This is a genomic window from Bacteroides sp. NSJ-39 (assembly GCF_014287315.1).
In the GTDB taxonomy this organism is placed as follows: domain Bacteria; phylum Bacteroidota; class Bacteroidia; order Bacteroidales; family Bacteroidaceae; genus Bacteroides; species Bacteroides finegoldii.
Genome location: NZ_JACOOB010000009.1, coordinates 57,672 through 115,342, shown reverse-complemented (window position 1 = coordinate 115,342; position 57,671 = coordinate 57,672). Strand labels below are relative to the sequence as shown.

The window sequence follows — 57,671 nt, the reverse complement described above, 5'->3', positions numbered from 1 at the left end:
ATGGTGCATATACCATTACCAAAACATCGACCTCATCTCTAAAACCAGACTCTATAAGAATGGCTGATTCCATGCCGACTAATGGTTTACGACTCAACCGACCGGCCCATTGACGGAAATCATTTTTCACCTGTGGATGAATAATCCCATTCACTTCTTTCGTGCGTTCCGGATACCCAAACATATAGGTAGCCAAAAAAGGACGGTTTAATTCCCCATTCTGAAAAACTTCCTCACCAACCAAAGCGCACAGTTCCCGATGAATTACCTCATCCGTATTCGTAATACGTTTCGCCTCTATATCAGAAATATAAACAGGGATTCCCATTATGCCGAGCAATCTGGAAACCACACTTTTCCCGCTACCGATACCACCGGTTATACCTACTTTAATCGCCATTGGAAGATATTTGTTCTATCAAAAAATCAACTTGTGCCGGAGTAATACGGATTTGATTGATTCCACTTGGAAATGATTTCAACTTAACCGTGTATTTATCCGAACCCAACTTCAGCAACTCTTCATACGAGACATTAATCACGAAGTCACTCGCTTTTATGCTACGAAACCGTTTTAAGCCTACCTGAAAAGTAATCTGAACTTTAGAAGGGAAGGCACGCAGCACTTTATCCGCCGGAAAGTTGATTCCATGCAACGGCACTTCTACGGTTTTCTCCGTATAAATATCGACCGGGAATGTCATTTCAACCGAACTCGGAACAAACTTTACTCCTCTCACCGGAGATAAAGAAACCCGTTGCCGCGTAGTATCCGAAATATTCTCCAGATTTATCTTTTGCGTATAAGCAGTCGTTATCGTATCCAAAATTCCTTCCGGAGCATATATCAATACTGAATCAGGATTACAAATCGTATCCGACACATAATATTGAAGTCCGGCAGTCACTTTTCCTTGAAGACGAACAGGTACTAGTTTGGACTTTCCTTCCGAATAGATATAATCTAATGTATCCGGCTTTATAGAAAGAATTTTGGAAGACACGTTCAACTGGCTTATTATCTTCTTTTCAAAATCCGAGGCGTAAATCTTCACATGATTATCTTTTCCCTTATAATCAGGAAAACTAAGATTCACCGGGAAAAAACTTTTGCCCAACATATAGTTCAGAAGGACAGTCCCTTTATCTTTCACCCTGACGTGAAGTTCGGAAGGAGGTTCAGAGGTCAACACTACATTATTAGGAACGTCTTTGATACGCACCGGGATAGAGAAATCCGCTTCATAATCATTATTCAATGTTTGAAGTAACCAGAATCCGCTGGCTATCAAAAAGAAAAATAAAAAAATTAAGAACTCTCTGCTCTTATCACTGAGCAGAAAATCCTTAATTCTCTTAGATAGTTTTAAATATGTATATCTTATTTCCCTACGATCAAACATAGGCATGTATTTACCAGCTATTTATTTAGATTGATTGCTAGCTGCTGAAGCGTCGGCAAAGATAGAATTCTTATCTATTTTAATCTTTACGTTAGAAGCAATCTCAAGTACAACATAGTCATCATTAATTTCCTTGATTGTTCCGTGTATACCACCGGCAGTAATCACGCTCTGATTTACTTGAAGAGATTTACGGAAATTAGCTATTTCTTTTTGTTTCTTATTTTGAGGACGGATCATAAAGAAATACATGATAACAAACATCGCTATCAGCATGATCCACATCATACTTCCACCTCCGGCAGCCCCAACAGGAGCATCTAATAATAAAGTCAATACGTTCATAAATAATCAGTTTTAGTTTCTATAATGTATACAAAGATATCAGTTTTTGGTCAACTTACCTTCTTTTTTCAATTGATTAACTATTCCATCCAGCGTTCCGTTGATAAAGCTACCGCTTTTAGACGTGCTATACAACTTCGCTATTTCTACATATTCATTTAACGAAACACTGACCGGAATGTTCGGGAAAGTTAAAATTTCCGCTAAGGCAGTTTGCATAATAATGATATCCATAAATGCAATACGGTCCAAATCCCAATTCTTCGTATTCTCGCTAATCAAATGACGATAGTAGTCAGAATTCAAAATAGTACGGCGGAACAGACGGCGCGCAAATTCCTGATCTTCATCATCCTTGAATTCCGGAAGTAATTCCTGATTAGCGCCTTTCTTTTCATCAAAACGTTTAATTGTCTTCAGCACGAATGTATCTACGATTTCCTTATCGTCATTCCAATACAGACTTTGATCCTCCAACACCTGATCTAAAGAATCATTATTAAAAATATATGTTTTATAGAGTTTTCTCCATAATTCCCGGTCTGCTTCATAAGAATCATCATCGGAAGCCATATAATCCTTATAAATATCAGTTCCCACAATTTTCTCATAAAGTTCCTTTACGAAATCCTGATCGTTCGCCCAAGTCCTTTTCTGATTAGCTATGAACTCTGTAAGCTGCTTATTGACCTCCAATTGAGCAACAAACTTGTTGTTCACAAACTTTGTATTGGGATATAACTCCTCTGCCGTAGGTGCCAATTTGGCTTTTGCCGTATCAATACGTTTTTGTGCGTACTCTGTCAATGCTATCATCAGCATTAGCAAATAATTATAAAGGTCATACGCCTTTGAAAGACTAAAGAATAACTCTTTCTCCGCTGAGTCTAGATTTTTACTGCCATTCTGATAATAGGCATATACTATCTGTATAATCTTAAGACGAATAAGAACTCTGTTGATCATAATTCAAATTAATACTGTTGTTATCGAACTGCAAAAGTAGATATTTTTAATGAGTTTCCACAAATAAATCACATTTTTTAATGCAGTATTTCATTCTCTGCGCTTTTTCTTTTGACAGTTTAAAAAAAATATCCAATTTTGAAGCCGATTATAAACGGACCGTAAGATATGGAAGATTTAAAAAAGAAAATGAGCGCAGACATGAATGACAAGGAGATCGTATTCTCCAAGTCCATTAAAGCAGGTAAACGCATCTATTACCTTGACGTAAAAAAGAATCGTAAAGATGAAATGTTCCTGGCTATTACAGAGAGTAAAAAAGTGGTAACGGGAGAAGGTGATGACTCTCAAGTGAGCTTCGAGAAACACAAAATCTTCTTATACCGGGAAGACTTTCAGAAGTTTATGGCAGGGTTGACGGAAGCTATCAGCTTTATCGACCGTAGTGAAATGGGTGACTACAACAGCCAGCTGGACCAAGAAGCCGATGAAGAAAATGAGCGAAAAGCTACCGAAGAAGCCCAAGAAGAGAAATTAGAGAGTGAAATTAAGATTGATATTGACTTTTAAAGGAGTAACTCTTTGATATTTCAAAAGAAAGATGTACTTTTGCACCGCTTTTTTGCAACATCGTGTGATAATCCACATCGTGTGATGGTGAATTAAGCAAACTAACTTAATTTAGAGTAACACAAATTTTTAAAGAAATGAAATCAATTGAAGTAAAAGGAACTGCAAGAACAATTGCAGAACGCTCTTCAGAACAAGCAAGAGCTTTGAAAGAAATGCGTAAGAACGGTGGTGTACCTTGTGTACTTTACGGAGGTAATGAAGTAGTTCACTTCACAGTGACTAACGAAGGTCTTCGCAACTTGGTTTATACTCCGCACATCTACGTAGTAGACTTGGTGATCGATGGCAAAAAAGTAAACGCTATCTTGAAAGACATCCAGTTCCACCCGGTAAAGGATACTATCCTGCACGTTGACTTCTATCAGATTGATGAAGCTAAACCTATCGTAATGGAAGTTCCTGTACAGTTGGAAGGTCTTGCAGAAGGTGTGAAAGCCGGTGGTAAGTTGGCATTGCAGATGCGTAAGATCAAAGTGAAAGCTTTGTACAATGTAATTCCTGAAAAGCTGATCATCAACGTTTCTCACTTAGGATTGGGTAAGACTATCAAAGTTGGTGAATTGAGCTTTGAAGGTCTTGAACTGATCAGTGCTAAAGAAGCCGTTGTATGTGCCGTTAAGTTGACTCGTGCAGCAAGAGGTGCAGCAGCCGCTGCAGGCAAATAATCTGAGTATATCCCTGTAAACAGAGATATACTTCAAACGCAGATTAATGCAGATTAAAGCAGATGTTCAGTCTGCATTAATTTGTATTAATCTGCGTTTCTCTTTCTACATTAACGAACTGTTTTACCGAAAAAACAATGATAAAATATTTAATTGTCGGACTGGGGAATATTGGTCCCGAATATCATGAGACCCGCCACAACATCGGATTTATGACGGTAGATTCATTGGCTAAAACCAACAGTGCTCCTCCTTTTATTGACGGCCGCTACGGATTCACCACTAATTTCACGATCAAAGGTCGCCAATTGATACTGTTGAAACCGTCTACTTTTATGAACCTAAGCGGATTAGCCGTTCGCTATTGGATGCAAAAAGAAAACATTCCACTAGAGAATGTATTGATTGTAGTAGACGATCTGGCACTCCCTTTCGGAACACTACGTTTGAAGGGAAAAGGAAGCGATGCCGGACATAACGGTTTGAAACATATCGCTGCAACATTAGGGACTCAGAACTATGCCCGCTTGCGTTTTGGTATCGGAAATGATTTTCCTCGTGGCGGACAAATAGATTACGTACTCGGACACTTCACTGATGAAGACTGGAAAACAATGAATGAAAGATTGGAAACAGCTGGAGAAATCATCAAGAGTTTTTGCCTTGCCGGAATTGATATCACAATGAACCAGTTTAATAAGAAATAAAATGGCGGAAGCAAGAATAGATAAATGGATGTGGGCTGTCCGCATCTTCAAGACACGCACAATTGCAGCGGAAGCTTGTAAGAAAGGACGCGTCACCATCAATGGCGCATTGGTGAAAGCTGCCCGTATGGTAAAACCGGGAGATGTCATACAGGTAAAAAAGCCACCTATCACCTATTCCTTCAAGGTACTGCAGGCTATCGAAAAGCGCATAGGTGCAAAGTTAGTACCGGAGATGATGGAAAACGTCACTACTCCCGATCAATACGAATTGTTAGAAATGAGCAAAATCAGCGGATTCATAGACCGTGCACGCGGAACCGGACGCCCAACTAAAAAAGACCGCCGCGAGCTGGAAGAATTTACAACTCCGGAGTTTATGGACGATTTTGACTTCGATTTTGACTTTGAAGAATAGTTCACCACGGAGGACACGGAGGAAATAGAGGAAAGAGTCTTTTAGGCACTATCCATGATTATACTCTTAATACAATTATAGGTATGCTTCGATATACAACCTCTGTGTCCCCTGTGTCCTCTGTGGTGAACCGTGAACCGTAGACTCTAGATTATCATTTACAGATTTGCCTCAACTGCATCAATCAGTTCCTGATATTCCGCGTCAGTCAGATAAACCTTTCCCGGATTCATTTGGAATGTACCTCCATAATCCGGTCCATCCACATATTTAGGCGCTAAATGAAAATGCAAATGAGACAACTTATCTGAGTATGCACCATAATTTATCTTTTCCGGCTGGAAAGCTTTTTGCATGGCACGGGCAACACGTGCAACGTCTGACATAAAAGCATTACGGTCTTCATCACTCAACTCGTTCAAATCGTTCACATGATCCTTGTAAGCAACAAGGCAACGCCCGCGATAGGTTTGCTCCTTAAACAGGAATACACGTGACACACTCAACTGCGCAATCTCAATCATCAGATTATGCAGCGTTTCATTATTCTGACAATACAGACATTCTTTCGGATCGCTCTTCATGATATTATTATTTTTAAGTTTTTATCGTTTACAAAAATAGGCATAACACTCCTATCCGACTTGTACTTTTTCGTTTTTTTGATTGACTAATTGGTATACATCCTCTTTTTCACCTACCACCCAGACCACATCACCCTCTTCAAGCGGCACATTCACATCCGGAATCATCAATGTTCCATCCTCACTTTCAACACCTGCTATCATACAATGATATTTATCCCGAATGCCCGATTCACGAATGGTCTTACCTAAAAACATGGAATCACTATCAACAATTAATTGTTTTAGAGTCATCTCACTCTTTTCATACACATCCCAATCCACCTTTGTCCCATTTTGCATGGCTTCATTAAACACATTCAATTGTTCATCCGTCCCTATCACCTGTATTTTATCCATTGGAAACAGACGGACAGAACCACCCGGAATATTAATCCGTCTCTTTCCGCGAAGAATGGAAGCAACATGAACTCCGAACTTCTTTCCTAAATTCAGTTCCATCAATGTCTTTCCCGCCCAAGCAGACTCACCAGGAATCTCCATATCGGCAAGATGGAGATCATGCGATAACAAGCGTCCGGCATATTCCGGTTTTTTCTCCCCTAGATATTCCGCGCGCACATCACGGGAACGAAGATTCTGGAAAAAACGACGTTCAATCGAGATAGACTGCTTTTTCAAGCGGCGCGACCATACCATTAGCAACACTACCAGCACTGCAACTCCGATAACTAGGCCGATAGACGCCTTGAATAATCCGGAAATCACAAAGATAACAAAAAGTGCCGCTATCATAATGCGAATCACAATGGTCGATACCAGCGGAGCGCGATTTGCACGATTGGCGTGCCACAAAGTCATAAACTCCACCGAATGGTTTTTCTTCACCATAATAGCCCGCAGAAATGGAGCAATACAGAGAATGATAAACACAGCTCCAAGTAAAGAAGCTCCCAAATGAGGCAGGTTCTCTTTAAAGAAAGGTATGACAAAACGAAAAGAAAGCGCAATGATCGATATGCTGACAATAGAATAAACGACAGTAATGCGTACCATTGCCAATATCAACTTCTTCCATAAGTTCTCATGATTGAGCGCAGTCTGCGATCCGGAAGAGTAGCGCATCAGAAATTTCCTCCATGAAACGGGAAGATGAGCATCTACGAAAGTAGAAGCCGGTTCGGCAAGACGAATCATATAAGGAGTCAGAAAAGTAGTGATGACGGAAACAGCCACCACAATCGGATAGAGAAAATCACTTGTCACGTGCAGCGAGACTCCCAAAGATGCGATAATAAATGCAAATTCACCAATCTGCGTCAGACTAAAGCCGCATTGCATAGCCGTCTTCAATGGTTTGCCGGAAAGTATTACTCCAAATGTTCCGAATACGGACTGCCCCAAAATAACCGCCAAAGTAATGACAAGAATAGGTATGGCATATTCTACAATCATCGCCGGATCCACCATCATTCCTACCGATACGAAAAAGATGGCTCCGAAAAGATCTTTAACAGGTTTCACTAATCGGTCGATAGATTCCGCTTCAATTGTTTCCGCCAAAATAGATCCCATAATAAACGCACCGAAAGCAGCGGAGAAACCCGTATTAGCCGCCATAACCACCATACCGAAACATAGTGCCAGCGACACAATAAGCAAAGTCTCCTCTCCCATCAGTTTACGGCAACGTTTCAAGAATTCCGGTACTAGATAGATACCGACCACAAACCAGAGAATTAGGAAAAACAATAGTTTACCGATACTTTCCAACATTTCCGTACCTTCAAAATTATGGCTTACAGCCATTGTGGAAAGCATGACCATCAACACAATTGCCAAAATATCTTCCAAAATCAAGATACTCAAGACCAAGCCGGTAAACTGTTTTTTCCGTAACCCCAGATCATCAAAAGCCTTATAAATAATCGTAGTAGAGGACATTGCAATCATACCACCCAAAAACAGGCTATCCATCCTATGCCAGCCGAAGCCCATACCAACGCCTATACCCAACAGAATCATGCAGAAAATAATAGTACAAGCGGCAATAATAGCAGAGCCACCCACTTTTACTATCTTCTTAAAACTAAATTCCAGTCCGAGAGCGAACAACAAGAAGATAACACCTATATCCGCCCATGTCTTAATATTCGCAGTATCCATTACGGAAGGCGTATAAGGCATATGCGGACTTGCCAAAAAGCCGGCAACCACATATCCTAAAACCAAAGGTTGCTTCAACTTCTTAAATAATAAAGTCATGATGCCTGCACAGATCAGTATCAGTGCGAGATCGGCTATAAGAGTAGGTAACTGAGACATTATTTCATCATATTTGCTGACAAAATTATAATAAATCTATGGAATGAGCAACGTTAATCTGCATTTCTATAAATATTCAATTATTTCCTGAACGGAGGTTTTACCACGACCGCTTTCAATTTACGACCACGCATATCGATACAAATTTCCGTATCTGCCTTGCTGTATTCCGGTTTCACATACCCCATGCCGATACCAATTTTGCGGGTAGGCGACATAGTGCCCGAAGTAACGATCCCAATCTTCTCCCCATCCGAATTTACAAGTTCATACCCATGACGGGGAATTCCACGATCAACCATTTCAAAGCCAACCAATTTACGGGTTACTCCTTCTGCTTTCTGCTTCTCCAGCATCGGACGATTGATAAACTCTTTACCTTCTATAAACTTAGTTATCCATCCAAGTCCAGCTTCTATCGGTGAAGTAGTATCATCCAAATCATTTCCATACAGACAGAATCCCATCTCCAACCGAAGTGTATCGCGAGCTCCTAAACCGATAGGTTTGATATCGAACTCCTCACCGGCTTCAAAAACCGCTTTCCAAATAGTATCAGCCACATTCGGATAGAAATATAGTTCAAAACCTCCTGCACCCGTATAGCCGGTATTGGAAATTATCACGTTCTCTTCACCTGCAAACTTTCCGACTTTAAAAGTATAATAAGGAATTGATGACAGATCAATATCAGTCAATTTCTGCAAAGCAAGAATCGCTTTCGGCCCCTGCACAGCAAGTTGCGCCATGTGATCCGAAGCGTTCTCCAATTCCGCTCCTTCCGTATTATGAGAAACGCACCAGTCCCAGTCCTTTTCAATATTAGCGGCATTGACTACCAACATATATTTTTCCGGTTCATACTGATATACCAGCAAGTCATCTACAATTCCTCCTTTATCATTCGGGAAACAAGTATATTGAATTTTTCCCGGAGTCAGTACCGCCACATTATTGGAAGTCACCTTCTGAAGAAAAGCCAATGCCTCCGGACCTTTCACCCAGAATTCTCCCATATGGGATACATCAAATACCCCGACACCCTGACAGACCGTCAGATGTTCGTCAATAATACCGGAGTATTCAATAGGCATATTATAACCTGCAAACTCGTGCATTTTAGCACCAAGCGCTATATGTTTCTCTGTAAACGGAGTGGTTTTCATATTCTTTTAAGTATTAAGTTTTAAGTATCAGTTATTTGGAAGCTACGAGCTCGGCAATCTTCACAATTACTTTCATTGCTTTCTCCATATTCTGGATAGGCACAAATTCATAACGTCCGTGAAAATTCAGCCCACCGGCAAAGATATTCGGGCAAGGCAAGCCTTTAAAAGAAAGTTGTGCACCATCCGTACCTCCACGAATCGGCTTCACATTCGGTTTCACACCAACAGCTTCCATTGCAGCAAAAGCGGTGTCGATAATATGCATCACCGGCTCTATCTTCTCACGCATATTATAATATTGGTCGCGCAATTCGAGAGTTACCGTACCCGCACCATATTCGGCATTCATTTGAGCGACCAGACGTTCCATTTCTTTCTTGCGGTTTTCAAACTTAGTACGGTCATGATCGCGAATGATATAAGAAACTGAGCTTTGCTCCACTTCACCCTGAATGCCAATCAGATGATAAAATCCTTCATATCCCGTAGTATGCTCCGGCCTTTCCTGTGTCGGCAGCAGGGTAATAAACCGATTGGCCAAATAAATGGAATTAATCATCTTATCCTTAGCATATCCCGGATGTACATTACGCCCTTTAAAAGTAACTTTAGCGGCAGCAGCATTGAAGTTCTCGAACTCCAACTCTCCCACTTCACCGCCATCCATTGTATATCCCCACTCACAACCGAACTTTTCTACATCGAATTTATGAGCGCCTTCACCGATTTCTTCGTCCGGATTGAAACCGATACGGATTTTTCCGTGTTTGATTTCAGGGTGGTCTTTCAGATAGGCCATTGCGGAAACAATCTCTGCAATACCGGCTTTATCATCAGCACCGAGCAAAGTTTTTCCGTTGGTTACAATCAAATCTTCTCCTTTATGATCCAACAATTCCGGAAATTGCGACGGGGAAAGAGCCACATTTTCTTCGGCACAAAGTACAATATCCGAACCGTCATACTTTTCTACAATACGCGGAGTAACATCCTTACCCGTCATATCCGGACTTGTATCCATGTGAGCAATAAACCCGATAGTCGGTACCTTTTTATCTATATTGGCAGGGAGCGTGGCAAAAAGATAACCATGCTCATCCAAAGTTATATCTTCCAACCCCAAAGATTCCAACTCTTTTTTCAAGTATTCTGCAAAAACCATCTGCTTCGGAGTACTTGGAGTAAGCCCTGTCGATTCATCAGATTGTGTATCGAAGCTTACATACTTTAAAAATCTGTCTACTAAAGTCATATCGTTTTAATTACAAGTTACTAATTACAATTTACAAATTGATAGTTTATAGTGCCGTAAAGGTAAAAAAAGAGCCGTGAATTACAAAGCAATTCACGGCTCTTTTTTATTGTATAATTTTATCCGGATACTTAACTGACCTATCTGACCACTTTAAAAATGGCTACTACCGTCAAAGCAATGTGTACAAACCTTGCATTTGGGCAGACCGATAGCTTCTATTAATGTTTCCACTGTATTGAACTTCAAAGAAGAAAGCCCGAAACGTTCGGCTATAATACCAACCATCTTCTCATATTCGGGAGACCCGGTAGTGGCATATTTATCCAAATTCTTATTTTCGTCACCTTCCAATTCCTTAATAATACGGCGGGTAATCAGTTCCAACGCATTTTTGGAAGCGGAAAAACCTACAAACGGACAAGCATAAATCAATGGAGGACAGGCAATACGCATATGTACCTCTTTTGCTCCATAATCATATAGTATCTTCACATTATCACGCAACTGCGTGCCACGAACGATAGAATCATCACAAAACAACAAACGTTTACCTTCAAGCATTGCACGGTTCGGAATCAATTTCATCTTCGCCACTAACGCACGCATCTCCTGATTACTAGGAGTAAAACTACGAGGCCAAGTCGGTGTATATTTTGAAATCGCACGGTGATAAGGAACACCCTTACCTTCTGCATATCCCAAAGCCATACCCACTCCCGAATCAGGAATACCACAAGCACAGTCCACTTCCGATTGATCTGTCTGTCCCATCTTCAATCCACAAGTGAAGCGCACCTCTTCTACATTCCGTCCTTCATAACAAGAAGTAGGAAAGCCATAGTACACCCACAGGAACGAACAAATCTGCATATCCTCATTCGGTTCACGAAGTTGTTCGATATGATCGTCATACATACGGACGATTTCACCGGGACCTAAGTATTTCTCTATCTCATAATCCAAATTCGGAAAACTGGATGATTCGCTTGTCGCAGCGTATGCTCCTTCTTTTTTTCCTATTACGATAGGAGTACGCCCCCACTGGTCACGAGCAGCGATGATACTTCCGTCCTCCGTCAAGATAAGCATTGAGCAAGAACCTTTGATGTGCTTGAACACATTTTCAATACCTTCCACAAAGTTTCTACCTTGTATCAGAAGTAATGCGATAAGTTCAGTCTGATTGGTATTGCTCGAACTAAGTTCGGCGAAGTGCATATTTTGATTGAGAAGTTCATCTTCCAGTTGCTGAGTATTGACAACCTTTGCAACGGTAATAATGGCGAAGCGGCCGAGGTGAGAGTTAATAATAATAGGTTGAGCGTCTGTGTCACTAATAATGCCGATACCGGCGTTTCCTTTAAACTTGTCCAATTCTCCTTCGAACTTTGTTCGAAAATAGGTACTTTCCAAATTATGAATGGAGCGTATAAACCCTTTTTCCTTACTGTATGTCGCGAGTCCTCCCCGCTTTGTACCCAGATGTGAGTTATAATCTGTGCCGTAGAATAAATCAGTCACGCAACTAGCTTTCGAGACTGTTCCGAAAAAACCTCCCATGTTATTCTCTTTATTGATGTTTTTTAAAAAGATGTGCAAAAGTACAAAAAAGAATCCGTCTGATAAAATAAAGAGCCCCGCAAAGTTTTGTTTTCCTTGCGGGGCAACAACTAATATTTATTAAAAGCGGGAAATCCGAGAACAATCTCTTTGCCTAGATCTTATTTCCATTTCTTGATTATCTTCTTATCCGACGGAGCTGCTTCAATCAAGCTCAACGCAAATCCTCCGCTACGGGCCAGTTTGACAGAAATCCGGGTTTTAGCAGTCACTATACCTTTCTTTATTTGATAAGAGGTTGGATTCTTTTCAAAGTCCGCTTCCTTTCCGTCAGCATACAATGTCGCTACATATTGTTTTCCCGGTTCGAGAAAATCAAGTGTAAAAGCAGAAGTACGAGGATTCTCATCAGTGATACCACCTACGAACCAGCTATCAGTACCCTTCGCCTTACGTGCAACGGTGATGTAATCTCCCGGTTCTGCCTCCAGATACTTACTGTCATCCCAATCAACGGCTACATCCTTGATAAATTGAAATGCATCCATGTGACGTTCGTAGTTTTCAGGGAAATCAGCCGCCATCTGCAAAGGGCTGTACATCGTTACATAAAGAGCCAATTGTTTAGCCAATGTAGTACGTACAAAACTATGATCGCCCGACAAGAAAGAAAGTTTGGTATCAAAAATACCCGGAGTATAATCCATCGGTCCGCCAATCAGACGGGTAAAAGGAAGTAAAGTGGTATGAAACGGTTTATTACCGGCAAATGCTTCATACTCCGTACCACGTGCCGACTCATTGCCGATCAGATTCGGATAAGTACGACATAGTCCGGTAGGACGGACTGCCTCATGAGCATTCACACAAATCTTATAATCAGCCGCTTTCTTCACTGCATATAGATAATGGTCGTTCATCCATTGTCCGTAATGATGTTCGCCACGAGGAATGATATTGCCGACATATCCACTCTTCACAGCATTGTAGCCGTTATCTACCATAAATTGATATGCCGCATCCAAATGACGTTCATAGTTACGAACAGAAGCGGATGTCTCGTGATGCATCATCAGCTTTACTCCTTTTGACTTCGCATATGCATTCAGCATTTTCAAATCGAAATCAGGATAAGGTGTAACGAAATCAAATACATAATCTTTTGATTTGCCGAACCAATCTTCCCAACCTTCGTTCCATCCTTCTACCAATACTTGATCAAATCCATGTTCAGAAGCAAAGTCAATGTACCGTTTCACATTATCGTTATTCGCTGCATGGCGTCCGTTCGGTTTTGTTTTTGAATAATCTGTTTCGCCCAATTTCACAGAGTAAACATCGTCCGTATATGCCCAAGAACTTTTTCCGCTAATCATTTCCCACCACACACCAATGTATTTCACCGGTTTAATCCAAGAAACATCTTCATAAGCACAAGGATCGTTCAGATTCAATGTCAGCTTAGATGCCAGAATATCACGCGCATCATCACTCACGATTACCGTGCGCCAAGGAGAACGACAAGGTGCTTGCATATATCCTTTATCTCCTTGTGAGTCCGGTGTCAACCACGATTCAAAAACCAGGTTCCGATCATCAAGGTTCAAATGCATACAGGAATAATCAACCAAAGCAGCTTCATGCAGGTTGATATATAAGCCATCATCCGTTTTCATCTGCAAAGAAGTTTGCACACCTGTTGGCGAGAAAGAGGTTTGAGAAGCGTTTCCAGTAATCGCCCCTTGCAATAATCCACGAATTTCAGAAAGTCTGGACTCGGTATAATCGTATTCCTGCGTATCATAATCACCGGGAATCCAAAAGGCCTTATGATCTCCCGCCATAGCAAACTGGGAATGTTCTTCCTTAATCACAAAATAATTCAAATTCTTCTGCAATGGGAATTCATACCGGAATCCCAAGCCATCATCATAAAGACGGAAACGGATAATGATATTGCGATCTTGTGCCTTCTGATTCAAAGTAACAGCCACCTCATTATAATGGTTGCGGATTGATTTCACCTCTCCCCACACCGGTTCCCATGTTTCATCAAAAGCAGAAGTTTTAATATCGGCCAGAGTGAATCCATTCATCAGTCCGGGATCATTTTTCAATTCCAGTCCCAGTTTCGAAGGTTTAATCACCTCTTTTCCTTTATAAGAGAGTTCATACACCGGTTCTCCTTGCGTGTTAACAGAGAAATTTAGCTTTAATTGTCCGTCAGGAGAAGTGATACTTTCGGCCTTTGCTGATGTGCCGAAGAAAAAAGAGAGCAACAGGCAGACCCATATTGCAGTTCCTATTTTCATGTTCTTCATGATATAAATGAGTTAGTTAATAATCGTATGGCAAAGATAGACAGGAAACAATAGAGGTGTTTTTCTTTATAAAGAAAATATAGAAGGATATAGAAGTTGAAACGGGATAAACATTTAAATATAAAGCAGATAACAAATCCAGAAGCTAGAAAAAATATAGTGTCTATGGTGAAGAAATTAAAAGGATTAAAGACGCATATTACATAATCTTTCTATATTTGCAACGTATTATCCCAACTATATCAATAAACACTTTACTATTTAGAATATGGCACAGCACCTTAAATTGATCGCTCTATTGATTTTCACATTGTCCGCCAGCTACACTTCCGCGCAGTCTTTACGTAAACTGCTGGAACGTCCATACGGTATCATCGAGTCAAAATGGGAAAAAGATGCTCAGGGAGCTACCGAACTCAATTACTACAATGAAGACTATTGCGACTATTATCTGTATCGTGCCAACGACCGTTCCTACAATTTAAGTAACGGAAAAAACACTATATTTAAAATAGAAAAGAACGCACAGGTAGACAATCCGTTTAAAAGTGCCTCTTCTTATACGTTCTACCGGGGCAAATTTCCTAAAGATTTCAATATTCAGACTCCTTATGCCTTACCCGTAAAGAACAATCAAAAGACAGCCTGGAAAACCGATCCGCGTGAACCATTCAAGACCTTGAATTTTCACATCAAGCAAGGTGATACAATCTATGCCACCCGCAGCGGAATAGCCTGTAAAACCACCAACCCGCAACAGCTGCTCATCTATCACGAACTGAGTCATCATTTCGTTTCGCAGATTCTCGGCAAGCGTCCTCCAAGCTGGCTTAATGAAGGACTGTCGGAGTACTTCAAACATTGCACCATTCACAAAAAAGCAGTCCGCCACACATTTACCGAATACGAACAAGGGAGAGTTCGGACGATGTATATGCTGGGAGAAGTAAACCTTCCTACATTTTTAAATAGCAGCCAGGGCAAATTTATGAAGCAGCAAATGACGGACGAACAATACTCTTATATTCTTTCGCACGCGCTTGTCACCTTCTGGATAGAGAGCGTCCCCCGCGAGATATTCAAAAAGTTCATATCCGTTCTGCAAAACAAAAATGATCCGTCAACCGTTTCAGAACAAATCAATCTTGTTTATCCCGGAGGCTTCCAACAATTCGAAAAGGATTTTGAAGCCGTCTACAAATAATATCAATCTTTCAATCAAATGAGTAAAGAAGTTATCTATATCTTTATCGGTGGAGGAACCGGTAGTGCACTGCGTTATTTCATCCAGTTGTTAATGCACGAACGAATCGTCCCTTATCATTTTCCATGGGCCACTTTCACGGTCAATCTTCTCGGCAGTTTTCTCATCGGCCTGTTCTATGCCCTTTCAGAGCGATTCCACCTTCCGTTCGAGTTCCGTTTGTTTCTGACAACGGGTTTATGTGGAGGTTTCACAACGTTCTCTACTTTCTCCAGTGACGGCGTAGGTCTGCTGAAAGGAGAATTTTACGGAGCATTTGTTCTATATACATTATTAAGTATAGGAATAGGATTAGCCGCAACGTTAGCCGGTGGATATGTGGGAAAACAGATTTAATAATTCGAATATAAATCCTACCTTTACGACATGATTAAAAGAAACCCAACCAAACCCGTCCGCGTTGTTCCTCCCATGATGGAAGAGCAGGAAGTCAGTACTACTACCCTACAGGAATGGCTCGACAGAGAAGAAACCGTCTCCCATCTTTTATTCTGCAAAGGAAAAGAAGAAGGCATCGACAAATCTTATAAAAGTTTTAAAAACTGCACCTTTCAGCATCAGACATTCAGCGAATGTAAATTCCGTTCCTCCCAGCTGACCGATGTCAGGTTCGAGAACTGCGACTTATCCAACATTTCTTTCGCTGAAAGTTCGCTCTACCGGGTAGAATTCATTTCCTGCAAACTATTGGGTACCAATCTATCGGGAACAACGATGAATCACGTCTTGCTGCATGACTGCAACGCAGGTTATATCAATCTGGCTATGAGTAAAATGAACCAGGTACGTTTTGCACACAGCCAGCTCCGCAACGGAAGTCTGAACGACTGCCGTTTTTCATCCGTCGCATTTGAGAGTTGCGATCTCGTAGAAGCCGATTTTTCACACGCTCCGCTTCGCGGAATAGATTTGCGCACTTCCCGTATCAGCGGAATCACGCTTAACATCAGCGATCTGAAAGGGGCTGTCATCACTTCCCTGCAAGCAATGGATTTGCTCCCACTGTTAGGGGTTATTATCGAAGATTAAAATCCTGCAAATTCACCCCGCCGCACTCAAACAAAAAACATCGTCCCGTTGTTATAGTATAAGGTCGGACTAACGACATATAGGGAATAGGCACAAAAAGAATACCTATTTATAGTGATTTCTCACTCCCCGTCAAGTCCGTACTTTTGCAGAAATCTTATTCAAAAACAATAGAAACGATGAAAATTGAAAAAATTGTAGCTCGAGAAATTCTCGATTCAAGAGGTAACCCCACAGTAGAAGTTGACGTAGTATTGGAATCCGGCATTATGGGACGTGCATCTGTACCGTCAGGTGCTTCCACAGGTGAACACGAAGCATTGGAACTTCGCGATGGTGACAAACAGCGCTATGGTGGAAAAGGAGTACAAAAAGCGGTTGATAATGTAAATAAAATCATCGCTCCGAAACTGATTGGTATGTCTTCACTCAATCAGAGAGGTATCGACTACGCAATGCTGGCATTGGACGGCACTAAGACTAAATCGAATTTAGGTGCTAACGCTATTCTCGGTGTATCTCTTGCCGTAGCTAAAGCTGCTGCCAACTATCTGGATCTTCCTCTATACCGCTATATCGGTGGAACAAATACGTATGTGATGCCTGTACCGATGATGAACATCATCAACGGTGGTTCACATAGCGATGCTCCGATCGCATTCCAGGAATTTATGATCCGTCCCGTAGGTGCTCCTTCTTTCAGAGAAGGTCTGCGCATGGGTGCTGAAGTATTCCACGCTTTAAAGAAAGTCTTGAAAGACCGTGGTCTTAGCACTGCTGTAGGTGATGAAGGTGGTTTCGCACCTAACCTCGAAGGTACGGAAGATGCTTTGAATTCTATTCTGGCCGCTATCAAAGCAGCAGGATACGAACCGGGCAAAGACGTTATGATCGGTATGGACTGTGCTTCTTCCGAATTCTACCACGATGGTATTTACGATTATACCAAGTTTGAAGGTGAAAAAGGTAAGAAACGTACTTCCGCAGAACAAGTTGACTACCTGGAAGAACTAATCAACAAATTCCCTATCGACTCTATCGAAGACGGTATGAACGAAAACGACTGGGAAGGCTGGAAAAAGCTGACCGAACGCATCGGCAACCGTTGCCAGCTGGTAGGTGACGACTTGTTCGTAACCAACGTAGATTTCCTTGCAATGGGTATCGAAAAAGGCTGTGCCAACTCTATCCTGATTAAAGTAAACCAAATCGGTTCGCTGACAGAAACACTGAACGCTATCGAAATGGCTCACCGTCATGGATACACTACTGTTACTTCTCACCGTTCGGGTGAAACAGAAGATGCTACTATCGCTGATATCGCAGTAGCTACCAACAGCGGGCAGATCAAGACAGGTTCTTTAAGCCGCTCCGACCGTATGGCTAAATACAATCAGTTACTCCGTATTGAAGAGGAATTGGGTGATTTGGCTGTGTATGGATACAAAAGAATCAAATAAATTTCGACTTTACATCTAAATAAAATCCCCGGACGATAGATATCCCGGGGATTTTTATATAAGTTTTTATAATAGACAAAGAATCAACTAAATCATTGATAATCTAAACAATACCATTTTAATCAATAATACAAATACTGTATGAAAACAAGCATAATACATTCTATTAATAGTAGAATACCCTAACTGCAAGTCCCTATGCAGTTGTCATTTTTCATATTGGTACGTAAATGAACTATTTCACCACAGAGGACACAGAGGTTTCAAAGTTCTAGTTCATAGATAATTATAAACTCTGTGTCCTCCGTGTCCTCTGTGGTGAAAAGAATCAAAACTGTACGGAAACAAGCCAAAATATAAAAAAAGCATTCAGGTAATTGCCTGAATGCTTTTTTCTTGGATTTGTTATATATCCTTTTTCGAGCCTCTTGTCGGATTCGAACCAACGACCCCGAGATTACAAATCACGTGCTCTGACCAACTGAGCTAAAGAGGCGGGGGTGGGTAAGCTATCTATATCGCGCCGCTACAACCAACTACCTTTGCTGCGATCAAGCCCTGGAGGATTCGAAGGGAGCTGGCCGTATAGGACTTACCCGTTTTGCGGTTGCAAAGGTAGGCATTTTTACGGATTCTGCAATAGCTACGAACAACTTTTTTCAAGTAAAACAACTAACAGACTACATTTCAAGCAATTAAAGGTACAAAAAAAATCTCTACTAGCAACTTTTATTGCTTTATTAACTTTAACAACCATATTCCCTCTATCAACCGATATTATTTGTACCTTTGTGCGCAATTTATAAATGAAGATGACAGAGAACAGAAGCTATTTACAGAAATACGCCATGCATTTTGGCACATATATGGGAGCTTATTGGATATTGAAATTCATACTACTTCCATTGATGTTTGCTATACCTTTTTTCCAATTGCTATATGTTATTCTAACGCTAGCCGTGCCAATCATAGGTTATTATTATGTAAAAATCTATCGCGACAAAGTATGCGGAGGAGCTATACAATTCTCACACGCTGTTCTTTTCACTATATTTATGTATATGTTCGCTTCCCTATTGGTAGCCGTAGCACATTACATATACTTCCAGTTTATAGATCACGGCTTTATCTTCAACGCCCTTGCTGATTTTTGGAACCAGGCGATAGAGCAAAGTCCCGCTTTACAAGAAAACAAAGAACTTATGAAAGATATGTTTGATGCAGATAAAATAAACTCGCTCAGCGCTATCGACATTACCATGCAAATGTTGTCATCGGACGTATTTTTCGGAAGTATCCTTGCCATCCCTACCGGATTAATGGTAATGAAAAAAGCGAAACCCGGAAACAATGAGCCGAGTTGATTGTAATTTGTAATTCGTAACTAGTAATTAAAGAAATGGATATATCAGTTGTAGTCCCATTATTCAATGAAGAAGAGTCACTACCCGAACTCTACGCTTGGATAGAACGGGTAATGCAAGCCAACGGATTCTCATTTGAGGTGATTTTCGTTAATGACGGAAGTACGGACCGTTCATGGGAAGTGATAGAAAAGCTAAAATCCCAATCGGAGCATGTAAGAGGTATCAAGTTCCGTCGCAACTACGGCAAATCACCCGCACTTTACTGTGGATTCGCAGAAGCGCAGGGAGACGTGGTTATAACGATGGACGCAGATTTACAGGACAGTCCGGACGAAATACCTGAACTCTACCGGATGATAACCGAAGACGGTTACGACTTGGTTTCCGGCTGGAAACAAAAAAGATATGATCCTCTGTCAAAGACACTTCCCACCAAACTGTTTAATGCAACGGCACGCAAAGTTTCAGGTATTAAAAACCTACACGACTTCAACTGCGGACTGAAAGCGTATCGCAGAGAGGTCGTAAAACATATTGAAGTGTACGGTGAGATGCACCGTTATATACCTTATCTGGCAAAGAACGCCGGATTCAAGAAAATCGGTGAAAAAGTGGTGCATCATCAAGCCCGCAAATACGGTACAACCAAATTCGGACTTAACCGCTTCGTGAACGGTTATCTGGATTTACTCTCACTCTGGTTTCTTTCCAAATTCGGAATCAAACCGATGCATTTTTTCGGCTTGTTAGGATCGCTGATGTTTCTCATCGGAATGATTTCCGTTATCATTGTAGGTGGTAGTAAGCTATACGCAATGTACAACAATCTACCATATAGACTAGTGACCGACTCTCCCTATTTTTATTTGTCACTTACGGCAATGATTATAGGTACACAATTATTCCTTGCCGGATTTCTTGGCGAATTAATTTCGCGTAACGCACCGGAACGGAATAACTACCAGATAGAAAAGAAAATTTGATTCACATTCAATACTTGACTATGAAGAATTTAGTTCGTATCTTTCTCCTATTGATAATCGTTGGTGCCGCTATCGGTATCCACAGTTCATGTTCGGACGAAAATGATTGTTCTATGGCAGGACGTCCCATGATGTATTGCACGTTCAAAACCAACGATCCGGATAATGATAACGCCGTACTCAATGACACACTCGACTCGCTGACAGTCAGAGCAATGGGAACAGACTCCATTATTCTCAACAATGAGAAAGATGTACATACAGTAATGTTGCCGTTGCGCTATACCAGCGATTCCACCGTATTTATCTTCCAATATAATCCGGTACGCAATCCAGAGGATGTAGATACAGTATATATCGTACAAGAGAACACTCCCTATTTTCAGTCTATGGAATGCGGTTACATGATGAAACAAAACATCATCAGTGCTGCATTCGGCAACAGGAAAAACAGTACGGAGAAAATAACGTCTATCGAATTACGAAATAAAGAAGCCAATTCAAATGAAATTGAGAATTTACAGATATTCTTTAACTATCGCGACCGCACACCGGTTACGCCTGATTAGTCTGCTTCTACTCTTTTGTATCGGTCTTCCGTTACTGGCACAACAGCAGCGTCCTACTCATACACCCAAAAGAGACCTGAAGAAAAAAGAGACTGTCGAGATAGATACGATTCCGTTTTATAACGGGACGTATATCGGTGTGGATTTATACGGCATAGGAAGCAAAATCTTAGGAGGAGACTTCATGAGTTCAGAAGTCAGCATTGGTGTCAACCTTAAAAACAAATTCATCCCTACTTTTGAATTTGGCATGGGAGGAACAGACACCTGGAGCGAAACGGGTATACACTACAAAAGCAAAGCTGCCCCTTTTTTCCGTATCGGCGTAGACTACAACACGATGGCAAAGAAAAAAGAGAAAAACAGTTATTTATATGCCGGACTTCGTTATGCATTCAGTTCTTTCAAATATGATGTATCAACCCTGCCGGCAAATGATCCTATTTGGGGAGATGTAATAGGCAATCCCAACTTAGAAGACGATTATTGGGGAGGGAGTGTTCCTTTCAGCCATTTGGGCATGAAAGGCTCAGTGCAATGGTTGGAAATCGTCTTAGGCGTTAAAGTACGTATTTACAAGAACTTTAATATGGGGTGGTCGGTACGCATGAAATACAAGACAAAAGCTTCTATCGGAGAGTATGGCGCTCCGTGGTATGTGCCGGGTTACGGTAAATATAAATCAAATAATATGGGAATCACCTATTCCCTCATCTATAAATTGCCTCTTTAGAATACAATGACAGGACTAGAGATTTGGTTGCTTGCAATAGGTCTGGCGATGGATTGTTTCGCCGTATCCATTGCAAGCGGCATTATTTTGAAACGTACCCGATGGAGACCAATGCTAATCATGGCCTTTGCTTTCGGACTTTTTCAAGCCATCATGCCACTTATCGGATGGATGTGTGCAAAAACCTTCAGTCATCTTATAGAAAGTATAGATCATTGGATCGCTTTCGGAATTCTTGCCTTTCTGGGAGGCCGAATGATTTGGGAATCCTTTAAAGAAGAAGAATGTTGCCAACTGTTCAATCCGGCAAGCCTAAAGGTAGTACTGACCATGGCGGTAGCAACAAGTATCGACGCATTGGCAGTCGGTATTTCATTCGCCTTTTTAGGTATTCAGGATTACAGCGATATCCTTTCTCCTATCCTCATCATAGGATTTGTTTCATTCGTCCTGTCATTAATCGGGCTTATTTTCGGCATTCAATGTGGCTGCGGCCTTGCCCGGAAGTTAAAAGCTGAGTTATGGGGAGGTATCATTCTGGTAATTATCGGAATTAAAATATTAATTGAGCATCTATTTTTCCAATAAAAAAAGAGTTTTCTTATTAAATAGAAGAATGTATGAAGACAAAAAAGAGTTTCCTTTGGCTGGCTTTCCTAATTCTGGCAACTATCTGGATATTGGCCAGACACAATCAACAAGCAAACTACAACAGTATTACCGGTCTGGTGTTCGGAACCGTTTACAATATCACTTATCAATATGACGGTGACTTAAAACCGGAAATCGAAGCGGAGTTAAAACGATTCGACTTGTCACTGTCACCCTTCAATGACAGTTCCGTCATCAGTCGTGTCAATCGTAACGAAGAAATAGTGACAGATACTTTTTTCCAAAAATGCTTCAACCGTTCTATGGAGATCTCCCGCGAGACCCAAGGAGCTTTTGACATAACGATAGCCCCGCTCGCCAATGCGTGGGGATTCGGATTCAAGAAAGGCACTTTCCCGGATTCCGTAATGATAGATAGTTTGTTGCAAATCACCGGATATGACAAAGTAAAACTTGAGAACGAAAAGATTATCAAACAAGATCCGCGTATTATGTTGAGTTGTAGCGCTGTAGCTAAGGGATACTCAGTGGATGTAGTCGCCCGTCTATTGGATAGAAAAGGAATCAAGAACTATATGATAGATATAGGTGGCGAAGTGGTGGTAAAAGGATTCAATCCTAAAAACGACCGTTGGCGTATCGGAATCAACAAGCCTATCGATGATTCTCTCTCTGTAAAACAAGATATACAGACGGTACTCAAAGTAACCGATCTCGGTATGGCTACTTCCGGAAACTACCGCAACTTCTATTACAAAGACGGAAAGAAATATGCCCATACCATTGATCCGAGAACGGGCTATCCTGTGCAGCATAACATTTTGTCCGCTACTGTGATAGCGGAAGATTGTATGACAGCCGACGCTTTGGCTACCTCATTTATGGTGATGGGGCTTGAAGAAGCGGAGGCTTTCTGTAAAGCGCATCCCAAGATTGATGCTTACTTTATATATAGTGGAGAAAAAGGAAAGTTCGAGACTTATTACACAGAAGGCATGAAACAATATATAACGGAAGCTCCCTGACCATTCCGTTTCCTTGTTTTCACACACAAAAAACCCATCCGGACTTTATAGTACCGGACAGGCAAAAAATTAAAATATGCAATAAAAAAATGATCTATTTCTTTACCGGTGAATATCGGGCATTCAATCCGTTTACGATTTCTTCTGTAATATTAAACGCGCTATCAGCATAAAGCAGATTATCGAAACCGGTGTTGCTGAAAATCAAGCTATATCCGTGAGTCTTATTATATTCTTTCAGGAATGCGTTGATAGAATCACGGAACTGCAAGCTATTCTTATTGTTCTCTTCCATCAAGCCATTCTGAAGCTTATTGCTCAGCTCTTGCAAGTCTTGTTCCAACTTTACCAGACGGTTATATTCCTGCTGTGCTCTATCTTGTGATAGGAAAGCATTGTTTTCCACTTTCTTCTGGAAGTCCTGCTTTTCCTTATTCAAGGAGTTAGCTTTCTGATTCAATGTCATACGAACATTCTCGCTTTTCTTCACCATAGCCTCATTCAAGTCAATACAAAAATTGTATTTGGCCAACAGCGAGTCTATTTCGACATAAGCAATTTTCATTCCTGACAATTCAGCATTTGCCTGAACGGGAGTTGTAGCAGTTTGATTATCAGTTTTGCCAGCGCATTGTGAAAATAAAACGATAAACGCAAGAGCAGCCAAACCGTTCATGAGGTAGTTCATTCTATTCATAATTAATAAGTATTGTTTTTAATAAATTTAATTCATACTATCATTCAAGGCCTTTTCTAACTCATCAATAGAAAAGCGCGGTTTCTTCTGTGCCTCACGATCCTGAGACTGAGCACACCCGATTCCCTTTTTACGCAACGCCTTATTCCCACTCACATGACCATTCGGGAACTTCCCGCCCTTCGTAAAGAATACTTTCACCCCCAATAAAACCAGGGAAATAGCAACTATTAACAAAGTTATCAGTATAGTCTCAACCATTTCTATTAATTTTGTGAATGCAAAGATAGGCTTTAATGAGATATGAGTTCAGATAAGTCAATCAAATTAACCATATTTAGCAATAGAAGAAGCTAAAACCGCCCTTCTATTCCTTATTATAATAAAGAAACAACATGGAAAAAAAAGACCTAAAGCCGGCCGGCGTATTCAAGTATTTTGAAGAAATCTGCCAAGTACCGCGCCCTTCGAAGAAGGAAGAGAAAATGATTGCCTACCTAAAGGCGTTCGGAGCTAAACATAATCTTGAGACCAAAGTGGACGAAGCGGGCAACGTACTGATTAAAAAGCCTGCCACTCCCGGAAAGGAAAACCTGCAAACTGTAGTACTGCAATCGCACATTGACATGGTATGTGAGAAAAACAATGATGTTCAACACGACTTCCTCACCGATCCAATCGAAACAGAAATAGACGGTGAATGGCTGAAAGCCAAAGGAACTACACTCGGAGCTGACAATGGTATCGGTGTGGCTACGGAGCTGGCTATCCTTGCCGATGACAGCATAGAACACGGACCGCTGGAATGTCTGTTCACCGTAGATGAAGAAACCGGACTGACCGGAGCATTTGCCCTGAAAGAAGGTTTTATGAGCGGAGATATCCTTTTGAATCTCGACTCTGAGGATGAAGGGGAAATCTTTATCGGATGTGCCGGTGGTATTGACTCCGTAGCAGAATTTACGTATAAAGAAATCGAAGTACCTGCCGGATATTTCTTCTTCAAAGTAGAAGTAAAAGGACTGAAAGGAGGCCACTCTGGAGGAGATATCCATCTGGGACGAGGCAATGCCAACAAAATTTTGAACCGTTTCCTTACCCGCATGGCCAACAACCACGATTTGTACCTTTGCGAAATCAACGGTGGAAATCTGCGCAATGCCATCCCTCGTGAAGCTTATGCCATCTGTGCAGTTCCCGAAGATGCAAAACATGACGTACGCACCGAACTGAACATCTTCGCCAGTGAAATGGAAGATGAGCTGTCAGTTGTAGAACCGGATTTGAAATTGGTTCTCGAATCAGAGACTCCCCGCCAGACAGCTATCGACCAAGATACCACCGACCGCCTGTTGAAAGCACTGTATGCGGCTCCTCACGGAGTATATGCAATGAGTCAGGACATTCCGGGACTGGTAGAAACATCCACGAACCTTGCTTCGGTGAAGATGAAACCCGACCATATCATCCGTATTGAAACCAGCCAGCGTAGTTCTATATTGTCCGCACGCAACGATATGGCAAATACCGTACGTGCCGTGTTCAGACTGGCTGGAGCGGAAGTCACTTTCGGTGAAGGTTATCCGGGATGGAAGCCCAATCCGCATTCACCCATTCTCGAAGTAGCAGCCGAATCTTACAAACGCCTGTTCGGTGTAGAAGCCAAAGTGAAAGCAATTCACGCAGGACTCGAATGTGGCCTGTTCCTCGATAAATATCCCACACTGGACATGATTTCCTTCGGACCGACATTGACGGGAGTACACTCTCCGGACGAACGGATGCTTATCCCTACCGTAGAGAAGTTCTGGAAACATTTGTTGGATATTCTGGTACATGTCCCTGCTAAAAAATAAAAGACGGATAAGTCTGCGACAACTAAAGTATGGTAACAGTGAAACAAGAGTAGCTGTTACCATACTCTTGTTTGTTATCTGTTCATGGAGCGTACCGGCACAAGAAAATATCCAGTTCCGTGTTGCCTGCTGGAATACAGAAAACCTGTTCGATACCCGCCATGACAGTCTGAAGAACGATTACGAGTTTCTTCCCAATGCCATACGCCATTGGAATTACAACAGATATAAAAAGAAACTGAGTGATATCGCACGTGTCATCACTGCTATCGGTGAATGGAATCCTCCAGCACTCATAGGTCTCTGCGAAGTAGAGAACGACACAGTACTCCGTGACCTCACCCGCCGTTCGCCTTTGCAAGAGCTCGATTATCGTTATGTAATGACTGACTCTCCTGATCTGAGAGGTATCGATGTGGCTCTTATTTACCAACGGGATTTATTCAAACTCTTATCCTCCCGCTCTATTTCCATTCCTGTGTTCAGGCAACATCGCCCGACAAGAAATTTGCTGCACGTCAACGGTCTGCTGCTGACCGGAGATACATTGGATGTATTCGTCTGCCATCTTCCAAGCCGCTCAGGCGGAGCAAAAGAATCCGAGCCTTATCGACTCCATGCCGCTCAAATTTTACGCACAAAAGTGGATAGCGTCCTGCATACCCGCCTCCATCCTCAAGTCATCATCATGGGCGACTTCAATGATTATCCCAACAATAAATCAATTCGGAAAATACTCGAAGCGGAAGCTCCTCCTATCCGTTCCGATAGTTTGGATATAGCAATCCATCCTGCTACCTCACCCCCATCCCTATCCCCGTTAAAGCTCTATCATCTGCTTGCCCGAAAAGCAAAGACTGCCAACTTCGGTTCATATAAATATCATGGGGAATGGGGATTGCTTGACCATTTAATTGTATCCGGTACATTGCTCAACACTTCCGGTAATTTCTTCACTCGTGAGGAAAAAGCGAAAGTCTGCCAACTTCCTTTTTTGTTGACCGACGACAAAAAGTATGGAGGTAAAGAACCTTTTCGCACCTATAAAGGAATGAAATATCAAGGAGGGTTCAGCGACCACCTTCCCATCTATACAGACTTCGAACTAGTACTCCCCTGACAAAGCTCACACAACCACAGGAAGTAGTTTAGTGCCACCACGTTGGCACAATAGTGACATCGCATTGGCATAACAGTGCTAACGGAGTGGCACAGTCGTGACACTAACGTGGCATGACCACGGCATTAACGTGACGTATTCCATTCAGTCCGAATACTGATAAACCTTTAAGTCAAACTTGGGAACCATTGCCAGCAAATGGTCAAAGATATCCGATTGGATACGTTCGTACTCTTTCCAGATTTTATTTCGGGAAAAGAAGTAAACCTGAATAGGCACTCCGTATATCGTAGCCTCTTTCTGGCTGATAATCAAATCCAAATCTTGGTTCACTACAGGCAAGCTGCACAAATAGCGTTCAATATATACCCTATATACTTGGGAATTGGTCGGAACCGTCCCTTCTTCCGGCTGATAGTCTGCCATCAAGGGAATCTCCTTCCGGTAACGGTCCAGCATTTCCGGTGTACAGAACTGTAAAGTAGTCAGATCTAAGGTAATGTTCTTCATGACCCTCCGTCCTCCCGACTCCGTCATTCCCCGCCAATTCTGAAATGGCGTGCTCACTAACGTATAAGGCGGAACCGTAGAAATTGTATTATCAAAATTCTGAATCTTAACCGTATTCAACGTAATTTCCTGCACCGTGCCATTGGCTTCCCCCGAAGGTAGCGTAATCCAGTCGCCCGGACGTACCATATCATTGGCAGAAAGCTGAATGCCCGCCACAAAGCCCAAAATAGAATCCTTGAATACCAACATCAGGATAGCTGCCGACGCTCCCAATCCTGCAAACAGACTGGCGGGAGATTTATTTACAATAATAGCGATGATGACAATTCCGCCCACAAAGAAAAGAACGACCTGCAAGACTTGAATAAATCCTTTCATAGGCCGGTTCTTCATAGATTCTTTACCATCGTAAATATCCATAATCATCAGCAGGATACCATTGATAGCCAACAATAGTGAAAAGATTATATAAATGGTACACGCTTTCTGTGAAATCAGCAATAACTCTTTTCCACGAACAAATGCCATTGGCAAAAGAGCATAGACAAGAAAAGCCGGAACAGTATGAATCAGATGATGGAACACTTTACGCTTCATCAGCAGTGTATTCCATTTATGCGGCTTTAGCCGGGTATACTGTTTCATTCCTCCTATGAGAATCGCCTGGCAGAGATAATTCAAGCCGACAGCAATCGCTATCATCAATATAGCAATAATAGTTTCATCAAAACGGTCGGCAACTTCCGGGTCTATCCCCCAATCTATCAGGATTTTATTCATCCACTTTCCTAAATCTACCACGAGCATAACTTCTGTCTTTTTTAAGAAATAACAGTCTGGATATACATTTGGTTTAGAAAATAAAAAAAAAGACCGGCATCCGACTCATAAAGAATCAAGACACCGGTCTACACTGCTACTCTCTAAGCATTCTTTTACAAAGGCAAGCCATAACGGCCGTCTACTATCTTTTCCAATTGTTCCGACATTTTCGTCACTATTTTCGGATTCTTCTCTGCTACGTTATTCTTTTCAGCCGGATCTTTCTTTATATCATAAAGTTGAGGTTTCATGCTGTTGCCCAATTCAATATTGACATTTTTGTTATATGCAGGACCTTTTCCGGGACGCAGGTATTTCCACCGTCCATCCGTCACCGACAGATTATTCTGTGCATTCTGAAGTACCAGCCATTCCCGACCTTTCTTTTCTTTACCTGTCCATGCATTCAGTAACGGTTCACTATCTGGAGCAGCCCCTTCCGGCAAACGGAAATTCATCATTTGCGCAAAAGTAGCAAACCAGTCTATCTGACAAAGCAACGCATCCGAAACGATACCGGGACGAATCACTCCCTGCCAGCTCCAAATACACGGCACACGTGTACCGGCTTCGTAAGCACTGTATTTTCCTCCACGATAAACACCTCCGGGTTTATGATCGCCCAGTAATTCTACCGCCTGATCCTTATAACCGTCATCCACTACCGGCCCGTTATCACTAGACAAAACCACTAATGTATTTTTATCCAGTCCCAAGCGTTCCAATGCATCCAGCACTTGTCCTACCGACCAGTCAAACTCAAGAAGACAATCGCCACGAGGTCCCATACCGCTTTTGCCTACAAACTGAGGAGACGGCACACGAGGAACATGTGCATCCTGAGTGGCGAAATACAAAAAGAAGGGAGCATCCTTGTGTCCTTCAATAAAAGATATCGCTTTCCCGGTTAAAGTTTCCGCAATCTTATCATCTTGCCAAAGAGCGGATTTTCCACCTTTCATGTATCCGATACGCGAGATACCGTTAACAATACTTTGATTGTGACCATGGGAAGGATGCATTTTCAGCAGTTCCGGATTGTCTTTCCCGGTAGGTTCACCCGGAAAGTTCTTTTTATAACTTACCTGAATCGGATCATTCGGATCAAGATTAATCACCCGGTCGTTTTCCACAAAAACACACGGCACACGGTCACCGGTAGCGGCCATGATAAATGAATAATCAAACCCGATATCATTTGTGCCCGGTTTCAAAGGCTTGTTCCAATCCTGTTCACCTCCCTTGTCGCCAAGTCCCAAATGCCATTTACCTACCACCCCCGTACTATATCCTGCCTCTTTGAACATATCCGCCATTGTATAACGTTCCGGACGAATGATAGACGCGGCATCTCCGTCTGCAATTCCCGTTCCTTCCTTACGCCAAGCGTATTCACCGGTCAGCATAGCATAACGGGAAGGCGTACTTGTAGCGGCAGCACTATGCGCATTTGTAAAACGTACTCCCATCTTTGCCAAACGCTCTACATTAGGAGTGTGAATCGTCTTCGCTCCATTACAACTCAAATCACCATAGCCTATGTCATCGGCATAAATAAAGACTACATTCGGACGGTTTATCTGTCTTTCCTGAGCAGATGTCTGAGAAACCAGACAAGAGGTTAAAGCCAAAGGCAATATACCATAATAATATTCTTTTTTCATCTTATGTTCTGAAATAATAGGTTATCTGTATTAAGGAGCTACTGTGACTCCGATCTCATTCATTTCTACTTTAGCAATGGTGGCAGCAGGCGTTGTAGCCTCCAGTTTGATGAAACGCGCCTGTACGCCTTTGTTGAAAGTAACCGTTTGCGGCAGAGGATTGTGCATGATATTGCTAAACTCACCATTGGTCGGCACCTCCGCCCAACTCTTCCCATCCGTACTTACATAGAACTTATACTGAAAAGCCATTGTCGGTTTTGCTTCCGCCTTCAAGGGAGCGTATGTAAAGGCTGACAGCTGCACCATCTTTCCCAAGTCAATCGTCAACGGAGAAGCAGCCACCTGTTTCCATTCTTTACGAGGTAAGTCATTCCAACTTTCCGTCTGATTATCTTCCTGCAACGGTGTTGCATAGAACGCGCCGACCTGACTGATATGAGCCGTCAACCGGCATTCATTGATTTTCACTTTCAGTTGACTGGCCTTTACTGCCGGAAAACGCAGCAAACGTTTGTAACCTACGGTAGTACCCTGTCCGACTTCCTGCCATCCCTGTTCGGTCAACACCTCTACGGCAAAGGATTCAACCCGTTGTCCTTTAGCGATATCTTCCTGAAGCATTACCACATTGATTTCCGATTCCGATTTCAAAGAATAAATCTTCTCACTTCCCGAAACCGCATTCCACTCTTTCCGACCTTTCACAACACGATTGTCTGCAAACACTCTTTTCCGGTAAGCAGCAAAATCTTTCAGTCGCTTCACATCGGCCTCGTGAATCAGACCTCTGCGGTCAGGAGGGATATTCAATAAAAGTACTGAGTTATATCCTACCGATTGGAAATAGATATCCGACAAATGTTTCAACGACTTCACTTTCGTATCTTCTTCCGCATGATAGAACCATCCCGGACGAATAGAAACATCCACTTCCGACGGATACCAGAAAAGTTCCGTAGCCTCCGCCAACATCGAACGGCTTCCCAAATCTTTCGCTTTGCTGAATACGCCCAAACGTTTGTTATTCTCCTCCGAACGGGTGTAAATGCCCGGAGTAAGCACCGTCGCACTCCATTCAGTTTCACGTCCCAAACCTTTTTCATTACCAACCCAACGCACATCATCGCCCATTATTGCCATCACGGCCTTCGGTTGCAGACGCTGAATCGTTTTATAGAAAGCTTCCCAGTCATATACCTGCTTCCTTCCGTTCGGTCCCTCCCCATTCGCTCCGTCAAACCAAACTTCGTGTACCTCCCCATAATTGGTAAGTAACTCTGTCAATTGGCGGATAAAGAAGTCGTTATATCGGGGAGAATCTCCATAACATTCCGCGTTACGATCCCAGGGAGAAAGATAAACGCCAAACTTCATATCATATTTATCGCAAGCCTTACGCAATTCCCTTACTACATCGCCTTGTCCTTTTTTCCAAGGAGAAGAAGCTACGGAATGTTTGGTGGTAGCCGTAGGCCAAAGACAAAATCCATCATGATGTTTTGCCGTCAACAGCACCATCTTGAAACCAGCTTCTTTAAGAGTACGAACCCATTGTTCCGCATTCAGTTCGGATGGATTAAACAGCGCCGGATCTTCTTTTCCATCTCCCCATTCACGTCCGGTAAAGGTATTGATACCAAAATGGAGAAAAGCAGTCAACTCCATTTGTTGCCAAGACAACTGCTGGGGAGTAGGGATTAATCGCGCAGCCATATCTACCTTTTGCTCCAAAGTCGCATTTTGAGGAAACTCAAGATGTTTCACATAATAATTCTCTTTTTTCTGCGCCTGTCCTGCCGACTTCACCGGATAAAGAGTGAATTCAAAACTCTGTTTTTTTAACGGAACCAAATACTGAGGCAATACTCCGGGACCACAAGTAGCTGTTCCTACGCCAGCCTGCTCTGCATCCAAATGCACAGTCACCAGTCCGTCACGTTCCAACTCATTAATATGACGGGCTTTCTCCAATAATACATCCGAGAAAGGAACTATGCTAAACTGGAAAGGACGATTTGAATCGACAAAGATTCCTTCACCGGAACGATCGGTGAATTTCGTCCAACGCACATCTGTACGGTTACCGGTAGATTGCGGAGTGACATAATAGTGGAACATCCGTTCGGGTGTTGTCTGATATAAGCCAATTTTACCGGACTGGACACGGTCAGCATACGTTTCATTGTCACCACGTCCCAGATAAGAAACTTGATCGTAAGTATCCGCCACACGGAAAGTCAGTCCCAGACGTGCCATAGACTTGACAATCGCTGTATCCGGTTGGAAAGTAGTACGCATCTTTAATGCACCGTTCTTATCAAGCATATAGATAAAGTCGGCAGTTCCCACTTTCTGACCTTTTGCATTAAGAAGCTCGATAGTCGCAGTTGTCGTATTCTTCCCTTCTTTCAATGAGGTCACCTTTTGAGTCAGATTATCCAATCCCGCTTTACGCCACAAGCGAGCTCCGTTCTTGTCACGGTTATCATTATCCGTAGCCGGACGGAAAAGACTAAGAGTGATCGGAGTAGCCAACAGTTCCTTACCATCCAAAGCAAGAGAAGTAAGCGCTCCCGTTTCTTTATCCACCGTGAAAGCCGTCTCACCCGCTTTTTGCGGACGATAGCCCGTATAATTCTTATTGCCGACAATAACAAACTGATCGTATGCCACTTCCCAATCTTCGGTTATCATCGGAGAAGCTTCCCTGCGTGTCCAACTAATATTCAGATAAGCCTCACGGACTGTCTTCGGCAGAATCACATTTCCTAACGACACGTCTATGGTAGCGTGTGGTTCACAGTCTAATACTTTCGTACCTTCTGCAATTTTCTCTCCAGTATCAGCCGTCACATTCCAATGAAGTTCATATTCGTTCAGGTTAGAGAAGTCGTACCAGTTCTTGATACGAAGTTTCATGTTCTTCGGACTCAGCAGAGTTGCTTTTATATTCTGATACACTTTCTTCACTTCGAGCAGATGAGGATGTGGCTGACGGTCGGCATTCACCAAACCGTTACAGCAGAAGTTGCCGAAGCTTGGTATTCCTTCCGGTCCGTAATCACCGCCATACGTCCAATACCATTTGCCGTTCTTGTCTATTTCACGGAAAGACTGATCCACCCAGTCCCAAACATTACCGCCTTGTGCCATTGGTTCGTTTTCAAAAACATCCCAATAGTCTTTCAATCCACCACAACTGTTACCCATCGCGTGCAAATATTCGCAAAGGATGAAGGGACGATAAATATCCTTTTTCGCTACATACGCTTTTATCTCATCTACACTACGGTACATACGGCAATAAATATCCGTATTGTAATTCAGTTCGGCACGTTCATATTGAACAGGACGAGTCTTGTCCACCGATTTCAGCCAATCGTATGTACGTTCAAAGTTGATACCGTTTCCGGCCTCATTGCCCAATGACCAGATAACAATAGCGGGATGATTCTTCGAACGCTCGTACATACGATGTGTACGGTCCATGTGCGCAGTCAGCCAAGTGCTGTCTTTAGCAAGAGAAGCAGGACCGTAGCCCATTCCATGTGATTCGATGTTAGCCTCATCAATCATATACAATCCGTAACGGTCGCAAAGCTGATACCAATAAGGATGAGTAGGATAATGAGAATTGCGTACCAGGTTGATATTATGCTCTTTCATCAGCTTAATATCCAGTTCCATCAGTTCCTTACTTACGGTACGTCCCAATTGGGAATGTTCGTGACGGTTAGTCCCCTTTACCAATACCGGCACACCGTTGATACAAAAACGCCCGTTCTTGATTTCCGAAGTACGGAAACCGACTTCACAACCGGTCAGTTCGGTTACTTTCCCTTGTGCGTCTTTCAGCTCAAGCACCAGTGTGTACAAATTAGGATATTCGGCACTCCACGGTTTTACATTAGGAATCTTCTTCTCTTCAAATGCTATAAAATTACTCAATCCACGGGATTTGATATTGATAACATCCTTCAGAACGGCTTTGCCGAAGGTATCCTTTAGTGTATAAGCAATCGAGCTTGCCGTAGAAGACGGACCTTCTACCGTCACTTCAAGTCCGAAAAGTCCGTCTTTGTACGTTTCCTTATCCAAAGAGGCATTCAGTTTGTAGTCGGCGATATATTGTTTTGGTGTACTGTAAAGATACACATCCCGCTCGATACCGCTCAAACGCCACATATCCTGACATTCCAGATAAGCACCCGAACTCCAACGGTAGACTTCCAAAGCTACTACGTTCTCTCCTTCGGTCAATACCTCTGTAATATCCCATTCAGCCGCAGTTTTCGAACCTTGATTATATCCGAGCAATTTACCGTTCACCCATACATAATAAAAAGAGATTACCCCCTCGCAGCAAAGTACTACCCTACGTCCTTTCCAATCGGCAGGCACTTTGAAAGTACGGCGATACGAACCGACTTCATTCTCGGCATGAGGCACTAACGGCGGATTCTTCTTGAAATTGAACATCTTATCATCGAACTCATACGTCTCATTGACGTAGATAGCTGTTCCGTATCCCTGCCGTTCCCAATTTCCGGGCACATTGATGTCAGCCCAACCTCCTGTATAATAAGAAGGTTGATAAAAGTCTTTCGGACGGTTGTCCGGGTTCTTCACCCAATGGAACTTCCATTTCCCGTTCAAAGACATATAATAAGGAGATTGCTCATAGCCTCCCGGCTTCTCAATATCGGAAGCATTGGCATAAGGCCATACATAAGTGTGAGGAGTGAGTTTATTCAGTCCTACAGCATACTGGCTTTGCCATTCGGGCAACGGCTGTTTCTGTGCCGAAGCAAAAACAGTAGCAGTCAGTCCTGCCAATAAGAGTAAAAAAGTTCGTTTCTTCAGGTTCTTCATGGTTATTGTTATGACTATGTTGTACTATTCAATAATGATCTCATCAAAATATACTCTCGATTCCTGTCCCGGACGAACATGGTCGGCAGGACATTCCCCCGCTCCATTCACCGTTACACGAATATACCTTGCCTCCGTTCCTTTCATATCCATAGAAAGATCTTCAATATAGGTGCCTTCACGGAATATTTCTTCAGGAGTGTAGTTCAATCCGGTTACGTCACGATAAGATTTATTATCGTCTGATACAGCTATACGTATTGATTTCGGTTTATGTACGCCCATACCATAGTTCGTGATACAACCGATTGTAAAAGTATTCATTTTTTCCTTCTGCTGCAAATCTATGGTAAAAGAAATAAGGTCGTTCTTGTCCCAACAGCACCATTCAAAGTCAGTCTGTTTCAGGCTTCCACGAACACCATTGAGCATAAGCATCTCATTCTGTTTATTTCCAAGTATCGTCTTAGCAGTCGCTTTGTTCCACGTAATCGGCAATACAAGCGTCTTTCCCATCTGCACACCTTCTGCAAAGGTAGCACATTTAATGAGTTGAGTCCCTGTTACAATCAGTGAGTCTGAATACACAGAAGAATTTGCCACAGGTTCACTGCCATCAATAGTATAGCGAATCTCTACATCGGGACGAATACATTCCAGATTTAACTTCAACCCACCGTTTTCCGGTGTTACTTTATGCTGGATATTGTACATCGAACGGGCATAGACAATACCTTTTTCTGCAATATGCCCGTTATACCGGTCCATAGCTTGCAGGAACGAAGCCCAATCTTTCTTTTCCGGTTGTGTCCACGCTACTTCCGCCACCGCTGCCAGACGAGGGAACAAAAGATAATCCACATCTTCCGGTTTATTGCAGAATTCCGTCCACATAGAACCTTGTACCCCCATCAGCAATGAAGCATATTCCGGTTTCCAGTCTTTTTGTACCGGTTCATAGTCATATACATCTTTCAATGTATTATTGCCGAAATATGTCAAAGGTTCGAACCATTGCGGCCCTTGATAACGAATCAGATACATGATACGTGCCGGAGTCATAATGAAACGGTGTCCCTTTTCCGCAGCTTTCAGTGCAGCCTTGCCATATCCCTGCCAACCAAGAATAATAGAGCCTTCCGGCAAGAAACTACTGTTAGTCAGTTCATCCCAACCAATCACTTCACGACCTTTACTACGTACATAGTCACTTATCCGCTGCATAAAATAACCTTGAAGGTCTTCTTCATTAGCCAAGCCTTCTTTCTTCATACGAGTCTGACACAACGGACATTTTTTCCAATGTGTCTTTTGAGCTTCATCGCCTCCGATATGGATATAACGGGAAGGGAATAACTCCATAATCTCATCCATCACATTCTGCAAAAAAGTGAAAACACTGTCATTTCCGGCACAAAAAATGATTTCTGAGTTTCGTCCTCCCAAACCGGGCAATACACCGATATAGTCCTTCACTACCGGACAAGCCAATTTCGGATAAGCCGTCAATGCAGCGTTACTATGGGCAGGCATATCTATCTCCGGCACAATCTCGATCTGGCGTTCGGCCGCATAAGCTACCATTTCCTTTATATCTTTTTGCGAATAGAAACCTCCTATCGGAGTCGGTTCTCCGGATTTCGGATTACGCCGGGCCGGAAACGGAACGTCCATACGATCCACTCTCCATGCGCCAACCTCAGTCAAACGAGGATACTTCTTTATTTCTATGCGCCAGCCGTTGTCATCTGTCAGATGGAAATGCAGTTTATTTATCTTCAACATCGACATACAGTCAATGATACGCAAAACGTTCTCTTTAGGAATAAAAAAACGTGATGCATCCAGTAACAAGGCACGGTACTCAAAACGAGGTTCATCCTGAACATTCATGGCAGGAATGCTCCACTTCTCTTTTTTATCCGACAGACTTTCTCTTTCGATAGATGCGGGAAGTAATTGCCGGATAGTTTGCAAAGCATAAAAGAATCCCTTATCACCGGAAGCCTTAACGATAATTTCCTCTGGAGAAACTTCCAATGAATATGCTTCGCTCTTTAAAGAAGCATCCGTTACAAACCGAACATCCCCCTTTTCCGTAGCGCCCACAACCAACTTGGGAGTAAAACCGGCTGCATTGGTAAATCGGGAAATAAGACTGGCTGCCACAGCCGCCTGTTCCTCATTCTCCACCACAAATACAGTTTTGTCTGAGAAGAGATAGTTGCCACTGCCCGGCACCAAATGTGCCGGACGTGGAACCAAGGGTATGTCATGTGTCAAGTTAGTATCAGTACATCCCGTCGTAACTGGTAGTAAAAAACCTATCAATAAGATAAAGATATATTTAATCATGCTGATGTATTTTATTTATTCTTTGTCTCTGTCCGGTGAAAAGCGAACAGGATCATTGTATTGTTCTTGCAACTTTTGCAATTCTTCTTTCAGTTCGTTCACTACGGATTCATATTCAGGTTGTCCGTAAAGGTTGTGCATTTCGCTCGGATCCGTCTTCATGTCATACAGTTCCCACCAATTAATGTCATTGTAAAAATGAATCAGTTTATAACGTTCTGTACGCACTCCATAATGGCGTTTTACCATGTGTTCTGCCGGATATTCATAGAAATGATAATAAAGGGCTTTTCTCCAGTTTTCCGGCTGTTTTCCTTTCAATAAAGGAACCAACGAAACTCCTTGAATATCCGATGGTATCTCCACTCCTGCCAATTCGAGGAAAGTCGGTGCATAATCTATGTTCTGTACCATTTCAGTAATATCTCCTCTACGATCGAATCCTTTCGGTAGACGCATTATCAAAGGAGTACGCATGGACTCTTCATACATAAAGCGCTTATCGAACCAGCCATGTTCGCCCATATAGAATCCCTGGTCGGAGGTATAGACAACAAGAGTATTATCCAACAGTCCTTTTTCTTTCAGATAGTCGAGCACACGACCTACATTATCATCAAGAGATTTCACAGTTTTCATATAATCACGCATATAACGCTGGAATTTCCAGTTGGCAAGTTCCTTTCCTTGCAGATTTTGCTTATAGAAATCTTCTATAATCGGAGCATAGAATTTATCCCATGCGGCACGTTGTCCCTCGTCCATCCGTCCCAAAAATTTCTCATAAAGAGATTTCAGGCGTGAATTTTTATCCGACCGCAACATTTTAAGGTCGTAGATCATATCCATATCTTTCACGACACTCATTTCCTGAGCAGCCGCTGCAGGACGTCCTTCATAGTCGTCAAAGAAATTATCCGGCAATGGGAAAGTTTTATCTTCGTACAAAGCCAGATTACAAGTATCCGCCATCCAATTACGATGAATAGCCTTGTGATGAATCAACAAGCAGAAAGGTTTCTCCGGGTTTCGCTTGTGTTCCATCCAATCAATGGCATTGTCCGTTATAAGATTGGTGATATATCCATGTTTCTGAATCGTATCATTTTTTTGTGTGATGAAATCCGGATTATAATAATCTCCTTGTCCCGGAACGATTTCCCAATAATCAAATCCTGACGGTAAACTCTCCAAATGCCATTTTCCTACCAATGCAGTCTGATAACCGGCTTTCTGCAAAAGTTTTGGAAAGGTTTGTTGGGAACTATCGAAAATACAAGTCGTATTATCATAGAATTTATTGGCACAGCTATGTTTACCCGTTATCATGCAGGCACGGCTGGGACCACTTAACGAATTGGCTACAAAACTTTGAGTAAAACGGACGCCATCGGCAGCAATACGGTCAAGATTCGGTGTTTCCATATAGCGAGTATCATAACAGCTCATCATCTGAGCCGTATGGTCGTCTGTCATGATATAGACAATGTTCAGGGGAGACTGTTCAGCAGGCTTTTGTTTACCGGTGCATGAAGCAAAAGAAGCAAGGGTAGCTACTCCCGCTAAAGAATAGAATAAGTTTGATTGCAGATTTTCCATAATAAATTTGTGTTAGATTGAGAAAGTAAAGATAGGGAGGGATCCCTATCTTCACTTCCACAAATCATCAATTAAAATCCAATATTTTTCAATGTAGTCCATATACCGAAAATGTATCACTCACCTACAACTATTTTACAGTATAAGATTGATCTTAAGTTATTAAAGATGGTTTGAAAAATATTAGTAGAAAGGATAATACTTTCCAGGAATCGTTTCCTTATAGTCCCTATTTACCAGCTCGTTAGATTCACGTTTATAATTATCATTGACATAGAAACGAATCCAGTCTATAATCATTCTCGGACCTTCGGTTGCATATTTTGTAGGATCAATTGATTTTAGCTCCGTATCCCAACCCGCAGGAAGGTCAGGAGAAATAGTATTGCTTTCTCCAAATAAATCCCATCGCATTATTAAATAAAGTCCCTTCGCTCCCACTGAAGTACCTGTTGAGGCTTTTGTAAAAGGCCATGAATTTAGCATATCTTTTGATACTTCTAAAGTAGTAGAACCATTAATACCTAATTTTATTGTATTTTCATCTACTAATTCCATCCAATAGATATTATAATCTTCTACTTTAGGAATAGCTGTTACAACACTTTTCACATCACTAATTGTTTCTCCCCTAACAGACTGTGTGATTGCAGTTCCAGAAACATTCTTAAGGATACATATTGATTGTTTAGCCTCTTTACTCGTAGTAGCTGTCGATGGGTTTTTCACTTCTATCATTGGTACAAATCCAGTCCTATTGCCTCCTAAGCGGACTTTCACTTCAATACGCATACCTGGATAGATGCGAGTAACATTCTGAGCCCACATTTGAGCTAAAGACTTACAGCAATGTATTGCCGCCGTCCCATAGTTAGTACCTTCTACACCAACACATATATTCAGTTCTCCTTCATTTGTAACCTGAGCATATTTTGTCCAATTAATATTCAATACAGGCTGTCTATTAGCATCTGTTGCATTACCTAATTTTAAATAATCCCCAGATATTGCATTATTATGGAACTCAATAGCATAATCAAACTTCCACTGGTTACCTAATTCCGCATTTGGATGTGCCATACCTTCTGTGATCTTAACAGTTTCTTGTCCAGTAAACCAATCATCATCATAAGAAATAAACATAATGTTTGGATTCTCATATACTTTTGTTATATCATACAAATTAGGATCAGCTATAGATTCCAAATCAGTCATTGTAATAGTCAGTATAGATTCTGTCATCGGATTTATAGGAGAATTACTTTGTAAATTCAATACTAACTGTAAATCTCCTGTCATTTCATAATCCTGTTTAATAGTAACAGCGGCACTTTTTACCGAAGTTCTTCCGGCAGGAATCGTTAAAGTAGGAGGTAAGTTCTCATACAAGTCTTCTTCCCCTTCTTTTGGAGTAACTGTTATTTCAAGAGGAACAGAACTTGGTTTATCAATTTTAGCAACCAATACAAACTTTCCACCTTCAGTCACCACATTCTCCGTGTTATTCTCTAATGACATTGATATCCGATAATAATCGGATACTTTAATTGCTTGACTCGAATTTGCCATTTTATAACCACGCGCGAAAGCAACAAACTCCATCGCAGTACTCCCCGTCAATCCGGATTTCTTCACTGGAAAATCCACCTGAATTTGTTTTTCTCCTTTTGGAAACGTAACAATACCGCTAAATGGTTCAAATACATCCGATACATCTTCAGTACCAGCTTTAGCCGTAAAGTAAATATCAAAGTCCTCGTTAGCTACCATCTCATTCCCATCTGCATCAGCATCCACATTGATGTTTACTTTCAGATTTTCTCCCATCACAAATGCCTTTTCGTTAATGCTCATAGTCAACGGCACCGCTTCCGGCAAAGGACGATATTTTGTTTCATCTTCACAACCTGTCAAACTTATAGTAAACAAGCATATTGGAAGCATTCTATATAATATGTTCTTCATATCTTTATTTATCTAATTATCATCAATAAATATTGTTCTATTCTCTTATTTCCTCTGCCATCCCGGATTTTGTTCCAGTTCGTGATTCAGTGACAATTCACTCGGAGGAATTGGCAGCAGATAGTCACGGCTAGAATCAAACTGGTAGCCTCGTGGAAGAACCTCTTTCTGTGGATCAAGCCAACCATCCGTAGTTAAAATAGTCTTCAAATCTACAGCTGTTTTAGGATCAAATGCTTTGTATAACACACCATCTGCTCCAAAATATGCCCCTGTTCCACGTTTTCCCTGAATCAATTTGTGAGCTCTCCAACGCATCAAGTCATCCAAACGGAATCCTTGTAAAGCTAGTTCCGACCGTCTTTCCCTACGAATTTCCTGCAATTTGGCAGAGATTGGATAACCAAAATCGGTAAAATTAGGATCAATTTCAGCAGGAGCAGTATAGGTCACTCCCGCACGTTCACGCAAAGGCTTCAATGTCTTTTCCAATACATCAGGATCACATTTATCTAATTCTTCTGCAGCTTCCGCATAAGCTAACAAAGCTTCTGCATAACGAATTATCGGAAGTGAGGTCTCACCCTGACCACTGACATAAGTTGTATCAATACTCATACGAATATGATAACCAGTTGCATTACGTGCCGGACCACTTTCTGTTAGATAAGGAGGACGAACTTTCTGTTTATTTTCATCCGAATATTCATCCACAAACATAGCTTTTGACTTAGACTCAGGAGATGTAGACTTAAATTTACAGTCTGAATGCATAACTGTCGCTAACAAACGAGCATCACGTTCTTTAAATGTAAGGTTGAAATCCTTATAAATTCCATCGTTAGGATCAATAAAGCTTCCGTCAGCATTCAGATAATTATCAATCAATGATTGAGCTAAACCAGCCGCTCCACTGTTGTCCACATAACCAGCACCTAAGTTACTACTCAAATTATGAGTCACTCCATCTGCTATCGAATACTTTTTCCAAAAAACGACCTCTGTCATATCCGACAAATCTTTCGAATTAAACAAGTGTGCATAAGCATCTTCTTTTGATACAAATTTCTTATCATTATCCTTTGTATTTAAAGAAAGTCCCATAGTAAATAATTCGTCACCTAGTGTCAACACTTGTCCCAAAAGATCTGTAGATTTATCCTCTGCGGCTGCAAAATCTGTTCCCTTATGATACTTTTCCCATGTACCCTCATAAAGCGCCACTCTCATGGCCATGATGATAGCAGCTTCTTTGCAAATCCTCAAGCCTTTATACTGACTACGTGAATAAAGCAAATTCTTAGCCGTCTTCAAATCATCAATAATAAACTGTGCCACTGCCGAACGATCGCGTGGGGGAATTTGCAAACCTGCAACTGTAGCGTTTCCATCCCAAAATTTATCCATTACAGGAATACTACCAAATCTAGTTAGTAAGTAAAAATGCCAATAAGCACGGAAAAAATAAGCTTCCCCTTTCAGTGACAGCACATCCTTTGTTTCCTCTGCTTCTGGAACTTTATAATATTCAAAAAAATAATTTACATTACGTAGATTCTGGTATCCGTTCTGCCATTCGGCAGTACCTCCTCCTGTCTCCAACAGCTCTCCATTAAGACGTTTATCATAAACCTCCGCCACGATATTGTCACTATTCTTTTCTTCTCCACGGACTCCCATATCATAAGTACCAAAAGAAGGAAGTGCTATATACAAACCATTAATATAATTGTTCACTGCACTTGCATTGGACAAGAATGTTTCACTATTGGGGGTTGTCATGGGGTCTCTATCTAGAAAATCGGAACACGCCGACATCATAACACTTGCCCCTACCGCTAATAATATATATAATTTTTTCATCATCATTATCTAATTAAAATGTAAAATCAAGTCCGAACACGAAGTTACGGTTCATCGGATATACCATACCATTACCATTTTGCTTCATCGGAGAAGTTAAACCCGGAGCCGTATTCTTAGCATCACCACCCGCCGACATATTTACCTGGTTCAGTGTTTCAGGATCAAACTGTTTCGGCAACTTTGTTATAGTAAACAAGTTGTCGCAAGTTACATACACTTTTAGATTGCTGATACCAATATGTTTCAACTGTTTTTTATTAAATGTATAAGCCACTGTTAGATTTTTCATACGCATATAAGCAGCATTTAACAAATAACGTGTCGTATTGTATCCAGTATTCACCAAAAAATCCTTATCATCTTTCCAACCAGTCAAACGAGGCAAATATCCATTTGGGTTCTCTGTACTGAAATAATCAAGATGTTCTTTAAAGTTATAGTTATTTCCACCAAACATATAGTTACTTCCAGCAATCGGGAAATCTCTTTTTGCCACACCTTGTAACAAGGTAGATACTTCGAAACCCTTATATCCAAGATTCAAATTAATACCGAAAGAATATTTAGGAGTAGTATTTCCAATAACCTGCAGATCTCCGTGGTCTGACAAAGTACCTTTACCACCATCCACTCTACCGTCACCATTAGTATCTATATATTTCAAGTCACCACGACGCCAAAGATCGTTTGATTTGAACGCCGTCAGATCAACTTTTCTCAGATAATCATCAATTTCACGATTCGACAAAAAGAGATCATCAGCACGATATCCCCAAATTTCACCGAGATCCATACCTTCATAATAACCTTTATTAGCAGCCAATCCTGTATGGTTATTATAAATAATACCTTCCGGATTATTGTATTTGGTCACTACAGCCTTATAGTTAAAAACATTGAAACCAACTCCATAACTGAAACCACATTTCAATTTATCATTCCAACTGACAGAAAGTTCCCATCCGCGATTACGCAAAGTTGCATTATTCACTTTTGCACGATCTTCCGAAGCGATACCACTGATACTTGGTATTGATTCTGCCGGACCAATCATGTCACGTGTCGTACGTTGATATAAATCAGCAGTAATTGACAAACGGTTCTTAAACAACATCAAATCAAAACCTAAGTTAGCATTATCCACTTTCTCCCAAGTAATATAAGGACTAATCATTTTCGGAGTTTGTGCAATCGTACCTTTGGAAGCTGTGGAAGAAGAGATGCCCGGTAATAACCAAGCATTAGTCCCCTGTGCATCTAAGGGCATCTGAGCGATATAATCATATAAGCCCGCTCCATTTTGGTTTCCTAAACGACCATAAGAAACACGTACCTTCAACTGAGATACAGGCAGTGCCATTGTTTGGAAATAAGGCGTGCGAGCAATATCATAACCGGCAGAGAATGATGGGAAGAATCCCCAACGATGCCCCGCAGCAAAACGGGAAGAACCGTCATAACGTCCACTGAACTCCAAAAAATAAATATTATTGTAGTTCCAATTCAAACGGGCATAAAATCCCATAGTAGACCAATGTGAACGGGCTTCACCTGCTATTACATTTCCACTGGCGTTGTCAAATGAGTAAATATCATTACTCAGCATACCATCTTTGTACATATATTCCTGTGAATCTTCTTTTAATTCCATTTGGTATCCTGCCATTGCCTTGAAGAAGTGATCTCCCCATTGATGAGTATATGAACTCGAGACATTAGGTGATAAGTAATAATTGAACATACTCCCACGAGTATAAGATCCGAAATACATATTCTTCCAGCTAATACCAGGATAAGTAAATCCTTGTCTTTGATTAGTAGCATCACCCGGTTTAAAAGTACCCACAGGAGTTTCATACTTCTGGTTATTTTCCATTATCAGATCGTTATTTTCTATATCAAAACGGATTTTCATTTCTCCGGTGATATCCCATCCCTCCAATGGAGTTACTGTTGCAGAAAGTGACAAAGCATCTGAAATACGGTTCCTCTGATAATGAGAATTTTTCAAATATAACATTTCATTCCAGCTCGGCAAATTGTATTCTGAATCAACAGGCAACTGAGTAACCTGAGTAGGACGATGGCTACCAATCTTATTATATAGAATCATCTGATTCGCCATCGGACGTTTAATCATCTGCAAAGTAATATTATTATTCAAATTAAATCGTAACCAATTATTGGTCTTCATCTGTAATTTGGTATTCAAATTGTACTTACTCAAATCATCCTGCACTTGATCCAGCAAACCCTCTTGATAAGTATATCCCATACCAATATAGTAGTTTACCTTGTCAGAACCACCCTGTACACTTAAGTTATGAGAATGACGGATAGACTTATCTTTAAAATAATAATCAAACCAATCAGTATTGCCATACTGATTATAATAGGCTCCTGCCCAATCGTCACCGGAAGTATTAGCTTCAATACCCGGAAATTCTGCAGAATAAGGATTCTGCATAAAACCTTTAATCTTCTCAATAGTTTTATCCGGAATTCTCTGTAAACCGGAAGACGCTCCACCATTATCATATTGCTGATTATTATACATAGCGTATTCCAACGAGTTCATCATCTTTGGCATATTAATAGGTGAACTGAAACCAACTGTTCCACGATAGGTGACACTAGCCCTCTCCTTTTTACCACTTTTTGTGGTAACCAATACTACTCCATAAGCTGCACGTGCACCATATACAGCAGAGGCGGAAGCATCTTTCAAAACACTGATACTAGCAATATCGGCAGGATTCACATTCTGCATACTCTGCTCTACTCCATCTACCAATACATATGGTTCTCCACCATTGATAGAACCAATACCACGAATACTAAATTTAATATCTGCACCGGTTTCACCACCGACACCACCTCCCACTGCGTCCGTAGCAAAATTTAAGCCTGCAATATTACCCTGCAAGGCACTTGTGACATCTGTAACAGGACGATTGACAATGGCATCATCTTTCAACGTAGCAACAGCTGCTGTAATCGTATTTCTTTTTTGTGTATCCATACCCACAACTACCACTTCATCCAATACTTTGGCATCTTCTTTCATCACATATTTATTTCCTTCCAACTTAGTAACCTTTACTTGCATCGGAGCGTATCCAACGTATGTAATAGAAAGTATACTTCCAACTTTTCCCTGAATTGAAAAATTACCGTCAATATCAGTAATCGTTCCTCCAGTGTTGCCTTTTACCATGACCGTTGCACCAATAATCGCCTCACCACTATCATCCACGACCTGTCCTTTTATCATTTTTTGTTGTGCTAATGCACCAAGAGGAAACAATAACAGGAGCATCAGAAAAAGAACAACCCGTCCCTGTTTTTTCACGAACTTCTTTTTTTCCATAATATTATATTTACTAATTAAGATTATACTGTTATTCTACGGCAGGATTAGCATAGTAATCAAACTCTTCTTTCACCACTTTCAACAAAGACTTATCATCTGTCACATCTACGTCCGTAGCCAAATCCCAGCTCATTATTCCACCGAAACCATTCTCACACACATACTGTGTTTTTTGGCGAATTGTAGTCTGACTATTGAGTGTATAGTTCTTTCCATTATACATCCATTCATCCACAGAAGTGTTAGTAAGATTACCTTTATTTATCAGATCATAATAAGCAACTTGTTCACCCGCTGTTCCGGTAGTTCCATAAAAAGGTACTCCCATCACCAATTTATTTTGAGGAATTCCATATTCAACAGCAGTTTGACCGTCTGATTTGAAACGTTCGAAAGAAAAAAGAGCCGCCTGAGGTCCATAACATTGGAAAGAGATAAAATCAACTGCAGCAATTGCTTCAGGAGTTATCTTATAAGAAACCGGATGCAAGGAAACCGTAAAAAATACATTTTTTCCTAATACGTTGCGCAGTTTTACTATGGCTTTGCTGTAATTAGTTAAGTCCCTAGCATAATAAGCCCATTCAAAGTCAAGATCGACCCCATCCATATTATACTTATCCAAAACATTCTTAACATTATTAGCAAAGTTAGTGCGCGCAGTTTCATTACCAACCATCTTCAACCATTCACCACCAGCGATACCCAAACGTAGTTTTCGGTCTCCTACTTGTCCATTTAATGCAGCACGTATTTGTTCTAAACGAATAGCCCAAGTATGAGAATCTTTTCCGAGCTGTGCAGAATCATCATATTTCCAATAAGCAAGTGTTTTTGTATTATTCCAAATATTAGTATCAAAAGAGATAGGATTTCTACCCAACGTACCTACTTCCAAACTGCTAACGAATGTCTCATCCAAATATCCTTTGAGTTTTTCTCCAAGAAAGAAATCTGCACGAGTATTAGGAATTTCAGCAGGAAGAGAACCTGTAAATTTTGTAGGAATATCACTAGTGTCTACATATAATTTAGCCTTTCCTCCACTATAAGTTATCGCTACATAATGCCAAGCACCAGGCTTTAAATTGTCATTGACAACAGTTGTCGTAGAATTCCCAATAGTAAATCTTAAATTTCCTTCAGTTGCACCAAGTTGGAAAGATATAATGGTAGAGTTATTGTTTACCTTATTAAATAAATAAGCACCATCTACCCATTCAGTTATATATAGATAAGTACCAAATGTAAACTTCTTGTAAGCCCCATCCGGGGAATGAAGTAAACCATCTCCACCATTCATTTTCCCGGCACCATCAAATTTCACCACTCCATTACGACCTTCATAAGAAGACATATATGATGCTCCTGTAAGTTCTGCGTCATTCACCGGCAGATCAAATGTCAAATCACCGTCAGCATAAGGACGAGCTGTCAGATAAATCAAATCATTACAAGCACCCATACTTGCTCCGGAAATTCGATTTATCTCAAAAAAATCACCACGTATATAAGAACAATTAATAAATGATTTTCCTGTTGGGTCCGGTTCATCTGGTTCTTCGTCATCACCCGGTTTTCCAACAACTGAACCTTCAGGAGGAGTGCCAGCTGGAACATCCACCCATTTTGTGTCTTTACAAGCTGTCAACATTCCAAAGAGGAAGAGACAAAAAAATAGGAATTTGCTTCTCATAAGTTTAATAATTAAGATTACCTTTTAATAATAGGAATGACTTTCTATCGTCATTCTCTGCTACAAATGTATAGAAGATTCAAGATTGTATGTGTTCTATTTTAGCTACGATTCTTCCAATTTTGTCTAAAATCGTCCATTTCATCGGATAATACGAGTTGTTTAGACATTTTTGGATACGCATATAAAACAAAATAGGAAAGGCGAAAATACCCTTTTTGAGCATTCCCGCCTTTTCTTTTTTTATTTCTACTTAAAGTAATACTTTTATAACTTCTCTATTTCATCTACTGTCAATCCCGAAGATTGTGAAATAACATCTATTGAAACTCCTGCCTTCTTTAAATTACGCGCAATCTCAATTTGCTTATTTCTTTCCCCTTCGGCACGTCCCTCTGCACGTCCTTCCGCACGTTCTGTGAATATATTATCTCTCAAAATAACAATATTATCCAAATGTCTATAATAAGCATTGAGTTCTTCCTTTGTCATCCGATCCAATTTCAACCGCTGGCGTGCCTCGTTCAATCCCGGTGCAGTAGCGTTATCAGGAATGTCTCCTGTATTCAGATAGTAAATCCATTCTTCAAGCGGACTTCTTGCTACTTGATTGAAATAATTCACTTTCAATATATAATACTCCGGATAAAGTTGGCTGACAGTATCCACTTTGAAAGTTTGTTTTTGAAATGGAGTCAGTTCTAAAACATCCCCTTGATGAATTCCGCGAAATTCCGTTTTACCATGATATACAACATCTTTACCGCTACCTAAAGAAAAATAGACGATATTAACGCTATACACCTTACGAACTTTGTCGTAACCTTCTCCACGATTTATGTATTCGGTAACCAACTTAGATGTTCCAAATAACATACGCTGGAAATAAGCATATTCATTATTGTTTTGAACTTCTATTAAAATAAGCTCACCTTTAGAGTTTTCGGCAAGCAAATCCACACGATTATATTTATCGTACTCATCTTCTTGATTACTTTCACTCTCCAATAATTTCTGAATAAGGATTGATCCCCTAAAAAGGTAGTCAAAAAACCTTCCAGTACGGCAAAATTAGCTTTATTACGCAATAAGCGTTTCATCGCCCAATCGAAACGAATATAATTACTTGCCATTTTGTTCGCCTCCTTTTTCTATTTCTGTTTTCATTATAACAAAGGTAAAAGAAATATGTTGGAATCCCAAACAAATACAAAAACTAAATTAACCAGGCTCATGTTATTCGTCCCAGCGAACAATATTACTTGCCGAGAGACCTTATAAACTCCTCTGCCTTAGCAAGTGTTTCCGGTTTACCAATATCAATAAGTTGCAGATTTTCCACCGGATAACCAAAGAAGTTCGTTTGTCGACAAGTGAAGAGATAAAAATCCATAATAGAGAACTTTCCTTCCCACAGGGGAACTTCCATTAATTGGAATATAGCAGGTGAAAGTACATGAATGCCACTGAACGCATATTCTTGGAACAATGATTGTTCATAGTGAAGACCTTCGGGTTTCACTTGACCTGTATCCTTGTTTATCCATCCGCAAAGTCTCTTCTCCGCATCGAGAAGCAGATAACGTGAAGTTTTACGTTGGCTTACCAATAAAGTAGCCAAACCATCAGTCTGCAAATGATAATCATAAAGTTCTTTCAGGTCCACATTTGAAAGAATGTCTACATTGTGTACAAGAAAAGGCTCATCGGAGTTCTCAAAAAAAGAACTGGCTTTCCGAATTCCTCCCCCTGTATCAAGTAGCACATCACGTTCATCGGAAATGTGGATAGTAAGTCCAAAATTGTCATTCACTTTCAGGAATTCAAGTATTTGCTCGCCAAAATGATGAATATTAATTACTATTTCGGTAAAGCCGAATGCTTTCAGCTTCAAAATAACGTGCTCCAGCATGGGACGCCCGGCTACGGGAACAAGAGCTTTAGGCATAGTATCCGTCAGCGGTTTCAACCGACTTCCCAAACCGGCCGCAAATATCATTGCTTTCATAACGATCTTCTATATAGTTGCTTCAAATGTATGTTTTATATTCTGTTCGCGATGTACTAATTCTACTTTAACCCCAAACTCTCTATTCAGACGTTCCGCCAAATGCTGCGCTGAATAAACGGAACGGTGCTGTCCTCCGGTACAACCGAAGCAAACCGACAAATTACTGAATCCGCGTTCCATATAACGTTTGACGGAAGCATCCACCAAAGCGTAAACATGGTCGAGAAAACGAAGAATCTCACCGTCTTCTTCCAGGAAAGTTATCACGGGCTCATCCAATCCGGTAAAAGCCTTATAACGTTCGTATTTTCCTGGATTATTCACTGCACGACAATCGAAAACAAAACCTCCACCATTACCTGTCGGATCATCAGGAATACCTTTTTTATAGGCAAAGCTCATTACCTTGACCGTCAGTTGACGCTTCTCCAAATCATCTGTAAACTGTTTCAGTCCGGTCAATTCACGTAACATTTTGCAGAGATACGGGTATTCCGGATATTCCTCTTTAAGCAACTCGCGCAAATTTGCGATAGCGTATGGAACACTCTGGATAAAATGAGGCTTTTTCTCGAAATAGCCGCGAAAACCGTATGCCCCTAACACCTGCAAAGTACGGAAAAGCACAAAATGACGGAGCTGACTATAAAAATAAGACTCATCGATCGGTTGATATTTGCGAAGAGCCTCTATATATTCCTGTAACAATTCTTTCCGAAGGCTATCAGGATATTTTGCTTTGGCTTGCCACAAGAAAGAAGCAATATCATAATAAAACGGCCCTTTTCGTCCTCCTTGAAAGTCAATAAGCCAAGGGTTTCCATCCTTTATCATCACATTGCGACTCTGAAAATCACGATACATAAAAGTAGCGGAAGAACTACGAAGCAAAACATCACTCATTTTCTGGAAATCATCCTCCAGCTTATCTTCCTGAAACTCCATTCCGGTAGCTTTAAGGAAACAATATTTGAAATAATTCAAATCCCAAAGTATGGAACGCTGATTGAATTCCGATTGGGGATAACAACGGGAAAAATCAAATCCGTCAGCTCCGGCAAACTGAATGGCAGGCAACAGACGGATCGTTTTACGAAGCAACTCTTTCTCTTCTTCGGAAAATACACTGGTAGCACGTCCTTTCTCAATGACATGAAAAAGTAAAGTATCTCCTAAATCCTCTTGCAGATAATACATTTTATCTTCCGACACAATGTGTACTTCGGGAACAGGAAGCCCATTTTTGCGAAAATGTTCCGCCATATAAAAAAAAGCTTCATTCTCATCAACAGAAGTTCCATATACTCCAATCAGTGTTTGTGTTCCTGTCAGCCGGAAATAACGGCGATTGGAGCCGGAGGAAGGTAATTCTGTTATATTCTCAGCGGGAACTCCCGTATATGACTGATAAAGTTTCTGCAGTTCTTCGGTAATCATAGTTACATATTTTCGAGCAAAGATAGGAATTATAAACAAATAATACTACCTTTGCTTTCATTTAACTGACCTAATCTCATGAGAATAAAAATCTTTGTCCTACTATGTTTGACAGCTATTATGCAGTTTACCGGTGTCACGCCCCTAAAAGCCAGCCATTATTACTATAAACAGCTCTCCTTAAAAGATGGGGTGACTTCAGCCGTGAGATGTATCCTGACAGACAAACAGGGATTTGTATGGATAGGAACGAAGGCTGGAATAAGCCGATATGACGGACATGAGCTAAAGAAATACGTCCATTCCCCAAACAATCCTCATTCGATTCCCAATAACTTAATCCATCAGATTGCAGAAGATGAAATGAGCAATATTTGGATTCTGACCGACAAAGGAATAGCCCGCTATCAACGTCAAAGTGATGACTTCTTCTTACCTACGGATGAAAAAGGTAATCCTATTATCGCCTATTCAACCTGCCTGACCAAAGACGGGGTATTGTTTGGTTCTAAAGACAAAGTATACTTTTATAGTTATCGGGATTCTTCTCTTCGCCTTCTGCAAAAGTTGAATAAAGGGAGTAATTTTAATATCTCTTTACTAAGCCTATGGAACGAACATACTGTTCTTTGTTGCAGCCGGTGGCAAGGTCTTGCTTTACTGGATCTGAAAACGGGAAAGCATCGCCTTCCGCCTTTCGATTGCGGAAAGGAAATCATGAATATGCTGATCGATTCACAAAACAGAATATGGATCGCCCCTTACAATGAAGGAATAAAATGCTTCACCCATAACGGAGAACTGGTAAAAGCCTATACTACTCACAATTCCGACCTAAGTAACAACGTCGTTTTAAGTCTTGCCGAACGGGAAGGAAAAATATGGATAGGAACAGACGGAGGCGGTATCAATATCCTTGAACCTGAAACAGGACGTTTATCCTTGTTGGAACACATTCCCGGAGGTGATAACTATTCACTTCCCGCCACCTCTATCTTTTGTCTCTACAATGATAGGAATAATAATATGTGGGCAGGAAGTATCCGCAACGGATTGATCAATATCCGGGAAGTTTCCATGAAAACCTATACGGAAGTCCTGACGGGCAGCAATCGTGGATTAAGTAATAATACCGTACTCAGTCTTTATCAGGAATCGAACGACCGCATCTGGGTGGGCACAGACGGTGGAGGTATTAATCTCTTTAATCCTATCACAGAGAAATTCACCCATTACTCATCCACTTGGGAAGACAAAATCGCTTCCATTTGTCCATTCACTTCCGGCAATCTGTTAGTTTCCATTTTCTCAAAAGGAATATTCGTATTCAACCCGACAACAGGCAAGAAAACGCCATTCATGATTATAGATTCGGAAACTTCCATGCGTCTCGGAAAGCGGGGAAAGACAGTCAATTTATTTTCCAATAACCCTCATAGCATTCTGTTACTTGGAGACCATGTCTATCAATATGACTTGAAGAAACACACTTTCAATATTGCAACCGAACAAGAAGGACTGGACATTATCGGCACTTTCTTACCAATAACAAATTATGGGAATTATACTTATCTGAACGACATAAAGCACATTTATCGGTTGGATAACCGCACCAACAGATTGGAAGTTCTGTATCAATGCCACAAGGACACTATTATCAATTCTGTTTCATTAGATGAACATGGGCATTTCTGGATAGGAAATAATTACGGGCTGTTTCATTATAATCCCGATGAAAAAATACAAACTCCCATATCTACCTCCCTTTTCTCGGAAGTCACATCGATTGTGTGTGACAAACAAGGAAAAGTATGGATAGGAACCAATAATATGCTGTTCGCCTGGCTAATCAAAGAACAGAAATTTGTGCTTTTCGGCGAATCGGACGGTGTCATTCAAAACGAGTACCTATCCAAACCCTGTTTGTTAAGTTCACAAGGCAATATCTATATGGGCGGAGTGAAAGGATTATTACACATCAATAGTACCCTACCCTTAATCACTACCGAAATACCCCAACTTCAACTATCGGATGTCATCATCAATGGTGAGTCCGTCAATGATAAGCTAAACAATAATCCAACGAGTATTTCCGCTCCTTGGAACAGCAATATAATCATTCGGATCATGTCAAAAGAAAAAGACATCTTCCGACAGAAAGTATACCGATATCAAATAGAAGGACTGAACGACCAACAAATAGAATCATACAACCCTGAATTGGTTATACGTTCACTTCCTCCAGGAAGTTATAAAATCACAGCGTCCTGCACAGCAAAAGATGGTAGTTGGATTCCCAATCAACAAGTATTGGCATTGACTATTCTTCCTCCCTGGTACCGCACATGGTGGTTCATCCTTAGCTGTGCGGTTCTCATTACTGTCGTTATTATCGAGACTTTCAGAAGGACTTTGAAGCGCAAAGAAGAAAAGTTAAAATGGGCGATGAAAGAGCATGAGCAACAGGTATACGAAGAAAAAGTACGTTTCCTCATTAATATCAGCCACGAACTACGCACACCGTTGACATTGATACACGCCCCACTTAGCCGGATATTGAAATCACTCTCTCCCGAAGAGCCGCAATATCTTCCTATAAAGGCGATTTACAGGCAGTCACAACGGATGAAGAACCTGATTAATATGGTACTTGACGTACGAAAGATGGAAGTGGGCGAAAGTAAAATACAGATACAGCCTCACTTCCTCAACCAATGGATAGAACACATCTCACAGGATTTCATCAGTGAAGGAGAAGCCAAGAACGTACGTATCCGATATCAATTGGATCCGCAAATAGAAACGGTAAGTTTCGATAAAGACAAATGCGAAATTATTTTGAGTAACTTGCTTATCAATGCATTGAAACACAGCCCGGAGAATACGGAAATCACTATTATATCAGAATTGCTTCCTGAAAAAGACAGAGTACGTATTTCTATCACTGACCAAGGAAGCGGTTTGAAACAAGTCAACACACAAAAACTTTTCACACGCTTCTATCAAGGCACGGGAGAACAAAACGGAACAGGAATCGGACTGTCTTATTCAAAGATTCTGGTTGAATTGCAAGGTGGTTCCATTGGCGCATACGACAATCAGGAAGCAGGTGCGACTTTCTTCATTGAATTGCCGTTGAGACGAGAATCAGAAGAAATCATCTGTCAACCAAAAGCCTATCTGAACGAACTGATGAGTGACGACAGCCATGAACAAGCACCCGGCAATGATGATTTCGATACAACTCCATATACAGTTTTAGTTGTAGACGACAATCCGGATTTAACAGATTTCCTGAAAAAATCGTTGGGAGAATACTTTAAACGGGTAGTGATAGCTTCGAATGGTGCAGAAGCCCTTCAACTTATCAGAAGTCACACTCCGGACATAATTGTCAGCGATGTAATGATGCCTAGAATGAATGGATATGAACTCTGCAAAAGTATCAAGGAAGATATCACAATCAGCCATATCCCTATTATTCTGCTGACGGCAAGAGACGACCAGCAAAGTCAATTAAGCGGTTACAAGAATGGAGCGGACGCCTATCTGACAAAGCCTTTTGAAATAGAAATGCTTATGGAAATCATTTGTAACCGATTGAAAAACCGTGAGTCTACCAAGAAAAGATACCTAAATGCCGGAGTAATCCCTGCACCGGAAGAAAGTACGTTCAGCCAGGCAGACGAGACCTTCCTGCTCAAGTTGAATAAGATCATTCAAGAAAATCTGGACAACAGCAGTTTGGATATAGCCTTTATCTGCAAAGAAATCGGTATGAGCCGGGCTTCACTTTACAATAAGTTGAAAGCCCTGACCGATATGGGGGCTAATGATTATATCAATAAGTTCAGAATGGAGAAAGCAATAGCATACATTACCGAAACGGATATGACATTTACAGAAATAGCTGAGAAGGTCGGCTTCACCACTTCACGTTATTTCAGTACAGCCTTCAAACAATATACAGGGGAAACTCCCACACAATACAAAGAGAAACGAAAAAAGTGAATATTCACCGACTGTTGACACAGTCACCGGAATATTCACTTTCCTATAATCAGTAATCAGGCAATAGTAATTGCCGGATCAAGATAAACATCCTGGATAGCATTCAATAATTCGACACCTTTATTCATCGATTTTTGGAACGCTTTACGTCCGCTAATCAACCCCATACCTCCGGCACGCTTATTGATTACGGCTGTAATAACCGCATCACGTAAGTCGGAAGCTCCGTGCGACTCACCACCGGAATTGATTAAACCGACACGCCCCATATAACCATTGGCAACCTGATAACGACAAAGGTCAATCGGATGTTCCGAAGCCAGTTGGGTGTACATACGTTCATCCGTCTTACCGAAACCAATTGCTTTGAAACCACCATTATTCGTAGGAAGTTTTTGTTTGACAATATCTGCTTTGATCGTAACTCCGAGACGGTCAGCCTGTCCGGTCAAGTCGGCAGCAGCATGATAATCCACACCATCTTTCTTAAAATCACTATTACGCAGATAACACCACAGGATAGTGGCCATCCCCAATTCATGAGCATACTCGAAAGCCTCAGCGATTTCCACCAATTGGCGACGACTTTGTTCCGAACCGAAATAGATAGTAGCGCCGACAGCCGTAGCTCCCATATTCCATGCTTCTTTCACTGTGCCGAACATCACCTGATCATACGAATTAGGATAGGTCAGCAATTCATTATGATTCAGTTTAACCACAAACGGAATTTTATGGGCATATTTGCGTGCCACCGCTCCCAAAATGCCGAATGTAGAAGCGACCGCATTACAACCGCCTTCAATAGCCAATTTCACAATATTCTCCGGATCGAAGTAGATAGGATTCGGAGCAAAAGACGCTCCGGCAGTATGTTCAATATCCTGATCGACAGGAAGAATGGATACATAACCGGAATTAGCCAAACGTCCATGTCCGAGAATAGCTTGCAAGCTGTTCAGCACTTTTATATTACGGTCGGAATCAACCCATATTTTATCTATCGTATCGGGAGAAGGCACATAAATCAAAGACTTATCAATCGTCTTACAAGTGTGATCCAGATAATATCCGGCTTTATCTCCTAACAAATCAATTACTTTACTCATAACTTTACTTTTTTTAATATACAACACTTTATTTTTTCTTTCCTTGATTGGCTACCGCTTCCATCATTTTTTTGATTTCTTCCGCATTTCCAAGAAAATAATCATTAGAGACATTCAGGTTCTCGTCAAACTCGAATACATAAGGAACGGCAGTAGGCAGATTCAGTTTTACAATTTCCTCATCAGAAATATGTTTCAGATGTTTGATGATACCTCGCAGACTGTTACCATGAGCCACAACCAATAAAGTATGGGCTGTTTTCAGGTTGGGAAATATATCCGATTCCCAATAAGGCATAATACGTTCAATGGTATCTTTCAGTGATTCGGTACGGGGAAGTTCGGCATCTGGAGCTTCATGATAACGGTAGTCAAAACGCGCATTCCGCAAGTCACTTTCCGAAAGCGGATTAGGGGCAATATCATAGCTACGACGCCAGATCAGCACTTGTTCTTCACCATATTTCCCGGCAGTTTCCGCTTTATTCAATCCTTGCAAATCGCCATAATGCTTTTCGTTCAGACGCCAGTTTTTTTCAACAGGTATCCAGTCGAGATCCATTTTATCAAGTACACAATTCAGCGTCTTGACAGCTCTTTTCAAGTAAGAGGTATAGGCTTTATCGAAATTGAATCCATACTCCTTCAATGTCTCGCCTGCTTTCTCAGCTTCGGCAATTCCTTTTTCGGTCAGATCGACATCTGTCCAACCCGTAAAGCGGTTTTCTTTATTCCAAGCACTTTCTCCATGACGAAGCAATACTATTTTTCTCATTTTTTATTAGTCTCCTTTCTTCTTTAGTTATATATAGAACAGTTTGTTTCGCTACAAAGTTCACCAAAGAAGAAGGAGTTGCCAATACCTAAAAATGCTGATTTTATTCTTTCATCGGTTTCTCGTCAAGAAAATACGGTTTGTAATTGTATCGGGAAGTTCCGATTCATAATGTGTCACCATAATCATCGTCTTATCTTTGCGTCGACAGAAAGCCTCAATCACTTTCTTTACCCGGCGACGATTATAGGTATCCAATCCATGAAGCGGTTCATCCAAAATCAGCAGTTCCGGGTCTTTGACGAAAGCTCTTGCCAGCAAAGCCAAACGTTGTTCTCCACTGGATAGTTGCAGGAATGGTTTATCTTTTAAATCTGCAATACCGAATATATCCATCCACCACTCACAGATAGCCATCTGTTCCGGTTGAGGACGTTTATACAGACCGATACTGTCGTGCAAACCACTGGCCACAATCTCAATAGTCGGCAAATTCTTGAGATAGGCACGATGCATCTCCGGACTGACATAACC

General features: G+C 41.2%; 43 protein-coding genes, 1 tRNA gene and 2 pseudogenes (2 of these 46 cut by a window edge). 17 read left to right on the top strand and 29 right to left on the bottom strand.

Annotation, left to right across the window (positions count from 1 at the left end; all coding sequences use genetic code 11):
• The 4 genes in view from coaE to nusB are tightly spaced (at most 39 nt apart) and all read right to left on the bottom strand, a layout consistent with a single transcriptional unit that may run on beyond the window.
• Positions 1 to 400: the 5' portion of a dephospho-CoA kinase gene (gene coaE / locus H8S63_RS12210; protein ID WP_007756079.1), read on the bottom strand. The gene continues 215 nt to the left of window position 1, outside the view; 400 of the gene's 615 nt are visible here — the first part of the coding sequence; its start codon is at positions 398 to 400; its stop codon lies beyond the left edge, outside the window.
• Positions 390 to 1,403: a CdaR family protein gene (locus H8S63_RS12205; protein ID WP_186926926.1), complete on the bottom strand. Its 1,014-nt coding sequence runs from the start codon at positions 1,401 to 1,403 to the stop codon at positions 390 to 392. Before H8S63_RS12205 ends, coaE begins: the two co-directional genes overlap by 11 nt.
• A 21-nt stretch (positions 1,404 to 1,424) precedes the next feature.
• Entirely contained in the window at positions 1,425 to 1,748 is a 324-nt protein-coding gene (yajC, locus tag H8S63_RS12200) for a preprotein translocase subunit YajC (RefSeq protein ID WP_007758753.1), read from the bottom strand.
• Between the two features lie 39 nt (positions 1,749 to 1,787).
• Positions 1,788 to 2,714: a transcription antitermination factor NusB gene (gene nusB, locus H8S63_RS12195; RefSeq protein ID WP_186926925.1), complete on the bottom strand. Its 927-nt coding sequence runs from the start codon at positions 2,712 to 2,714 to the stop codon at positions 1,788 to 1,790.
• Between the two features lie 168 nt (positions 2,715 to 2,882).
• Between nusB and H8S63_RS12190 the strand changes: the two genes are divergently transcribed.
• The 4 genes from H8S63_RS12190 (at position 2,883) to H8S63_RS12175 (ending at position 5,137) form a co-directional block, all read left to right on the top strand.
• Positions 2,883 to 3,284, top strand: coding sequence for a PUR family DNA/RNA-binding protein (locus tag H8S63_RS12190; protein ID WP_186926924.1), 402 nt, complete (start codon positions 2,883 to 2,885; stop codon positions 3,282 to 3,284).
• A gap of 137 nt (positions 3,285 to 3,421) precedes the next feature.
• Positions 3,422 to 4,012, top strand: a complete 591-nt coding sequence (locus H8S63_RS12185) for a 50S ribosomal protein L25/general stress protein Ctc (RefSeq protein WP_007756089.1) — start codon at positions 3,422 to 3,424, stop codon at positions 4,010 to 4,012.
• Between the two features lie 140 nt (positions 4,013 to 4,152).
• Positions 4,153 to 4,719 (top strand): aminoacyl-tRNA hydrolase, encoded by a 567-nt coding sequence (gene pth, locus H8S63_RS12180; RefSeq protein WP_032839835.1) that lies wholly within the window; start codon positions 4,153 to 4,155, stop codon positions 4,717 to 4,719.
• Between the two features lies 1 nt (position 4,720).
• A complete protein-coding gene (locus H8S63_RS12175) occupies positions 4,721 to 5,137 on the top strand; it encodes an RNA-binding S4 domain-containing protein (protein WP_007756093.1) in 417 nt (138 codons plus the stop codon).
• 158 nt (positions 5,138 to 5,295) lie between these two features.
• On the opposite strand, the gene H8S63_RS12170 is transcribed toward H8S63_RS12175, so the two are convergent.
• The 6 genes from H8S63_RS12170 to H8S63_RS12145 form a co-directional block, all read right to left on the bottom strand.
• Positions 5,296 to 5,721, bottom strand: coding sequence for an HIT family protein (locus tag H8S63_RS12170; RefSeq protein ID WP_186926923.1), 426 nt, complete (start codon positions 5,719 to 5,721; stop codon positions 5,296 to 5,298).
• Positions 5,722 to 5,772: 51 nt separating this feature from the next.
• Complete coding sequence (locus H8S63_RS12165; protein ID WP_007756107.1) at positions 5,773 to 8,046, bottom strand: cation:proton antiporter; 2,274 nt, start codon at positions 8,044 to 8,046, stop codon at positions 5,773 to 5,775.
• Between the two features lie 80 nt (positions 8,047 to 8,126).
• Positions 8,127 to 9,212 carry a glycine cleavage system aminomethyltransferase GcvT gene (gcvT, locus tag H8S63_RS12160; protein WP_186926922.1) on the bottom strand — a complete coding sequence of 362 codons (1,086 nt, stop codon included), beginning with the start codon at positions 9,210 to 9,212 and terminating at the stop codon, positions 8,127 to 8,129.
• A gap of 31 nt (positions 9,213 to 9,243) precedes the next feature.
• Positions 9,244 to 10,467, bottom strand: a complete 1,224-nt coding sequence (gene pepT, locus H8S63_RS12155; RefSeq protein WP_186926921.1) for a peptidase T — start codon at positions 10,465 to 10,467, stop codon at positions 9,244 to 9,246.
• Positions 10,468 to 10,620: 153 nt separating this feature from the next.
• Positions 10,621 to 12,030: an amidophosphoribosyltransferase gene (locus H8S63_RS12150; protein WP_186926920.1), complete on the bottom strand. Its 1,410-nt coding sequence runs from the start codon at positions 12,028 to 12,030 to the stop codon at positions 10,621 to 10,623.
• A 161-nt stretch (positions 12,031 to 12,191) separates the two neighbouring features.
• Entirely contained in the window at positions 12,192 to 14,351 is a 2,160-nt protein-coding gene (locus tag H8S63_RS12145) for a glycoside hydrolase family 97 protein (protein WP_186926919.1), read from the bottom strand.
• A gap of 268 nt (positions 14,352 to 14,619) precedes the next feature.
• Between H8S63_RS12145 and H8S63_RS20120 the strand changes: the two genes are divergently transcribed.
• The 4 genes from H8S63_RS20120 to eno all read left to right on the top strand — a co-directional run bounded on the left by H8S63_RS20120 (position 14,620) and on the right by eno (position 18,104).
• Positions 14,620 to 15,555, top strand: coding sequence for a hypothetical protein (locus H8S63_RS20120; protein ID WP_229102127.1), 936 nt, complete (start codon positions 14,620 to 14,622; stop codon positions 15,553 to 15,555).
• Between the two features lie 18 nt (positions 15,556 to 15,573).
• The gene (crcB, locus tag H8S63_RS12130) at positions 15,574 to 15,951 is read left to right on the top strand and encodes a fluoride efflux transporter CrcB (protein WP_004302048.1); all 378 of its coding nucleotides are present in this window, start codon (positions 15,574 to 15,576) and stop codon (positions 15,949 to 15,951) included.
• A gap of 30 nt (positions 15,952 to 15,981) precedes the next feature.
• The gene (locus H8S63_RS12125) at positions 15,982 to 16,644 is read left to right on the top strand and encodes a pentapeptide repeat-containing protein (protein WP_186926918.1); all 663 of its coding nucleotides are present in this window, start codon (positions 15,982 to 15,984) and stop codon (positions 16,642 to 16,644) included.
• 179 nt (positions 16,645 to 16,823) lie between these two features.
• The gene (eno, locus tag H8S63_RS12120) at positions 16,824 to 18,104 is read left to right on the top strand and encodes a phosphopyruvate hydratase (protein ID WP_004316472.1); all 1,281 of its coding nucleotides are present in this window, start codon (positions 16,824 to 16,826) and stop codon (positions 18,102 to 18,104) included.
• A 422-nt stretch (positions 18,105 to 18,526) separates the two neighbouring features.
• Here eno and H8S63_RS12115 read toward each other — a convergent pair.
• Positions 18,527 to 18,600, bottom strand: a tRNA-Thr gene (locus H8S63_RS12115).
• A 310-nt stretch (positions 18,601 to 18,910) separates the two neighbouring features.
• Between H8S63_RS12115 and H8S63_RS12110 the strand changes: the two genes are divergently transcribed.
• From H8S63_RS12110 to H8S63_RS12085, 6 genes are read left to right on the top strand one after another with little or no spacing between them, the layout of a single operon-like run.
• Entirely contained in the window at positions 18,911 to 19,468 is a 558-nt protein-coding gene (locus tag H8S63_RS12110) for a DUF4199 domain-containing protein (protein ID WP_055278979.1), read from the top strand.
• 35 nt (positions 19,469 to 19,503) lie between these two features.
• Complete coding sequence (locus H8S63_RS12105; RefSeq protein ID WP_007758729.1) at positions 19,504 to 20,454, top strand: glycosyltransferase family 2 protein; 951 nt, start codon at positions 19,504 to 19,506, stop codon at positions 20,452 to 20,454.
• A 20-nt stretch (positions 20,455 to 20,474) separates the two neighbouring features.
• The gene (locus tag H8S63_RS12100; protein ID WP_186926917.1) at positions 20,475 to 21,023 is read left to right on the top strand and encodes a DUF6452 family protein; all 549 of its coding nucleotides are present in this window, start codon (positions 20,475 to 20,477) and stop codon (positions 21,021 to 21,023) included.
• Positions 20,959 to 21,756, top strand: a complete 798-nt coding sequence (locus H8S63_RS12095; protein ID WP_186926916.1) for a DUF6048 family protein — start codon at positions 20,959 to 20,961, stop codon at positions 21,754 to 21,756. The genes H8S63_RS12100 and H8S63_RS12095 overlap by 65 nt, the downstream gene beginning before the upstream one ends.
• A 6-nt stretch (positions 21,757 to 21,762) precedes the next feature.
• On the top strand, positions 21,763 to 22,344 hold the full coding sequence (locus tag H8S63_RS12090) for a manganese efflux pump MntP family protein (RefSeq protein WP_022275495.1): 582 nt from the start codon (positions 21,763 to 21,765) through the stop codon (positions 22,342 to 22,344).
• Between the two features lie 32 nt (positions 22,345 to 22,376).
• On the top strand, positions 22,377 to 23,393 hold the full coding sequence (locus H8S63_RS12085; protein ID WP_186926915.1) for an FAD:protein FMN transferase: 1,017 nt from the start codon (positions 22,377 to 22,379) through the stop codon (positions 23,391 to 23,393).
• 94 nt (positions 23,394 to 23,487) lie between these two features.
• Here H8S63_RS12085 and H8S63_RS12080 read toward each other — a convergent pair whose 3' ends face one another.
• Complete coding sequence (locus tag H8S63_RS12080; protein WP_007756131.1) at positions 23,488 to 24,090, bottom strand: OmpH family outer membrane protein; 603 nt, start codon at positions 24,088 to 24,090, stop codon at positions 23,488 to 23,490.
• 27 nt (positions 24,091 to 24,117) lie between these two features.
• Positions 24,118 to 24,351: a hypothetical protein gene (locus H8S63_RS12075; RefSeq protein ID WP_005678489.1), complete on the bottom strand. Its 234-nt coding sequence runs from the start codon at positions 24,349 to 24,351 to the stop codon at positions 24,118 to 24,120.
• A gap of 134 nt (positions 24,352 to 24,485) precedes the next feature.
• Between H8S63_RS12075 and H8S63_RS12070 the strand changes: the two genes are divergently transcribed.
• Both H8S63_RS12070 and H8S63_RS12065 read left to right on the top strand, forming a co-directional pair.
• On the top strand, positions 24,486 to 25,946 hold the full coding sequence (locus tag H8S63_RS12070) for an aminoacyl-histidine dipeptidase (protein ID WP_186926914.1): 1,461 nt from the start codon (positions 24,486 to 24,488) through the stop codon (positions 25,944 to 25,946).
• Positions 25,927 to 27,066 carry an endonuclease gene (locus tag H8S63_RS12065; RefSeq protein ID WP_186926913.1) on the top strand — a complete coding sequence of 380 codons (1,140 nt, stop codon included), beginning with the start codon at positions 25,927 to 25,929 and terminating at the stop codon, positions 27,064 to 27,066. Before H8S63_RS12070 ends, H8S63_RS12065 begins: the two co-directional genes overlap by 20 nt.
• A gap of 144 nt (positions 27,067 to 27,210) precedes the next feature.
• Here the strand turns inward: H8S63_RS12065 and H8S63_RS12060 are convergent, their stop codons facing one another.
• The 13 genes and pseudogenes from H8S63_RS12060 to H8S63_RS12005 form a co-directional block, all read right to left on the bottom strand.
• Positions 27,211 to 28,386, bottom strand: a complete 1,176-nt coding sequence (locus H8S63_RS12060; protein ID WP_186926912.1) for a mechanosensitive ion channel family protein — start codon at positions 28,384 to 28,386, stop codon at positions 27,211 to 27,213.
• Positions 28,387 to 28,514: 128 nt separating this feature from the next.
• Complete coding sequence (locus H8S63_RS12055) at positions 28,515 to 30,065, bottom strand: sulfatase-like hydrolase/transferase (RefSeq protein ID WP_186926911.1); 1,551 nt, start codon at positions 30,063 to 30,065, stop codon at positions 28,515 to 28,517.
• Positions 30,066 to 30,095: 30 nt separating this feature from the next.
• Complete coding sequence (locus H8S63_RS20355; protein ID WP_333558385.1) at positions 30,096 to 31,874, bottom strand: alpha-L-fucosidase; 1,779 nt, start codon at positions 31,872 to 31,874, stop codon at positions 30,096 to 30,098.
• A pseudogene (locus tag H8S63_RS20350) lies at positions 31,869 to 34,940 on the bottom strand (glycoside hydrolase family 2 TIM barrel-domain containing protein); the annotation flags it as partial. The gene H8S63_RS20355 and the pseudogene H8S63_RS20350, both read right to left, overlap by 6 nt.
• Positions 34,941 to 34,964: 24 nt before the next feature.
• Complete coding sequence (locus H8S63_RS12045; RefSeq protein WP_186926909.1) at positions 34,965 to 37,295, bottom strand: glycoside hydrolase family 20 protein; 2,331 nt, start codon at positions 37,293 to 37,295, stop codon at positions 34,965 to 34,967.
• 15 nt (positions 37,296 to 37,310) lie between these two features.
• Complete coding sequence (locus H8S63_RS12040) at positions 37,311 to 38,894, bottom strand: sulfatase (protein WP_186926908.1); 1,584 nt, start codon at positions 38,892 to 38,894, stop codon at positions 37,311 to 37,313.
• A 183-nt stretch (positions 38,895 to 39,077) separates the two neighbouring features.
• Positions 39,078 to 40,859 (bottom strand): DUF5006 domain-containing protein, encoded by a 1,782-nt coding sequence (locus tag H8S63_RS12035; protein WP_186926907.1) that lies wholly within the window; start codon positions 40,857 to 40,859, stop codon positions 39,078 to 39,080.
• A 45-nt stretch (positions 40,860 to 40,904) separates the two neighbouring features.
• Positions 40,905 to 42,722 carry a RagB/SusD family nutrient uptake outer membrane protein gene (locus tag H8S63_RS12030; RefSeq protein WP_186926906.1) on the bottom strand — a complete coding sequence of 606 codons (1,818 nt, stop codon included), beginning with the start codon at positions 42,720 to 42,722 and terminating at the stop codon, positions 40,905 to 40,907.
• A gap of 13 nt (positions 42,723 to 42,735) precedes the next feature.
• The gene (locus H8S63_RS12025; RefSeq protein ID WP_186926905.1) at positions 42,736 to 46,095 is read right to left on the bottom strand and encodes a TonB-dependent receptor; all 3,360 of its coding nucleotides are present in this window, start codon (positions 46,093 to 46,095) and stop codon (positions 42,736 to 42,738) included.
• Positions 46,096 to 46,126: 31 nt separating this feature from the next.
• The gene (locus H8S63_RS12020) at positions 46,127 to 47,794 is read right to left on the bottom strand and encodes a glycosyl hydrolase family 18 protein (protein WP_186926904.1); all 1,668 of its coding nucleotides are present in this window, start codon (positions 47,792 to 47,794) and stop codon (positions 46,127 to 46,129) included.
• Between the two features lie 267 nt (positions 47,795 to 48,061).
• Positions 48,062 to 48,961: pseudogene (locus H8S63_RS12015) on the bottom strand (Rpn family recombination-promoting nuclease/putative transposase).
• 91 nt (positions 48,962 to 49,052) lie between these two features.
• Complete coding sequence (locus H8S63_RS12010; RefSeq protein ID WP_055278970.1) at positions 49,053 to 49,802, bottom strand: nucleotidyltransferase family protein; 750 nt, start codon at positions 49,800 to 49,802, stop codon at positions 49,053 to 49,055.
• A gap of 9 nt (positions 49,803 to 49,811) precedes the next feature.
• On the bottom strand, positions 49,812 to 51,242 hold the full coding sequence (locus tag H8S63_RS12005) for an RNase adapter RapZ (protein ID WP_186926903.1): 1,431 nt from the start codon (positions 51,240 to 51,242) through the stop codon (positions 49,812 to 49,814).
• A 78-nt stretch (positions 51,243 to 51,320) separates the two neighbouring features.
• Here H8S63_RS12005 and H8S63_RS12000 point away from each other — a divergent pair, with 78 nt between their 5' ends.
• Positions 51,321 to 55,253: a two-component regulator propeller domain-containing protein gene (locus H8S63_RS12000; protein ID WP_186926902.1), complete on the top strand. Its 3,933-nt coding sequence runs from the start codon at positions 51,321 to 51,323 to the stop codon at positions 55,251 to 55,253.
• A gap of 56 nt (positions 55,254 to 55,309) precedes the next feature.
• Here H8S63_RS12000 and H8S63_RS11995 read toward each other — a convergent pair whose 3' ends face one another.
• The 3 genes from H8S63_RS11995 to H8S63_RS11985 form a co-directional block, all read right to left on the bottom strand.
• Positions 55,310 to 56,362 (bottom strand): class I fructose-bisphosphate aldolase, encoded by a 1,053-nt coding sequence (locus H8S63_RS11995; protein ID WP_186926901.1) that lies wholly within the window; start codon positions 56,360 to 56,362, stop codon positions 55,310 to 55,312.
• A gap of 28 nt (positions 56,363 to 56,390) precedes the next feature.
• Positions 56,391 to 57,137, bottom strand: a complete 747-nt coding sequence (gene gpmA / locus H8S63_RS11990) for a 2,3-diphosphoglycerate-dependent phosphoglycerate mutase (protein ID WP_186926900.1) — start codon at positions 57,135 to 57,137, stop codon at positions 56,391 to 56,393.
• Between the two features lie 111 nt (positions 57,138 to 57,248).
• Positions 57,249 to 57,671: the 3' portion of an ATP-binding cassette domain-containing protein gene (locus H8S63_RS11985; protein WP_186926899.1), read on the bottom strand. It continues 1,032 nt past the right edge of the window; 423 of the gene's 1,455 nt are visible here — the last part of the coding sequence; its start codon lies beyond the right edge, outside the window; the stop codon is at positions 57,249 to 57,251.

Bases quoted from the DNA above. Each gene is read 5' to 3' on its own strand.
- H8S63_RS12040 (WP_186926908.1), bottom strand. From the start codon at position 38,894: ATGGAAAATCTGCAATCAAACTTATTCTATTCTTTAGCGGGAGTAGCT.
- H8S63_RS12035 (WP_186926907.1), bottom strand. From the start codon at position 40,859: ATGAAGAACATATTATATAGAATGCTTCCAATATGCTTGTTTACTATA.
- H8S63_RS12070 (WP_186926914.1), top strand. From the start codon at position 24,486: ATGGAAAAAAAAGACCTAAAGCCGGCCGGCGTATTCAAGTATTTTGAA.
- H8S63_RS12055 (WP_186926911.1), bottom strand. From the start codon at position 30,065: ATGAAAAAAGAATATTATTATGGTATATTGCCTTTGGCTTTAACCTCT.
- H8S63_RS12000 (WP_186926902.1), top strand. From the start codon at position 51,321: ATGAGAATAAAAATCTTTGTCCTACTATGTTTGACAGCTATTATGCAG.
- H8S63_RS12005 (WP_186926903.1), bottom strand. From the start codon at position 51,242: ATGATTACCGAAGAACTGCAGAAACTTTATCAGTCATATACGGGAGTT.
- H8S63_RS12190 (WP_186926924.1), top strand. From the start codon at position 2,883: ATGGAAGATTTAAAAAAGAAAATGAGCGCAGACATGAATGACAAGGAG.
- H8S63_RS12025 (WP_186926905.1), bottom strand. From the start codon at position 46,095: ATGGAAAAAAAGAAGTTCGTGAAAAAACAGGGACGGGTTGTTCTTTTT.
- H8S63_RS12100 (WP_186926917.1), top strand. From the start codon at position 20,475: ATGAAGAATTTAGTTCGTATCTTTCTCCTATTGATAATCGTTGGTGCC.
- H8S63_RS12020 (WP_186926904.1), bottom strand. From the start codon at position 47,794: ATGAGAAGCAAATTCCTATTTTTTTGTCTCTTCCTCTTTGGAATGTTG.
- eno (WP_004316472.1), top strand. From the start codon at position 16,824: ATGAAAATTGAAAAAATTGTAGCTCGAGAAATTCTCGATTCAAGAGGT.
- H8S63_RS12185 (WP_007756089.1), top strand. From the start codon at position 3,422: ATGAAATCAATTGAAGTAAAAGGAACTGCAAGAACAATTGCAGAACGC.
- H8S63_RS20120 (WP_229102127.1), top strand. From the start codon at position 14,620: ATGGCACAGCACCTTAAATTGATCGCTCTATTGATTTTCACATTGTCC.
- H8S63_RS12125 (WP_186926918.1), top strand. From the start codon at position 15,982: ATGATTAAAAGAAACCCAACCAAACCCGTCCGCGTTGTTCCTCCCATG.
- H8S63_RS12145 (WP_186926919.1), bottom strand. From the start codon at position 14,351: ATGAAGAACATGAAAATAGGAACTGCAATATGGGTCTGCCTGTTGCTC.
- H8S63_RS12110 (WP_055278979.1), top strand. From the start codon at position 18,911: ATGAAGATGACAGAGAACAGAAGCTATTTACAGAAATACGCCATGCAT.
- gpmA (WP_186926900.1), bottom strand. From the start codon at position 57,137: ATGAGAAAAATAGTATTGCTTCGTCATGGAGAAAGTGCTTGGAATAAA.
- H8S63_RS11995 (WP_186926901.1), bottom strand. From the start codon at position 56,362: ATGAGTAAAGTAATTGATTTGTTAGGAGATAAAGCCGGATATTATCTG.
- H8S63_RS12010 (WP_055278970.1), bottom strand. From the start codon at position 49,802: ATGAAAGCAATGATATTTGCGGCCGGTTTGGGAAGTCGGTTGAAACCG.
- nusB (WP_186926925.1), bottom strand. From the start codon at position 2,714: ATGATCAACAGAGTTCTTATTCGTCTTAAGATTATACAGATAGTATAT.
- H8S63_RS12085 (WP_186926915.1), top strand. From the start codon at position 22,377: ATGAAGACAAAAAAGAGTTTCCTTTGGCTGGCTTTCCTAATTCTGGCA.
- H8S63_RS12175 (WP_007756093.1), top strand. From the start codon at position 4,721: ATGGCGGAAGCAAGAATAGATAAATGGATGTGGGCTGTCCGCATCTTC.
- crcB (WP_004302048.1), top strand. From the start codon at position 15,574: ATGAGTAAAGAAGTTATCTATATCTTTATCGGTGGAGGAACCGGTAGT.
- H8S63_RS12090 (WP_022275495.1), top strand. From the start codon at position 21,763: ATGACAGGACTAGAGATTTGGTTGCTTGCAATAGGTCTGGCGATGGAT.
- gcvT (WP_186926922.1), bottom strand. From the start codon at position 9,212: ATGAAAACCACTCCGTTTACAGAGAAACATATAGCGCTTGGTGCTAAA.
- H8S63_RS12080 (WP_007756131.1), bottom strand. From the start codon at position 24,090: ATGAATAGAATGAACTACCTCATGAACGGTTTGGCTGCTCTTGCGTTT.
- H8S63_RS12170 (WP_186926923.1), bottom strand. From the start codon at position 5,721: ATGAAGAGCGATCCGAAAGAATGTCTGTATTGTCAGAATAATGAAACG.
- H8S63_RS12105 (WP_007758729.1), top strand. From the start codon at position 19,504: ATGGATATATCAGTTGTAGTCCCATTATTCAATGAAGAAGAGTCACTA.
- H8S63_RS12150 (WP_186926920.1), bottom strand. From the start codon at position 12,030: ATGGGAGGTTTTTTCGGAACAGTCTCGAAAGCTAGTTGCGTGACTGAT.
- H8S63_RS12060 (WP_186926912.1), bottom strand. From the start codon at position 28,386: ATGCTCGTGGTAGATTTAGGAAAGTGGATGAATAAAATCCTGATAGAT.
- H8S63_RS12045 (WP_186926909.1), bottom strand. From the start codon at position 37,295: ATGATTAAATATATCTTTATCTTATTGATAGGTTTTTTACTACCAGTT.
- yajC (WP_007758753.1), bottom strand. From the start codon at position 1,748: ATGAACGTATTGACTTTATTATTAGATGCTCCTGTTGGGGCTGCCGGA.
- H8S63_RS12165 (WP_007756107.1), bottom strand. From the start codon at position 8,046: ATGTCTCAGTTACCTACTCTTATAGCCGATCTCGCACTGATACTGATC.
- H8S63_RS12095 (WP_186926916.1), top strand. From the start codon at position 20,959: ATGAAATTGAGAATTTACAGATATTCTTTAACTATCGCGACCGCACAC.
- H8S63_RS12030 (WP_186926906.1), bottom strand. From the start codon at position 42,722: ATGAAAAAATTATATATATTATTAGCGGTAGGGGCAAGTGTTATGATG.
- H8S63_RS12205 (WP_186926926.1), bottom strand. From the start codon at position 1,403: ATGTTTGATCGTAGGGAAATAAGATATACATATTTAAAACTATCTAAG.
- H8S63_RS12075 (WP_005678489.1), bottom strand. From the start codon at position 24,351: ATGGTTGAGACTATACTGATAACTTTGTTAATAGTTGCTATTTCCCTG.
- pepT (WP_186926921.1), bottom strand. From the start codon at position 10,467: ATGACTTTAGTAGACAGATTTTTAAAGTATGTAAGCTTCGATACACAA.
- H8S63_RS12065 (WP_186926913.1), top strand. From the start codon at position 25,927: ATGTCCCTGCTAAAAAATAAAAGACGGATAAGTCTGCGACAACTAAAG.